52 protein-coding genes (1 of these 52 cut by a window edge) are annotated in these 57,671 nt (G+C 47.1%); 8 read left to right on the plus strand and 44 right to left on the minus strand.

Going from position 1 to position 57,671, the window contains the following annotated elements; all coding sequences use genetic code 11:
* The 3 genes from ACRRQV_RS14895 to ACRRQV_RS14905 all read right to left on the minus strand — a co-directional run.
* Nucleotides 1-614, minus strand: partial view of a glutathione ABC transporter substrate-binding protein gene (locus ACRRQV_RS14895; protein WP_432532261.1) — the beginning only. 937 nt of this gene lie to the left of the window's left edge; 614 of the gene's 1,551 nt are visible here — the first part of the coding sequence; it begins with the start codon at nucleotides 612-614; the stop codon falls past the left edge of the window.
* Nucleotides 615-626: 12 nt separating this feature from the next.
* On the minus strand, nucleotides 627-1,697 hold the full coding sequence (locus ACRRQV_RS14900) for a M42 family metallopeptidase (protein ID WP_432532262.1): 1,071 nt from the start codon (nucleotides 1,695-1,697) through the stop codon (nucleotides 627-629).
* A 279-nt stretch (nucleotides 1,698-1,976) separates the two neighbouring features.
* On the minus strand, nucleotides 1,977-2,474 hold the full coding sequence (locus ACRRQV_RS14905; protein ID WP_432532264.1) for an Lrp/AsnC family transcriptional regulator: 498 nt from the start codon (nucleotides 2,472-2,474) through the stop codon (nucleotides 1,977-1,979).
* 813 nt (nucleotides 2,475-3,287) lie between these two features.
* Here ACRRQV_RS14905 and ACRRQV_RS14910 point away from each other — a divergent pair.
* The gene (locus ACRRQV_RS14910; protein ID WP_432532266.1) at nucleotides 3,288-3,590 is read left to right on the plus strand and encodes a TIGR04104 family putative zinc finger protein; all 303 of its coding nucleotides are present in this window, start codon (nucleotides 3,288-3,290) and stop codon (nucleotides 3,588-3,590) included.
* A gap of 49 nt (nucleotides 3,591-3,639) precedes the next feature.
* On the opposite strand, the gene ACRRQV_RS14915 is transcribed toward ACRRQV_RS14910, so the two are convergent.
* From ACRRQV_RS14915 to ACRRQV_RS14925, 3 genes are all read right to left on the minus strand, one after another.
* Nucleotides 3,640-5,268: a glycoside hydrolase family 13 protein gene (locus ACRRQV_RS14915; RefSeq protein ID WP_432532268.1), complete on the minus strand. Its 1,629-nt coding sequence runs from the start codon at nucleotides 5,266-5,268 to the stop codon at nucleotides 3,640-3,642.
* Nucleotides 5,269-5,640: 372 nt separating this feature from the next.
* Nucleotides 5,641-7,242, minus strand: a complete 1,602-nt coding sequence (locus tag ACRRQV_RS14920) for a glycoside hydrolase family 13 protein (RefSeq protein ID WP_432532270.1) — start codon at nucleotides 7,240-7,242, stop codon at nucleotides 5,641-5,643.
* Between the two features lie 24 nt (nucleotides 7,243-7,266).
* A complete protein-coding gene (locus ACRRQV_RS14925; RefSeq protein ID WP_432532272.1) occupies nucleotides 7,267-9,297 on the minus strand; it encodes a penicillin-binding transpeptidase domain-containing protein in 2,031 nt (676 codons plus the stop codon).
* Nucleotides 9,298-9,469: 172 nt separating this feature from the next.
* Here ACRRQV_RS14925 and ACRRQV_RS14930 point away from each other — a divergent pair, with 172 nt between their 5' ends.
* Entirely contained in the window at nucleotides 9,470-10,336 is an 867-nt protein-coding gene (locus tag ACRRQV_RS14930) for a CPBP family intramembrane glutamic endopeptidase (protein WP_432532274.1), read from the plus strand.
* Nucleotides 10,337-10,355: 19 nt separating this feature from the next.
* On the opposite strand, the gene ACRRQV_RS14935 is transcribed toward ACRRQV_RS14930, so the two are convergent.
* Nucleotides 10,356-11,132 carry an alpha/beta fold hydrolase gene (locus tag ACRRQV_RS14935; protein ID WP_432532276.1) on the minus strand — a complete coding sequence of 259 codons (777 nt, stop codon included), beginning with the start codon at nucleotides 11,130-11,132 and terminating at the stop codon, nucleotides 10,356-10,358.
* A gap of 180 nt (nucleotides 11,133-11,312) precedes the next feature.
* Here ACRRQV_RS14935 and ACRRQV_RS14940 point away from each other — a divergent pair, with 180 nt between their 5' ends.
* Nucleotides 11,313-12,149: a DUF817 domain-containing protein gene (locus ACRRQV_RS14940; RefSeq protein ID WP_432532278.1), complete on the plus strand. Its 837-nt coding sequence runs from the start codon at nucleotides 11,313-11,315 to the stop codon at nucleotides 12,147-12,149.
* Nucleotides 12,150-12,629: 480 nt separating this feature from the next.
* On the opposite strand, the gene ACRRQV_RS14945 is transcribed toward ACRRQV_RS14940, so the two are convergent.
* From ACRRQV_RS14945 to ACRRQV_RS14990, 10 genes are all read right to left on the minus strand, one after another.
* Entirely contained in the window at nucleotides 12,630-14,486 is a 1,857-nt protein-coding gene (locus ACRRQV_RS14945) for an ABC transporter ATP-binding protein (RefSeq protein WP_432532280.1), read from the minus strand.
* A complete protein-coding gene (locus ACRRQV_RS14950) occupies nucleotides 14,483-16,207 on the minus strand; it encodes an ABC transporter ATP-binding protein (RefSeq protein WP_432532282.1) in 1,725 nt (574 codons plus the stop codon). The genes ACRRQV_RS14945 and ACRRQV_RS14950 overlap by 4 nt, the downstream gene beginning before the upstream one ends.
* Entirely contained in the window at nucleotides 16,204-16,680 is a 477-nt protein-coding gene (locus ACRRQV_RS14955) for a MarR family winged helix-turn-helix transcriptional regulator (protein ID WP_432532423.1), read from the minus strand. The genes ACRRQV_RS14950 and ACRRQV_RS14955 overlap by 4 nt, the downstream gene beginning before the upstream one ends.
* Nucleotides 16,681-16,877: 197 nt before the next feature.
* The gene (locus tag ACRRQV_RS14960) at nucleotides 16,878-17,765 is read right to left on the minus strand and encodes a TIGR01777 family oxidoreductase (RefSeq protein ID WP_432532284.1); all 888 of its coding nucleotides are present in this window, start codon (nucleotides 17,763-17,765) and stop codon (nucleotides 16,878-16,880) included.
* Between the two features lie 153 nt (nucleotides 17,766-17,918).
* Nucleotides 17,919-18,365 (minus strand): DUF4385 domain-containing protein, encoded by a 447-nt coding sequence (locus tag ACRRQV_RS14965; protein ID WP_432532286.1) that lies wholly within the window; start codon nucleotides 18,363-18,365, stop codon nucleotides 17,919-17,921.
* 238 nt (nucleotides 18,366-18,603) lie between these two features.
* Nucleotides 18,604-20,913 (minus strand): glycoside hydrolase family 3 C-terminal domain-containing protein, encoded by a 2,310-nt coding sequence (locus ACRRQV_RS14970; protein WP_432532288.1) that lies wholly within the window; start codon nucleotides 20,911-20,913, stop codon nucleotides 18,604-18,606.
* Between the two features lie 69 nt (nucleotides 20,914-20,982).
* On the minus strand, nucleotides 20,983-21,741 hold the full coding sequence (locus ACRRQV_RS14975; protein ID WP_432532290.1) for a class I SAM-dependent methyltransferase: 759 nt from the start codon (nucleotides 21,739-21,741) through the stop codon (nucleotides 20,983-20,985).
* A 287-nt stretch (nucleotides 21,742-22,028) separates the two neighbouring features.
* Nucleotides 22,029-23,057: an ABC transporter permease gene (locus ACRRQV_RS14980; protein WP_432532292.1), complete on the minus strand. Its 1,029-nt coding sequence runs from the start codon at nucleotides 23,055-23,057 to the stop codon at nucleotides 22,029-22,031.
* Nucleotides 23,054-23,779 carry an ABC transporter ATP-binding protein gene (locus tag ACRRQV_RS14985; protein WP_432532294.1) on the minus strand — a complete coding sequence of 242 codons (726 nt, stop codon included), beginning with the start codon at nucleotides 23,777-23,779 and terminating at the stop codon, nucleotides 23,054-23,056. Before ACRRQV_RS14985 ends, ACRRQV_RS14980 begins: the two co-directional genes overlap by 4 nt.
* A 104-nt stretch (nucleotides 23,780-23,883) precedes the next feature.
* On the minus strand, nucleotides 23,884-24,435 hold the full coding sequence (locus tag ACRRQV_RS14990) for a GNAT family N-acetyltransferase (RefSeq protein ID WP_432532296.1): 552 nt from the start codon (nucleotides 24,433-24,435) through the stop codon (nucleotides 23,884-23,886).
* 176 nt (nucleotides 24,436-24,611) lie between these two features.
* Here ACRRQV_RS14990 and ACRRQV_RS14995 point away from each other — a divergent pair, with 176 nt between their 5' ends.
* Both ACRRQV_RS14995 and ACRRQV_RS15000 read left to right on the plus strand, forming a co-directional pair.
* Nucleotides 24,612-24,938 carry a four-helix bundle copper-binding protein gene (locus tag ACRRQV_RS14995; protein WP_432532298.1) on the plus strand — a complete coding sequence of 109 codons (327 nt, stop codon included), beginning with the start codon at nucleotides 24,612-24,614 and terminating at the stop codon, nucleotides 24,936-24,938.
* A gap of 65 nt (nucleotides 24,939-25,003) precedes the next feature.
* Nucleotides 25,004-25,522 (plus strand): TVP38/TMEM64 family protein, encoded by a 519-nt coding sequence (locus ACRRQV_RS15000; protein ID WP_432532300.1) that lies wholly within the window; start codon nucleotides 25,004-25,006, stop codon nucleotides 25,520-25,522.
* Nucleotides 25,523-25,524: 2 nt separating this feature from the next.
* Here the strand turns inward: ACRRQV_RS15000 and ACRRQV_RS15005 are convergent, their stop codons facing one another.
* The 13 genes from ACRRQV_RS15005 to nagE all read right to left on the minus strand — a co-directional run bounded on the left by ACRRQV_RS15005 (nucleotide 25,525) and on the right by nagE (nucleotide 39,356).
* On the minus strand, nucleotides 25,525-26,508 hold the full coding sequence (locus ACRRQV_RS15005) for an N-acetylglucosamine kinase (protein ID WP_432532301.1): 984 nt from the start codon (nucleotides 26,506-26,508) through the stop codon (nucleotides 25,525-25,527).
* Between the two features lie 117 nt (nucleotides 26,509-26,625).
* A complete protein-coding gene (locus tag ACRRQV_RS15010) occupies nucleotides 26,626-27,360 on the minus strand; it encodes an SIS domain-containing protein (RefSeq protein WP_432532303.1) in 735 nt (244 codons plus the stop codon).
* 36 nt (nucleotides 27,361-27,396) lie between these two features.
* Entirely contained in the window at nucleotides 27,397-28,131 is a 735-nt protein-coding gene (locus ACRRQV_RS15015) for a creatininase family protein (protein ID WP_432532305.1), read from the minus strand.
* A 13-nt stretch (nucleotides 28,132-28,144) separates the two neighbouring features.
* The gene (locus ACRRQV_RS15020) at nucleotides 28,145-29,137 is read right to left on the minus strand and encodes a phosphotriesterase family protein (RefSeq protein WP_432532307.1); all 993 of its coding nucleotides are present in this window, start codon (nucleotides 29,135-29,137) and stop codon (nucleotides 28,145-28,147) included.
* A 332-nt stretch (nucleotides 29,138-29,469) separates the two neighbouring features.
* Complete coding sequence (locus ACRRQV_RS15025) at nucleotides 29,470-30,765, minus strand: PTS ascorbate transporter subunit IIC (RefSeq protein WP_432532309.1); 1,296 nt, start codon at nucleotides 30,763-30,765, stop codon at nucleotides 29,470-29,472.
* 48 nt (nucleotides 30,766-30,813) lie between these two features.
* Nucleotides 30,814-31,083, minus strand: coding sequence for a PTS sugar transporter subunit IIB (locus ACRRQV_RS15030; protein WP_432532311.1), 270 nt, complete (start codon nucleotides 31,081-31,083; stop codon nucleotides 30,814-30,816).
* Nucleotides 31,083-31,523 (minus strand): PTS sugar transporter subunit IIA, encoded by a 441-nt coding sequence (locus ACRRQV_RS15035; protein WP_432532313.1) that lies wholly within the window; start codon nucleotides 31,521-31,523, stop codon nucleotides 31,083-31,085. The genes ACRRQV_RS15030 and ACRRQV_RS15035 overlap by 1 nt, the downstream gene beginning before the upstream one ends.
* Nucleotides 31,524-31,555: 32 nt before the next feature.
* A complete protein-coding gene (locus ACRRQV_RS15040) occupies nucleotides 31,556-33,673 on the minus strand; it encodes a BglG family transcription antiterminator (protein WP_432532315.1) in 2,118 nt (705 codons plus the stop codon).
* A 571-nt stretch (nucleotides 33,674-34,244) separates the two neighbouring features.
* On the minus strand, nucleotides 34,245-34,514 hold the full coding sequence (locus tag ACRRQV_RS15045) for an HPr family phosphocarrier protein (RefSeq protein ID WP_432532317.1): 270 nt from the start codon (nucleotides 34,512-34,514) through the stop codon (nucleotides 34,245-34,247).
* Between the two features lie 103 nt (nucleotides 34,515-34,617).
* Nucleotides 34,618-35,340: a GntR family transcriptional regulator gene (locus ACRRQV_RS15050; RefSeq protein ID WP_432532425.1), complete on the minus strand. Its 723-nt coding sequence runs from the start codon at nucleotides 35,338-35,340 to the stop codon at nucleotides 34,618-34,620.
* A gap of 5 nt (nucleotides 35,341-35,345) precedes the next feature.
* Nucleotides 35,346-36,086, minus strand: coding sequence for a glucosamine-6-phosphate deaminase (gene nagB, locus ACRRQV_RS15055; RefSeq protein ID WP_432532319.1), 741 nt, complete (start codon nucleotides 36,084-36,086; stop codon nucleotides 35,346-35,348).
* A complete protein-coding gene (nagA, locus tag ACRRQV_RS15060) occupies nucleotides 36,083-37,252 on the minus strand; it encodes an N-acetylglucosamine-6-phosphate deacetylase (protein WP_432532321.1) in 1,170 nt (389 codons plus the stop codon). Before nagA ends, nagB begins: the two co-directional genes overlap by 4 nt.
* A 181-nt stretch (nucleotides 37,253-37,433) precedes the next feature.
* On the minus strand, nucleotides 37,434-39,356 hold the full coding sequence (nagE, locus tag ACRRQV_RS15065; RefSeq protein ID WP_432532323.1) for an N-acetylglucosamine-specific PTS transporter subunit IIBC: 1,923 nt from the start codon (nucleotides 39,354-39,356) through the stop codon (nucleotides 37,434-37,436).
* Between the two features lie 420 nt (nucleotides 39,357-39,776).
* On the opposite strand from nagE, the gene ACRRQV_RS15070 reads away from it, so the two are divergent.
* On the plus strand, nucleotides 39,777-39,956 hold the full coding sequence (locus ACRRQV_RS15070; RefSeq protein WP_432532325.1) for a hypothetical protein: 180 nt from the start codon (nucleotides 39,777-39,779) through the stop codon (nucleotides 39,954-39,956).
* Here the strand turns inward: ACRRQV_RS15070 and ACRRQV_RS15075 are convergent.
* The 9 genes from ACRRQV_RS15075 to ACRRQV_RS15115 all read right to left on the minus strand — a co-directional run bounded on the left by ACRRQV_RS15075 (nucleotide 39,953) and on the right by ACRRQV_RS15115 (nucleotide 49,012).
* Nucleotides 39,953-41,161, minus strand: coding sequence for an RtcB family protein (locus tag ACRRQV_RS15075; RefSeq protein WP_432532327.1), 1,209 nt, complete (start codon nucleotides 41,159-41,161; stop codon nucleotides 39,953-39,955). The genes ACRRQV_RS15070 and ACRRQV_RS15075 overlap by 4 nt on opposite strands.
* Nucleotides 41,162-41,183: 22 nt before the next feature.
* Nucleotides 41,184-41,324 (minus strand): hypothetical protein, encoded by a 141-nt coding sequence (locus ACRRQV_RS15080; RefSeq protein ID WP_432532329.1) that lies wholly within the window; start codon nucleotides 41,322-41,324, stop codon nucleotides 41,184-41,186.
* 122 nt (nucleotides 41,325-41,446) lie between these two features.
* Complete coding sequence (locus ACRRQV_RS15085) at nucleotides 41,447-42,916, minus strand: aldehyde dehydrogenase family protein (protein WP_432532427.1); 1,470 nt, start codon at nucleotides 42,914-42,916, stop codon at nucleotides 41,447-41,449.
* A 185-nt stretch (nucleotides 42,917-43,101) separates the two neighbouring features.
* Nucleotides 43,102-44,439 (minus strand): gluconate:H+ symporter, encoded by a 1,338-nt coding sequence (locus tag ACRRQV_RS15090; RefSeq protein ID WP_432532331.1) that lies wholly within the window; start codon nucleotides 44,437-44,439, stop codon nucleotides 43,102-43,104.
* A 48-nt stretch (nucleotides 44,440-44,487) separates the two neighbouring features.
* Nucleotides 44,488-45,492, minus strand: coding sequence for a LacI family DNA-binding transcriptional regulator (locus ACRRQV_RS15095; RefSeq protein WP_432532333.1), 1,005 nt, complete (start codon nucleotides 45,490-45,492; stop codon nucleotides 44,488-44,490).
* A gap of 2 nt (nucleotides 45,493-45,494) precedes the next feature.
* Nucleotides 45,495-46,331 carry an SDR family oxidoreductase gene (locus ACRRQV_RS15100; protein WP_432532335.1) on the minus strand — a complete coding sequence of 279 codons (837 nt, stop codon included), beginning with the start codon at nucleotides 46,329-46,331 and terminating at the stop codon, nucleotides 45,495-45,497.
* Nucleotides 46,328-47,404, minus strand: coding sequence for a mannonate dehydratase (uxuA, locus tag ACRRQV_RS15105; RefSeq protein ID WP_432532337.1), 1,077 nt, complete (start codon nucleotides 47,402-47,404; stop codon nucleotides 46,328-46,330). The genes ACRRQV_RS15100 and uxuA overlap by 4 nt, the downstream gene beginning before the upstream one ends.
* On the minus strand, nucleotides 47,401-48,036 hold the full coding sequence (locus ACRRQV_RS15110; protein WP_432532339.1) for a bifunctional 2-keto-4-hydroxyglutarate aldolase/2-keto-3-deoxy-6-phosphogluconate aldolase: 636 nt from the start codon (nucleotides 48,034-48,036) through the stop codon (nucleotides 47,401-47,403). Before ACRRQV_RS15110 ends, uxuA begins: the two co-directional genes overlap by 4 nt.
* A 19-nt stretch (nucleotides 48,037-48,055) precedes the next feature.
* Entirely contained in the window at nucleotides 48,056-49,012 is a 957-nt protein-coding gene (locus ACRRQV_RS15115; RefSeq protein WP_432532341.1) for a sugar kinase, read from the minus strand.
* 252 nt (nucleotides 49,013-49,264) lie between these two features.
* On the opposite strand from ACRRQV_RS15115, the gene ACRRQV_RS15120 reads away from it, so the two are divergent.
* The gene (locus ACRRQV_RS15120; protein WP_432532343.1) at nucleotides 49,265-50,293 is read left to right on the plus strand and encodes an NADP-dependent oxidoreductase; all 1,029 of its coding nucleotides are present in this window, start codon (nucleotides 49,265-49,267) and stop codon (nucleotides 50,291-50,293) included.
* 120 nt (nucleotides 50,294-50,413) lie between these two features.
* Nucleotides 50,414-50,878 carry a hypothetical protein gene (locus ACRRQV_RS15125; protein ID WP_432532345.1) on the plus strand — a complete coding sequence of 155 codons (465 nt, stop codon included), beginning with the start codon at nucleotides 50,414-50,416 and terminating at the stop codon, nucleotides 50,876-50,878.
* 400 nt (nucleotides 50,879-51,278) lie between these two features.
* Here ACRRQV_RS15125 and ACRRQV_RS15130 read toward each other — a convergent pair whose 3' ends face one another.
* From ACRRQV_RS15130 to xylA, 5 genes are all read right to left on the minus strand, one after another.
* The gene (locus ACRRQV_RS15130; RefSeq protein ID WP_432532347.1) at nucleotides 51,279-52,277 is read right to left on the minus strand and encodes an LLM class flavin-dependent oxidoreductase; all 999 of its coding nucleotides are present in this window, start codon (nucleotides 52,275-52,277) and stop codon (nucleotides 51,279-51,281) included.
* A 107-nt stretch (nucleotides 52,278-52,384) separates the two neighbouring features.
* Nucleotides 52,385-53,401, minus strand: coding sequence for a Gfo/Idh/MocA family protein (locus ACRRQV_RS15135; RefSeq protein ID WP_432532349.1), 1,017 nt, complete (start codon nucleotides 53,399-53,401; stop codon nucleotides 52,385-52,387).
* Between the two features lie 69 nt (nucleotides 53,402-53,470).
* Nucleotides 53,471-54,454 carry an aldo/keto reductase gene (locus ACRRQV_RS15140; RefSeq protein WP_432532351.1) on the minus strand — a complete coding sequence of 328 codons (984 nt, stop codon included), beginning with the start codon at nucleotides 54,452-54,454 and terminating at the stop codon, nucleotides 53,471-53,473.
* Nucleotides 54,455-54,553: 99 nt separating this feature from the next.
* Nucleotides 54,554-56,053 carry a xylulokinase gene (xylB, locus tag ACRRQV_RS15145; RefSeq protein WP_432532353.1) on the minus strand — a complete coding sequence of 500 codons (1,500 nt, stop codon included), beginning with the start codon at nucleotides 56,051-56,053 and terminating at the stop codon, nucleotides 54,554-54,556.
* Nucleotides 56,054-56,083: 30 nt separating this feature from the next.
* Nucleotides 56,084-57,418, minus strand: coding sequence for a xylose isomerase (gene xylA / locus ACRRQV_RS15150; RefSeq protein WP_432532355.1), 1,335 nt, complete (start codon nucleotides 57,416-57,418; stop codon nucleotides 56,084-56,086).
* Between the last annotated feature and the right edge of the window lie 253 nt (nucleotides 57,419-57,671).

The raw sequence follows: 57,671 nt of genomic DNA on the forward strand, positions 1-57,671 counted from the left end.
CAGCTGACAAACTTAAATGGTCCAGTTCCTACAGGCTGTTGATTATATTTTTCACCAGCTTCAGTAACCGCTTTTTCATTTAAGATGCTTGTTGCTACGTGAGTTAAGTTGTATACAAGAGGGGCAAAAGGTTCTTTAGAAATAATTTGGACTGTGTAGTCATCAATAACTTTTACTTCACTGACATCTGCCAGCAAAAACGATCCCGGAGCTGCAGTCGCAGGATCCAATAATCGATCGTAAGTGAATTTTACATCTGAAGCTTTTAATTCCTCTCCATTATGGAATTTCACTCCTTGGCGAAGTTTAAATTCCCAAGTCAAATCATCAACTTGCTCCCAACTTTCGGCAAGGGATGGAGCTACTTCCATATCCGGCGTTAAATCCACTAACGTGTTATATACTTGCTGCATCGGATTAGCCGATGCGCTGTCATTTGTTTTATGAGGGTCAAGCGTAACGGCATCGGCGTTTTGTGCAACGGTCAAAATATTTTTACCGCTTCCACCACTTCCATTTGCCGCTGAATTTCCGCCGCCATTTCCACATGCTGAAAGAAACAACAACGCTATTAAAGAAATAAGAACCCCAAGCTTTTTCCACTGTTTATTCATCTTTTTTCCCCCTTACGAAATTTGGAATTTATATTTTGGTGAATGATGCATGTTTTTAATAAACACTAGCAACAAGTCTTTTGTAGCTTCCAGATCATTCAAGTCAATTATTTCATTTGATGAATGGGCATTTCGAGACGGGATGGAAAGTACACCTGTTGGAATCCCGGCATTTGCTAAGCTAAGTTCTCCTGCATCTGTACCGATTCCTGGGAATATTTCTAGTTGATAATGTATGTGATTTTCCTCAGCGAGTTTTACTAAATGCTCCCTCACTTTTTTATTGGCGATTAAACTGAAATCCATCACTTTTATTCCAGTTCCTCCGCCTAGCGAAAGGGTGTTATCCATCATTTCTTCCGGTGTATCACTAACAGCAGTAGTGTCTAGGGCAATTGCTACATCTCCGTTTAAGTAATGGCTAGCAACCCGTGCACCCCGCAACCCTACTTCTTCTTGAACAGTGAATATCCCAACAAATTCTCCTGAAAAATCTTCCGATTCTATTTCTTCAAGAGCTTTGATCAAGACTGCACAGCCTGCTCTGTCATCAAAGCCTTTTCCTGCAACCCTTGTTTCTGTCAAAAAATCAAAATGCGGGAACCAAGAAATAGGGTCTCCAATTCGTATTCCCATATCGCTTACTTGTTGTTGAGAGGCCGCTCCTACATCTATGTATAAATTTTGATGTTTCCTTACTTTTTCCGGATCATCAAACTTCATCATATGAGCAGAAATTGTACCAATGACTCCTGTACGGGTTCCTGCAGCCGTTTGTATTTGAACTCGCTGTGATAATAAAACGCGGTCATCATGGCCGCCTAATTTTTCAAAGCGGATCAACCCGTTGCTTTCAACTTTTTTTACGATAAATCCTATTTCATCCATGTGAGCAGCTACTAAAATTCTCGGTCCTGGCTTACTGCCTTTTTTGATTGCAATTAAGTTTCCGGAATTATCAACTTCAAGTGAATCCACAGTATTTCGTAAACGTTTGGCAATAAATGCGGCTACTTCCTCTTCAAATCCACACGGTCCTGTAATTTCTGTTAATTCTTTGAGCAACTCTTTCAACTTATCCACTCCTTATAAAGGCCTACTTTTTTTATTTAGTTATTTTAAAAGTAACAATAACTCTCTTCATTACTTTTATAGGAACTAGATTATTTAAGACTATACATAAAACATTTTTAAAAATCAATATAAATTTCAGAAAAATTCTTATATTTATACTATTCAATTTAAGGAGATTCCTTTCTATATAGCTGTTGATGCCGTTTTCATTTTTTTAAAATATTTTATTTCCACAAAAAAACGAGAAAACAATTGGAATTGTTTTCTCGTTTTGAATCAGATATAAGGTTAGCTGAAATTCTGCCTTTGCTCTACTTCTTTTTCTTTTCGAATAAAATTGAATTTGTTTTTTAATATTTTCAATTCCATAATAATATTCGTTCGTTGAATTCCTGTGATCTTGCTTAATTTTTTTTCTAAAAAATCACCAAGTTCTTCATGGGAACTGACACACACTTCCGATAAAATCTGGTATTCGCCAGAAGTCAGCGTAATAAATCTAACTTCATCCATTTCTGTAAGCTCCTCGATGCATTCCTCTAATTTATTATGTTCTGTTGCAATTTGAATAGCGGCTATTAACTTTAATCCCACTTTAATCGGATTCACCACACCGACAATGGACAACACGCCTGTTTCACGTAAATTTGTGACCCGAAGCCTTACTGTTCGCTCAGCAACTCCGATTCTGGCGGCAATTTCTTTAAAGGTCATTCTTCCGTCATCTTGCAAAAAGGATAGTATTTTCAAATCAATTTCGTCAATTCCTTCAATTTGTTCCCCCATATTCACTCTCCATTCTTTTCTCTTTTTTTCTTTTTTGATTAAAAAACTTTTATTCTTCTTGTGAAAAAGAATAGCACATTCTTATTGAAGTTAACAAACTTCCAAAAAAAATACAGATTCAAATCAGTTCTTTTGTAATTTCAATATAATTTTTTAAAATAAAATAAATGATATTAAAACTAAAAAAGACTCATTATGCCGCTAACAATCGATTTCTCTAGGGATCAGCATAATTCCATAACTCGAGAAATCGGGTTTTTGCTTCTTTTACATTTTCAGCAATTTTTCCTGGTAATCAATAATAATAGCAGGAAGTTTTCTTCAGTAAGTGGTTTTAAGTGGGAGAGTTAGATTGTAAGGGATACGCGTTTGTCTGGAAATATTTGCTTCATGAAGTTTTCACGTTTCTACCTGCATTATTGGAGTTTCTACACGCAGTTTTGCGCTCTTTACATGACGAATCGACTTTTTATCCTGCACTTTTCGAGTTTCTATGGCACTTCTCTCTTTTCGTCACTCCAAGACCAAAGTGCAAAAGAAGGAAGCTGTTCGCCTGAGCGAACAGCTTTTTATTACGGATGGCGTCGCTTTGGGAGAGTGAAGATGCTTGCTGGAAATATTTTCTTCATGAAGTTTTCGCATTTTAACATGCAGTTTTGAAGTTTTAACACGCAGTTTTGCGATCTTTACATGACGAATCGACTTTTTATCCTGCACTTTTCTTATTTCTACCTGCACTTCACCACACCCAGCTAAGCAATTGATTTGTAACCTTCTTTAATTTCACCCGTATATATTTAAGGAGGTGTTTTCATGCCGACATGCCAAAATTGCGGCCATCAGTGGAGTTGGAAAGAGACTTTCAAAAAGTCTTTTACTTTAAGCAACGGGATGAGGTGCCCGAGTTGCGGAGCAAAACAGTATGCGACAAAGCGCTCCAGAACGCGGATGAGTTTGTTCACGTTCATTTTTTCTCCGCTGTTGATTTTGCTGGCCTTTTTCTTTGATTTAACTATTGGAACGCTCATGTTGATTGCTATACCGCTGTTTGCCGTTGTTTTAATCATTTATCCTTTCCTATACGAATTTTCGAATGAAGAAGAACCAATGTGGTAGCCATACAAAAAAACCAGCACCGCTCAAGTGGCGATGCTGGTTTTATTCTTTACTCATCTATTTTGGCTAGTTTGTAAACACGTGCTTCGTACGGCAAAAGCTGAGTCGGATCCACGTCTTCGTAGTTCGCCAGAAGAAGCGTGGCATCTTCGGGAGCGTCCCATTCGCAGGCAAATTGCGCGAGGTTGGCGACGACTAAGACGGTTTCGGTTTCGTCTTGGCGCGTGTAGGCGTAGACAGCTTCGTGGCCGATGTCTTGGAGTTCGTAACTGCCGTAGACGAGGACATCCATTTGCTTGCGCAGCCAGATCATTTGCTTGTAGAACGACAGGATCGAACGCGGGTCGTCTTTTTGCGCTTCGACGTTGATGCGGTCGTGGTTCGGGTTGACGCCGATCCACGGCGATCCGCTTGTAAAGCCGGCGTTGAACGTGGCGTCCCATTGCATTGGCGTACGCGAATGGTCGCGGCTTTTCGCCTGCAGGAGCGTCATGATGGCTTCGTGCTCCATGCCGCCTGCCAAGTTGTTGTGGTACAAGTTATGTGATTGGATATCGTCATAATGTTCAATCTCGGTAAAGGGCGCGTTGGTCATGCCAATTTCTTGGCCCTGGTAGATGAACGGAGTGCCTTGCATGAAAAAGTACATGCAGGCGATTGAGGTGGCGCTTTCCCGCCAGTACATATTGTCATTTCCCCAAGTGGAGACGACGCGCGGCTTGTCGTGGTTTTCAACAAAGAGTGCGTTCCAGCCGCGGCCTTCGACGCCTTTTTGCCAGCGCGTCAGGACTTCTTTCAGTTTTGGCACGTTGATGCCGGTACGTTCATCGGTGTCCCACAGCCCCAAGCTTTCAAACTGGAACACCATATTGAATTTGCCGTGGTCTTCGCCGATCCATTCTTCGATATCCCCGACACGGACGCCGTTCGCTTCGCCGACGGTCATGATGTCGCGTCCAGCAAATCCTTTGTCGCGAAGTTCGGTGAGCAGTGGCTGGATGCCTTCAACATTCATCATTTTGGACCATGCGGGGACGTATAGTTTTTGTTCAGGGTCCCAAATATCGCTCAAGTCTTTTTTGATGTGGCTGATGGCGTCGACGCGGAAACCGTCGATTCCTTTATCGAGCCACCAATTGACCATATCGAACAAGGCGTCTCGCACTTCCGGGTTTTCCCAGTTCAAGTCTGGCTGCTTTTTGGAGAACAAGTGCAAATAATACTGTTTCGTTTCTTTTTCGTATTCCCAAGCCGGCCCGCCGAAAATGCTTTCCCAGTTGGTCGGGTCGTCGCTCCAAATGTACCAATCCCGTTTCGGGTTGTCTTTCGATGATTTGGATTCGATGAACCACGGGTGTTCGTCGCTCGTGTGGTTGATGACCAAATCGATGATCAACTTCATTCCGCGTGCGTGCACTTCGTCGAGCAAGCGGTCAAAATCCGCCATCGTCCCGAATTCCGCCATGATGTCCTGGTAATCGCTGATGTCGTAGCCGTTGTCGTCATTTGGCGATTTGTAGACCGGGCTCAGCCAAATCACATCTATGCCAAGTTCCTTTATATAATCCAATTTTCCGGTTACACCGTTGATGTCGCCGATGCCGTCCCCATTCGAGTCGCTGAAACTCCTTGGGTAAACTTGGTAGGCGACTGCTTCTTTCCACCATATTTTCTTCATTGTAATCCCTCACAAAGACCCATGCACAAACCCCACCCAATCCACTGGCAATAAAAACCGTGACTTGTTTAGAAGATGCCCATCCGTCTGTTTATTTTCTTATAGCAGTAAAAGGTTATTGCTTCTATGGGCGTTCACTAAGATGCTTTCGTGCAAATTAGAGAAGAATAAGTTTCAAGTTGCTAGTGTATCAGAAATCATTTGGTTAACCTAGTGGTTTTATTATCTTTTTGTGTATTTTAACAAAACTTCCGTCTGATGACGCCTCCTTTATTTACTTTAAGTTTATTCCTGTATAACCGATTTAACCACATAAAAACCCCGAAACACGCACTTTTGTAAAAAAGTTTTCGCGTTTCGGGGCTTCTGGTTTTATTCTTTTTTGGCTTCGTAAAACACAATGGCTTCATAGGGCCGAAGTCCTAGTTCTCCCCCCTCTCCAGGAGGGTCGTAATTACCGATCAGCCGCTCGCCAGCTGGCCTTGGCAAGGTCCGGTGATTTGCCGAAAAATTGCAGTAGACAGTCAAGGTTTCTTTTTCTATTTGCCGCGTATAAGCGAAAATTTCTTTGTCTTCCCGGTACAGCAGCAAAAAATTGCCGGTTGTCACGATATCCAAGGTTTTCCGAAAAGCAATGAGCGCCCGGTAATACGTGTAGATGGAATTGGGATCGCTGTAGTTTTCGGCATTGATTTCCGTGTAATTCGGGTTGACCTTGATCCACGGTTCGCCTGTCGTGAATCCGCCATTCGGCTCGCTCGACCATTGCATCGGGGTCCGCGCATTGTCTCGTCCTTTTGCGTAAATCGATTGCATAATGTCGTCGTGCGAAAATCCCAAAGCGGTCCGTTCCTTGTACATATTATGTGTCTCCACGTCCCGGTATTCCTCGAGCGAATCAAAGCGGATGTTCGTCATGCCGAGTTCTTCGCCTTGGTAGACAAACGGCGTGCCTTGCAGAAAATGCAGGCATGTGGCGAGCATTTTCGCCGACTCCACGCGAAATTCCCGATCGTTGCCAAAACGCGAGACGATGCGTGGCTGGTCGTGGTTGTTCCAATACAACGTGTTCCAGCCGACATGATGAAGAGCGTTTTGCCACTTTTCCTTGTTTTCTTTTAAATCCACAAGATTCAGCGGCTTGACATCCCATTTCTCGCGTCCCTCTTGGTCGAGGTCCATGTGCTCGAATGTGAAAATCATGTTGAGTTCTTTTCTGGCGGGATCGGTGTATTCCCGGGCGTCTTCCGGGGACGCGCCTGGTGTCTCGCCGACAGTAACGATATCGTAATGGGCGAGAACTTGTTCATTCATTTCCTTTAAATAGGCATGGACGTTGGGGCCGTTCAAAAAGTACGATTCGCCGTTGCCATCTTTCGTGTCCGGAAACAGAGGATCTTTTGAAATCATGTTGATGACGTCCATCCGGAAACCGTCGATGCCTTTATCAAGCCACCAGCGCATAATGTCGTATACCGCTTTCCGCACTTCCGGGTTGTCCCAATTCAAGTCCGGCTGTTTTCGGGTGAATAAATGCAGGTAATACTGGCGGCGTGTTCCATCAAATTCCCATGCCGATCCGCTGAATACAGAGCGCCAGTTGTTCGGCTCATCGCGCCAAATGTAATAATCCGGTTGGGTTCGGAACCACTCATGCTCGTCGCTCGTGTGGTTGGCGACAAGGTCGAGGATGAGCTTCATGTCCCGCTTGTGCACTTCTTCGAGCAGCTCGTCAAAATCAGCCATCGTCCCGAATTCCGTCATGATTTCATGATAATTGCGGATGTCATAGCCGTTGTCGTCATTTGGCGAATCGTAAATCGGCGACAGCCACAAAATGCCGACGCCGAGGTCGGACAAATAATCGAGTTTTTGGATAATGCCCCGCAAATCGCCGATGCCGTCGCCGTTCGAATCCATGAAGCTGCGCGGATAAATTTGGTACACCGTTGCTTTTTTCCACCATTCACTCATGTGCTCACCTTTTCCTTTTGGCTTTTATTCCACTGCTTTAAACACGTCCGCCACTCGTCCCGCCACTTCATCACTGCCTTCTTTGACGTCTTCGACCATCATCGCAACGATCAAATCCGGCTCTTCCGCATTAAACGCCACAAAATAGCCGTTCGTCTGCCCGCTTTTTTCCATCGATCCTTTCAGTTCCGCCGTGCCCGTTTTGCCGGCGAGTGGAATATCTTTCAGGTTTGCGGACTTTGCAAAGCCGTCCGTAACGGCGTTCCGCAAGCTCTCACGGATCCGTCCCGCGTTTTCGGCTTTGATCAAATCGCCTTTCCACACTTGTGCTTTTTTGTCTCCATCCAATAAAACCGGTTTGTACATCGTGCCGCCGTTTACGAACGGCTCGTACATCGACGCCAAATGCAAAATGTTCACAAGCATCTGCCCTTGGCCAAACGACGTATCGGCCAGCTGCCCTTCAGAAGCAATGGCGCCGTCGTTTGACACTTGGGATGCGGTGATGTTAAGCGCTTCAAACGGCAGCGCTTCGCCAAAGCCGAATTGTTCCAATCCTTTTACGAGGCCATCACGGCCGATTTCCATCGCCTGCTGGGCAAAATAAATGTTGTCAGAATAGACAAGCGCTGTGTTCAAATCGACCGGATTCGGGGCATCATCGTGCAGCCGTGTGACGCGAAACGTGTCCCATGATTCTTTTTGCCACGTCTTGCCTTTGATTTCGATGCCGTCATCCGGCTTCAATGTGCCCGCTTCTAAACCGATAGCAGCCGTCACCGGTTTGATTGCTGAACCGGGTGCATAGCTTTCAGCAAACCGCGGAAACAGCGGCTCTTTTGGATCATCATCTAGTTCTTGGAAGCGGCTGTTCGTCATGCCGAGAATGAATTCGTTCGGGTCGTAGCCGGGCGAGCTCAGCAAAATCCGCGTCTCGCCGGTTTTCGGATCGACAGCTGCCGCAGTGCCGGCTTTGCCGTCCATTGCTTTATACGCCGCGTTTTGCAGTTCGGCGTCAATCGTCAGCTTGATCGTTTCGCCCGGTTTTGCTTTGTTTTCAATAGAAGGAACTGCTTCTGCACCTTCCATGCCTTTGTCGATCAAAATGCGTGCGCCCTCTTCCCCGCGAAGCCGCTTTTCAAGCGAACGCTCGAGCCCTTGTGCGCCGATTACATCGATCTCTGTGTAACCTTCGTTTTTCAACTCGTTTAATTGATCTGCAGTAATCGGTGCCAGGTAGCCGGATAAGTGAGCCAGTGCTTTTCCGTACGGATATTCCCGCAAAGGCGTTTCCCGCCGTTCGGTTCCAGGAATTGCAAAAATTTCGTCGAGCACTTCTTGGTTGTCCGGCACGATGCCGACTGGCACATAATGTTCCGGCTGCACCCAGCTTTGGTTTAGCTGGCGATCTATCGCTTCTACTGTCGTATGGAGCAATTGCGCGAGCCGCGTTTTCTTGCCTTCATTGGTGAAATTCCCCGGCACGATGCCAATCTCGTAGCCTGTGCCGTTCACCGCGATCGGCTTGCCACTCCGGTCAACGATTTCGCCGCGTTCCGGTTTGGAAAATTCCACCCGGACCTCATCGCCTTCGTCCAGATGCGGCAAAATAAACGACGGGTCCCATTCGACAAACCAGTTGTCGTTTTCAAAAAGCAGCGTCAGCGTTTTGTCGAACTTCACCGGCCCTGCCATGCTATCCATAGATAAAGTCAGCGGAAAATCTGCCGGCTCATCAGGATTCCATTCAGCTGTTTCATCCGGCTTCGTGTAGGCCACTTGGATGTTTTCCATCGCAAGGTCTTTATGCAGCTGCTGCTGCCAATCGACAAATACCGCTTCGCCAAATGCCTCTTTTGTCCCTTCGTTTAAATAATCGGTGTACATCTTTTCAAAGTCGCCGCTGTTCCACAGGCCGATAAATTCCTCAACGCGGCCTTCAGGCGAAAATTGCGATTCCGCTTCTTGTTCTTTTGGCGTCACTTGTTCTTCTTTTTGGCACCCCGCCAAAATCAAGAAAGCGATGAAAACAACCCAGACTCCCTTTTTTCGCATGGCATGACCCCCATTTTTCTTCAGTTTACCATTTTACTGAATATTCCGAAATATAATTCGTGATTTTAAGCCAAGGCTGTTATAAAATGAAACCACGAAGAAAGCCCTCTCAGTTTCCTGCATCACACCACGGCGATTTCTCATAAGATTTATAAGAGAGGCGGTGCATTGGATGTTTGAAGAAATGCCAGCTCGGTATTTGTTTGGGTTTTTAGCGCTGTCTGTTATGGTATCGGTCATCATACTGTTTGAGATTTCCGCGAACTCTCTTCTCATCGATGTCGTCGTGCAGCTTGTCTTGTATGTTGTCGTCCCGGTGCTTTATTTCGGCTATCACTTTCGCAAACAAAAAAAGCGGATTACGACGGTCGTGTTTATGAGCGGCGTGGATCGCTGGGTTTTGATAATCGTCGGACTCGTGCTGCTGTCGTTTATGTTTTCTGCGAGCATGCTGTGGTTTCGCATGTATCTGCTTTTGCCGCTTGCGCCTTGGCTTGTCGACTTTATGCTTGAACCTCCACCTTCTCCTGGCGGTTCCTACTACGTCATCTTTACCGTTATCGTCATTTCGGTGATTGGTCCAATCGCTGAAGAATTTATTTTCCGAGGGGTTTTACTGAAGCGGCTCATTGCGAAGACGACGATGTGGAGCGGCGTATTGATTTCAAGTTTGTTTTTCGGTATTTTGCATTCGGATATTCTCGGGGCTTTTTTGTTTGGCGTCGTGGCGTCGCTGTTGTATTTGCGCACCAATAACTTGCTCGTGCCGATCATGTTCCACGCCGTCAACAATTCGCTCGCTGCATTGTTCATGTTTGTGCCTGACGCCCGGCCGGAATGGCTGTTTTTCTTCACCAGCGCGGAAGTGTACTCGCGCGCTTTGCCGTATGCAACGATGCTCATCGGCAGCGCCGGGCTCACCGCATGGGCGATTATCCGCTTATCGAAAGGCTTGGACCAAAAATTAAAAGACGAAGCCTATGCCCGGCTGGATCTGCCGGATGATGAACCCGAAAAAGAGCTTAGAGATGTTCTCTAAGCTCTTTTTCATGGAAACTTTATGCCATTAGAAAATCGGTCGTCACGTCCAAAAACAGTTCCGATTCTTCAACGTTCGGTGCGTGCCCCGAGTTTTCGAACTCCACAAATAACGCATCCGGGATAAGCCCGGCGATTTCCCTGCCGCGTTCCGGCGGGTTCAAACCGTCGTGCGTCCCGCTAATGACGAGCGTTGGAGATTCGACCGTCGGCAGCGTGCGGCGGAAATCAAATCCTTCGAGTGCTTTGTTGGCTGCAGCTTGCTGGATGAGCGTCAACGTTTGCTCAGTTAAGCCGGATTCTTTCTGCCATTCTTCCACAGCCGCTAGATTGCGGAACATGTACTTGAACAAATGCTTTTGCTGCTCCTGTTCTTCCATGCCCTCGATTTCATCAGCATGGCGATTGAACAATTCCTGGGTAGACGAGGTTTTGCCGTTCGATTTGGAAACGACGAGCACCAATTTTTCCACGCGTTCCGGATGCGCGAGCACCAAGCCTTGTGCGATATAGCTGCCCATCGATACGCCAAGCACATGCGCTTTGCCGATGCCCAAGTGATCCAAGAGCGCCACCACGTCTTCAATATGGTCGTTCAGCGTATAGCTCAGTGGTTTATCCGAACGGCCGTGCCCCCGGCAATCATAAGCGATGACCCGAAAATGATCCTGGAAATACTCAATTTCCTGCTGAAACGTCATCAAACTTGCCGTCAATCCATGAATCAATACAAGCGGTGCCCCTTCACCCGCTTCTACGTAATACAATTGCACTCCTTTTGATTCAAACCTCGGCATCTCAGTTCCTCCTTCATGGTCAGTGCTCATATATGCTCTTTGTATACCCCCTTTTTCCGCATCTATTTTAGGAGGAAAGGATGGTTTTCCAAACGGAAAAAGCAACCTCCGGAAAGCGCCTTTCGTCCTACTTCAAAACGCTTCCATTTCGTATGAATCAAATCGGAGAGAGGGATCCTTATGAAGTATTTATTCCGCTTCACGTACTTGCAAGCGTTGTCGTGCATTTTTCCCGTCATCATTTTTGCCGCTCTCGCAGTTTCAAAATTGGTCGATATTCCCGGATTGCCGCGCTACGATTTTATTTTGCTCATCTGTTTGGCAGCGCAAGTGTTCATGCTCGTTTCCAAACTTGAGACGATTGACGAACTGAAAGTCATTTGCCTGTTCCATGCGATTGGCTTGGGGCTTGAATTGTTCAAAGTGCATATGGGGTCGTGGGCGTATCCGGAAGAGGCCTACAGCAAAGTGTTCGGTGTGCCGCTGTACAGCGGCTTTATGTACGCGAGTGTCGCAAGCTTCATCTGCCAAGCGTGGCGGCGTTTGGATCTTCGCATGTACAACTGGCCAAAGCCGGTGTTTGCGGTCAGCATCAGCGTGCTCATTTACATGAACTTTTTCACGCATCACTTTTCTTACGACATCCGCTGGTTGTTGAAAGTGCTGCTCGTGATGATCTTTCTCAAAACCATTGTCACCTTCCGGCTGCACGACCGCGTTTTCAAGCTGCCGATGATTTTGTCGTTCTTGCTTGTCGGCTTCTTCATCTGGCTCGCTGAAAACATCGTCACGTTCTTCGGCGCCTGGCAGTACCCGAACCAGCAAGCCGCTTGGTCGCTAGTTCACATCGGGAAGATTTCATCTTGGTTTTTGCTGGTGATCATCAGCATTATCATTGTGGCGCAATTGAAGCGAGTGAAGAGCGGAATGGCGGAAAGTAGTGCTGGGGAAAAGGCGATGTTTCCTTGGGTGGCGGTATTTTCGAAGCATGGGGTTGTTGAAGGGCAAAAGAAATGAGGAGAAGGAGGCTGTTCGCTTGGTGCGGATGGCTTTTTATTATGAGGACTTTGAAAGTGGCCTTTTGGCTGGAAAAATTTGCTTCATGAAGTTTTTGGGAGTTAATATGCAGTTCTCTCGATTTAACATGCAGTCTCGCCCTTTTAACAGGCAGTTCTGATCAGTTAACATGAAGTGTTCAATTTTTAACAGACAGTTCTGTTTTTTTCGTATCTCCCAGATCAAAAAGCAAAAAAGGAAGCTGTTCGCCTCCGCGAACAGCTGTTGATTACTGCAGGTATTACATAGAGAAAGTGAAGCGAGCAGCTGGAAAAATTTGCTTCATGAAGTTTTCCAAATTTAACAGGCAGTTTCACATATTTATCATGCACTTCTATCGTTTCTACATGAACTTTTCATGAGTTCACATGAAGTATCGCCCATTTAACACGCACTCCACTTAAAAAAACCGGCCCAGAAACTCTTGGGCCGGCTCTCTATTTATCCAGCGACCTTTTCGGCAAACTGGCTGTTGTACAATTCTTCGTAGAATCCTTGTTGTTCGAGCAGTTCCGCGTGTGTGCCTTGCTCGATGACTTTTCCTTGGTCCATGACCAGGATCAGATCGGCATCTTTGATGGTCGACAGGCGATGCGCGATAACGAAGCTGGTGCGTCCTTCCATCAAGCGGTTCATGGCTTGTTGGATAAAGACTTCGGTCCGCGTATCGACGCTTGATGTGGCTTCGTCCAAAATCATGATCGGCGGATCGGCAAGGACGGCCCGCGCGATGGTCAAGAGCTGCTTTTGCCCTTGCGAAATGTTCGACGCTTCTTCGTTCAAGATGGTGTCGTAGCCGTCCGGCAAAGTGCGGATAAAGTGATCGGCATGGGCGGTGCGGGAAGCGGCGAAGATTTCGTCGTCCGTCGCGCCGATTTTGCCGTAGGCGATGTTGTCTTTTATTGTGCCGTTAAAGAGCCACGTATCCTGCAGCACCATGCCAAAGCTTTTCCGCAAATCTTCACGAGGCATGTCGCGCGTGTCCAGCCCATCGATTTTGATTGAGCCGCTGTTTAATTCGTAAAAGCGCATCAATAGATTGATAAGCGTCGTTTTGCCGGCTCCAGTCGGCCCTACGATGGCCACCGTCTGGCCAGGCATGACGTGAATGTTCATGTTTTCGATCAACAGTTCTTCGCCATAGCCGAAGTCGACGTCTTCAAATGTGACGGCGCCTTCCGCACGCTCAAGCGAAACGGCTGCCTGTTCTTTGATTTCCTCTTCTTCGTCCAACAGTTCAAAGACGCGTTCTGCTGCCGCAATCGTCGATTGGATGATGTTGGCGATGTTCGCGGTTTGTGTAATCGGCTGCGTAAACTGTTTCGAGTACGTAATAAACGCTTGGATATCGCCGATTGAAATCGTCCGCTGCGTCACCAAAATTCCGCCGACCACGGAAATCAGCACATAGCTGATATTGCCGATAAACATCATTGCCGGCATGATGATCCCGGAGATAAATTGGGCCTTGCTTCCGGCTTCGTACAGTTCTTCGTTTATGGCATCAAATTGCTCGCCTGATTTTTTCTCGTGGCCGAACACTTTCACCACTTGATGCCCCGTGTACATTTCTTCAATATGGCCGTTCAATTCGCCAAGTGATTTTTGCTGGTTGGCGAAATGCTTTTGCGAACGTTTCAATACCGGGCCGATGACGACCATCGACAACGGCAGCGACACAAGCGCAATAAGCGTCAACAATGGTGAAATTGACAGCATCATGATGATAATTCCCACTAAGGTGACGATTGATGTGATAAACTGCGTCAAACTTTGCTGCAGCGTGCTTCCGATGGTGTCGATGTCGTTCGTCATGCGGCTCAATGTTTCACCGTTTGGCCGGCCGTCAAAATACTTGAGCGGCAGCTTCTTCAATTTTTTATTCACATCTTCCCGCAAATCGTAAACCGTGTCCTGCGCGACGGTCGACATGATGAATTGCTGGATATAGCTGAACAAACTGCTGATGATGTACAACCCTGTCAGCAAGAGTAAAATCTCGCCAATCCGGCCGAAATCGATCGTTGCACCCGGAACACCCATAAATTTGCCGTAAGCTCCTTCAAACAACTCCGTAATGGCGAGCCCCATAATTTTCGGTCCGACAATCATAAAAATCGTGCTTAAAATCGCGGCAAAAAAGACCGCAATGAGTTTATTGCGCCGCGGCTTCAAATATTCCAATAAACGCCGCAATGTTTTCTTAAAGTTTTTCGGCTTTTCGCCCGGCATCATCATCATGCCGCCGGGTCCATGTCCCGGTCCTTGCCCGCCGCGAGGTTTTTTGTCTTTGCTCATGCGATTTCCTCCTCTGTCAGCTGGGATAGCACAATTTCACGGTACACGTCATTGCCTTCGAGCAATTCTTCATGTGTGCCGATTCCGGCAATTTTGCCTTGTTCCAACACGATGATGCGGTCAGCATCGACGACGGTGCTGACGCGCTGTGCAATCAATAGCACCGTGGCGTTTTTCGTTTCGTCTTTCAACGCTCTTCGCAGACGCGCATCTGTTTTGTAATCGAGCGCCGAAAAACTATCGTCGAATACGTACAAGTCCGGCTTGCGGATCAATGCGCGCGCAATCGACAACCGCTGCTTTTGTCCACCTGATAAATTCGAACCGCCTTGTTCGATTTCCGACTCATAGCCTTCTGGCATCCGTTCAATAAATTCCGTAGCTTGCGCGATGCGTGCGGCGTGTTCAAGTTCCGCTTGCGTGGCGTCTTGTTTGCCGAAGCGGATGTTGTCCGCAATCGTGCCGGTGAATAAAATTGCTTTTTGCGGCACAAAGCCGAGTTTCGAACGTACTTCGTCTTGCGACGCTTCGCGGATATCGACGCCGTTGACGCGAATGGCACCGCTGGTGATTTCGTAAAAGCGCGGAATCAAATTGACGAGCGTCGTTTTTCCGGATCCCGTCCCGCCAATAATGGCAGTAATTTCTCCTGGTCTTGCTTTGAACGAAATGTTCGACAGCGCCGGCTTTTCCGCTCCCGGATAGCTGAACGTCACATCATCAAATTCCAGTGTCCCAAGTTCACGGTCTGCTTTTTCAGTTCCGTTGTCGACAAACGCCGGCTCCATTTCGAGCACTTCGTTGATGCGGTTCGCCGATACAGCGGCCCGCGGAATCATAATGAACATGACCGATGCCATAACGAGTGCGAACATGATCAGCATGACGTATTGAATAAATGCCATTAAGTCTCCAATCTGCATGGCCCCGTTATCAATGCGCACGCCTCCGAACCAAATAATGGCAACGACCGTTAAGTTCATGACGAGCATCATGACTGGCATCATGAAAGCCATAATTTTATTCACCTGGATCGAGACATTCGTCAAATCGCGATTCGCTTTTTTCATGCGCACTTGCTCTTCCGATTCGCGGTTGAACGCTCGGATAACACGTATTCCTGTCAAGTTTTCACGAAGCACCAAATTCAGCCGGTCCAAACGGGTTTGCACGGTCTGGAACAGCGGCATTGCTTTTTTGAAAATCAAGATGATCGAACCGGCAAGCACCGGCATTGCCCCTAAAATGACGAGCGACAGTTTGGCGTCTTTGGAAATCGCCAAAATCAGTCCGCCCACAAGCATAATCGGCGCGCTGATGACCATGCGCAGCATCATGATAACCACTTGCTGCACTTGCGTAATGTCGTTTGTCGTCCGGGTAATGAGCGACGCCGTTCCGACTTTATCAAATTCCTGCAACGTGAATTTTCCAACGTGGTTGAAAACCCGGCGGCGCAAATCGCGGCCAAGCCCCATCGCTGCTTTGGATGAATAGTAACTGGCGAAAATGGAAGCAACCACTCCGGCAGCCGAAACTCCGAGCATAATCGCACCGATTTGCCAAATGTATGGTGTATCTCCGGTGACGACGCCGTTGTCGATAATGTCGGCCATCAACGTAGGCAAATACAGATCCGCCAGCGATTGAATAAAAATCAACGCCACGACAGCTGCGACAAACCATTTGTAGACGGTTAAGTTTTTTAGAATTTTGATCATTTAAGCTGCTCCTTTGGTTCGATGGTTTCTAATAATGAAGCAATGCGCGCATGGGTTTCGAGCAATCGTTCCGCTTCACCAGGCTCCAAGGCGTCCAGCACCTTTTGAACCACACGGTGAATCCCGCTTTCTTGCAGGTGAATGGTTTTGATGCGTTCAATGCCCTTCTCGTTCAGCGACAGCAGCATTTCCCGGCGATTGCCTTCCACTTGCTGGCGTTCCAGCAAGCCTTCTTTAACAAGGCCATCAACTGCTTGGCTTAGCGTGCTTTTTGGCAAATAGGTTTTCTCGCCCAAGGTTTTTTGCGTCATTTCGGTATGTGAGATAAGCGTCATCAAAATATTGTATTGCGGAATCGACAACCCGTTTTCCACTGCAGACCGCTGGACAAAGCAGAACAAGTTTTTCTGAACGCTTGCAAACGAGCGCAGCAGTTCTACAGAACGCATCAATTGGTGATCATCTGTTTTCATTTCCACTCTCAACCCTCCATTCTCAAACAGTTCGAAACGGAACAGTTCGTTCTTGATTCTTTTAATTTACTCTTATTAAAAGGGCCGGTCAATGTTGAACAACGCAAAAAGAAAACACCTTGCTTGCCAAGGTGTTTAAGAAGAAATATGTAGCTTCATGAAGCGAATAACCTATCCGCTGTTGGCACTATGCCAATTCAATGCATAATGTGCTTTAACGCTTTATCCAGTGTAGCGTACCAGAATTCAAATCCTTCTTTTTGCAGCCGCTCCGGGATCACCCAGCGACTTTTCAGAACCAATTCCGTTTCGGTGCGAATGACTGCCGCCCCCATTTCGAGCATCCAGCCAGGCGCACGGAAACCGGTTGGCCGGTTGGCATTTTTTCGCAGCGCGGCCATCAGTTCCCGGTTGGATACCGGATTTGGAGACGAACAATTAAAGACACCGCTCAAATGCGGCCGGTCTTGCAAAAACAGCACGATGCGAAACAAATCTTCAATGTGGATCCAGCTGAACATTTGCTCGCCTGAACCTTGCACCCCGCCGAGCCCGAGGCGCACCATGTTGAGGTAAGGTGTCATTACCCCACCATCTTCTCCGAGCACAATTGCTGTCCGAAGCGCTACTTGCCGTGTCCGCGGCAATTTAAAAGCGAACAGCGACTGCTCCCATGCTTTTGCCACTTCCACTGAAAAGCCCGTTCCGATGTCACCGTCCGCTTCCGTCATCGGCCGGTCTTTTGCATGGCGGTAAATCGTTGCGGTGCTTGCATTAATCCAGAGGGGTGGTGAATTTTCGCACGCCAGCATCGCATTGCCAAGAATTTGGGTGGTTTCGATCCGCGACTCCAGAATTTCTTCTTTGTTTCGTTTATTGTAGCGGCAATTGACCGATTTGCCGGCCAAGTTGATCAATATGTCGGCACCATCTAAGGCATCCACTATTCCTGTATGGTCGAGCCATGACAAATGCTTATCTTGCCGCGAAATCACTACAACTTCATAGCCCTCTTCCAAGAACTTTTTCTGAAAGTAACGGCCAATAAACCCCGTCCCTCCTGCTAGTACTACCTTCCTTTCCACAGAATCCCCTCGTTTCCAGTATATTCACTCTATATAGACGTTTGAACTTGAGAAAAGTTACAGAATTTAGGAAATTAATTTGAAATAAATTGGAATTAAATTACGTAGCGTTCCATTTTTATTTTATAAAAAAAGACTGCCTCAGCAGCCTCTTCACCCAAATTCTTTTTGATGTTTTTTCTTGCGCGTCAAGTAGTCTTCGTCTTCCCGGATTTCGTCCCATCTTTTTTTGAAGATGGCGGCGGATTCCGCTTTGATGGGATCGATTTCGCGTTCTTTGATCGTTCCGTCTTCGTTGTACTTGCGTCCGCCTTTGTAATTGGTGTAGCGGCGCGCACGGGTATAGCCCATTTGGATAAACTTCCGGGCCATATCCATGCCGACAAAATCATCTTGTTTGCGATATTCTTCGAATAGCTCCGAAATCTTATCGCATGACTCTTGCGCAATTTCCGGCGTCTTGAAGCGCCAATGCGGCAAGATCTCACTTTTGTACGGTTCAACAAGCAACACGCCTTGCTCGCCTTTCCCCACGCGGTACAATTCCGGATGCTTCCGGAGATCCAATTTCTCGTAATCCAGCTCGTAATCAAATGCCATCGTCCATGCACCCCTTTTCAGTTTTATACCCAGAAAAAGCGCAAGTTATGCTCCAGGATTTTGAGGAAGTGCGGGTAAAGAGGATGATTCGTCAGGTAAGAAGTTCAATAGTGCAGGTAGAAACTCGAATAATGCAGGTAGAAATCAAAAAACTTCATGAAGAAAATATTTCCAGCTCTCCTTACCCTTTTTTAGCCATCAAAAAAGCCATTCGCCAACAGCGAACAGCTCTCCCCACTTATCTTTTCTCAACCGCCGGACTACCGAAGGTTTGGATTTTATTCAATTCGGCGATGATGATCTTCAGCTCGTCTTCCGTGATGCTGCCTTTTGTGAAATACACAAGGGCGCGAAGCGGCATGTTTTCAGCCATCGCTTCCATCATTTCCGCCATTTCCTTGCTTTCATCAATGGAATCCAGGAATGTCGGAGAGCTGTTCATTTCTTTGATAAGGTTCGTGGCCGGTTCCGCTAGCAACGGGTCGGACATGAGTTCGCCGATTGTGGTATTGCGCGTGATTTTCCGGCTGATTCGGACCGTGCTTTGAACCGTTACGATTTGTTTCAATTCGATTTCTTGGGACGATTTCCCGATCAAAATTTCGTATTCGCCCGTCTCCACATGCCAATCTCTTATTTCTTTATTAAAATAAGCGAACGCGCGTTTATCCAGTGTAAAGCTGAGCGTTTTTTCTTCGCCGGGCGCAAGCTCCACTTTTTTAAAGCCTTTCAGTTCTTTAATGGGCCGGCGAATAGAGCTGGCCAAATCACTTACGTATAATTGCACAATTTCTTTTCCGGTTCGATCCCCCGTATTTTTCACGGACACGTGCACCTCGACTTGTTCTGTGTCTTGGATTTCGGATTTGCTTATGATGAGGTCGCTGTATTCGAACTCGGTATAAGTGAGCCCGAAACCGAACGGGAACAGCGGCGTTCTTTCTTTTGTATCGTAATAGCGGTAGCCGACAAAAATTCCTTCTTTGTATTCGACAAGATTGCCGTCTCCCGGGAAATACAGATAGGACGGATTGTCGCTCAGTTTCATCGGAAACGTTTCCGCCAGCTTGCCACTTGGGTTGGCGTCGCCGAACAAGACGTCTTTCAACGCACTGCCCGCTGCCTGTCCCCCTAAATAGCCTTCCAATACGCCTTTTGCTTGATCAAGCCATGGCATTTCGATAGGCGCTCCGTTGCTCAACACCACCACCAAGTTCGGCTGCACTTTCGCGACTTCCCTTATTAACATAAGTTGGTCATCAGGCATTCGCAAATGCAGCCGGTCATAGCCTTCTGATTCACAATGGTCCGGCAGCCCCGCCATCAAAACAGCACAGTCTGCCTCTTTTGCGGCTTCTTTCGCTTGTTCAATCATTCCAATATGTGGGACTTCCACATGAAGGTCATAGCCATCCGCATAAACGACTTTTTCTTCGCCCAGTTCACGCACGATTTCGTCATACAGGTTGTCGAGCTGCAGAGGATGGACATGCGAACTGCCGCCGCCCTGATAGCGTGGCTGTTTGGCAAATGCCCCAATCAACGCAATTTTTTTGTCTTTTGAAAGCGGCAAGATCTGATCTTGGTTTTTCAATAAAACCATTCCTTCAATTGCTGCTGTTTTTGCCAATTTGTGATGTACTTGTGGATCAAATGCCGCATTTTCTCGCTTCGAATCTTCCGCCAAGAAAATTAGCTTGAGCAAACGCGCCACTGCCATATCCAATTGGCTTTCCGAAATGTGTTCATGTTCAATCGCTTCGATGATCTTATTTACGCCAAAGCCTAGGCTTCCCGGCATTTCCAAATCCAATCCGGCTGTGAGTGCAGCGTGGCGTTCATCGATTGCGCCCCAATCCGAGACCACGACGCCGTCAAATCCCCATTCTTTCCGCAAAATTTCTTCAAGGAAAAGATAGCTCTCGGATACATATTCACCGTTCACTTGATTGTATGACGCCATAACCGTCCACGGTTTGCCATATTTTACAGCCCGTTCAAAACTGGCCAAATAAATTTCCCGAAGTGCGCGTTCATCCACAATTGCGTTTGTTGTCATCCGCCGGTGTTCCTGGTTATTTGCGATAAAATGCTTGAGCGACGTTCCGACGCCTTCGCTTTGGACACCGTGAATGTAAGCGGCCGCCAATTCCGATGACAAAAGCGGATCTTCCGAATAGTATTCAAAGTTCCGCCCGCAAAGCGGCGAACGCTTGATATTAACGCCAGGGCCAAGAAGCACACCAATTCCTTGGGCCTGCGCTTCTTTTCCTAGGGCGCTGCCCACTTTTTGAATCAGTTCTTTATTCCATGAACTCGCAAGCGTCGCTCCTGCGGGGAAACATGTGGCCGGTTCGCTCCTGCCCAATCCCATATGGCTGTCTTCGCCCACTTGTTTGCGCAGCCCATGCGGTCCGTCACTTAAACGAATCGATGGAATTCCGAGCCGCTCAATTCCTTTAATATGCCAAAAATCCGCACCTGAACACATGCTTGCTTTTTCTTTCAACGTCATTTGGGAAATCAATGCCTGAATATCTCGCTCCATACTAAACAGCCTCCTGCTCCATGAATCGATTCATGTTTGGTGGTGTAATGGTCGATAGACGTCAGCAATTTATTTTGTTGCAGTTGCTTCAAAAGTAATCGTCTGCCCTGCCTGTGTCGGGTAAATATCGAATTGATAATCGGTTGAAATGTGAATGTCCGCAAAGCCAATCTGTTCGAGAATTGTCCTGAACTCTTCGACGCCATACCAGCGGAGCGGATAGCGCTCGAGTTCCGTGGCAATCAGTTTGCCGTTCCGCCACTTTTCATAGCGTCCTTGGGAAACCCGGTATTGCTTAATGGGATCGACTTCGACAATCGTTGAATCCACTGTGAGCACATCGCCATTGTCAGATTCCCACATGCGTGTCGACACTTTCCCCATTTCAAGTTCGCTCGGAATAAACAGATCGACGATCAATTTCCCGCCGTTTTCTAAATGACGATGGAAATTCTCCAACGCCTGGAGCGACGTTTCGCGCTCATGAATCAATAAAAACGTGCCGGTCGGAATAACAATCGCTCCGTATTTTTCTTCAAGCGAAAACGTCTCCATCCGTGCTTCAAACAACGTCGGATTGAATCCTCGTTTCTCGCAATTGGCGCGGCAAATCGACAGCATATCTTGCGACACATCGAAGCCGTCCACTTGAAACCCTTTTTCCAAAAGCGGCACCATCATCCGGCCTGTCCCGACAGCCGGTTCCAAAATATGCCCTCTGCAAGCAGCCAGCCGTTCCGTATAATATTCGATATCGCCGAACGAACTGCCAATCGGCTTGTCGAGATCGTACACTTCCGAAGACAAACTATTGTAATACCCGAACACTTAATTTCCTCCTTCAACAAAAAACCTTGTTGCCTAATAATTCTGTATACTCAGCGTATTATCCTCTTATTTAGCATGTTTATCCAGTCATTAAATCGAAAAGGCGGTTGTTTCTTTATGTCAGTTTTGCAGGCAAAAATTGAGGGATTTCGCTTGGTCAACAGAGTTTTCATTGCTTAATTTAACTGTCGGTTTATTCTTCTATAGCACAGCGGTACTTAGAGAAAGTCGAGAATTAACTTGTGTGTTTAGATTAAATGAAGGCGTTCCAAAAATGGCCACCTCTTTTACAATGCCCGGTATCGCTTCAAGGCAAAAATATTCAGCGTGATAAAAACAGCCGCAAAAATTGCAAGTGCCAATAAGTCTCCGCTGATTTCACCCAGCCCTTGCCCTTTGTACATAACGCTTTTCAATGCATTTGCTGCGTAATAAAGCGGCATGACCCGGCCAATGCCTTGCAGCCAATCGGCCATGCCTTCGAGGGGGATGATGCCGGCAAAAAAGATTTGCGGCACGACCACTACCGGGATGAATTGCACCATTTGAAATTCCGAACCTGCAAATGTCGACAGCAGCGTTCCAAGCGATAGCGCTACTAAAGCCAACAGCAGATTAATCAGAATAACATGCCAAACCGAACCGGCCATCACCATATCCAGTATATTGACCGAATAAAACACGACGATGCACGTCTGAATGATCGCAAATAGCCCAAAGCCTGCAAGATACGCGGCGACGATTTCCACTCTGCGGATGGGTGTTGCCAGCAAGCGCTCCAACGTGCCCGATACGCGCTCTTTTAACAACCCAATTCCAGAAATCAAAAAAACGAAGAAAAAGACGAAGAACCCGACCAAAATAGGACTCAGCACATCAAAAAATTCCGTGTCACCGCCGCCATATACGTAAGCTGTTTCAATGCCTCCAAAAGGCATCCCTGCTGGCGCCAGCTGCGCCGCAGCCGCTTGGTTGATTCGCCCGAGCAAGGCTTTGGCAGTTGTGGGATCGTCGTTTTGAAGAGTCAATTTGAAGTCTCGGCCATCTGCTACAAGCAATCCTTCCAAATCATCTGCAATGATCGTTTCCTCATCAGCCGCATCGTAACGGGTTATGTCGATTCCGGCGTCCACCAATGCCACGGCCAATGTCTCCTCAACTCCAACTGCTCCGAGTTTTGGCTCTGCTGCATTGCCGTTAAAAAAGAAATACATGAGCGTTAAAACGACAAGCGGTGCAAAAAACAAAAGGGCCAGCGTCCGCTTGTCGCGAAGCATTTGAAGAATGATCCGATGAATAAGAGCAAAAATTCTCATCTGCGCTCTCTCCCCGCCGCTAAAAACACGCCTTCCAAATTGTTCACTCTATACTTTGCTTTCAACTCTTGCGGAGAACCGCTCTCCAAAATTTTGCCGTTTCGCACCATGGCAACAACGTCGCATTTTTCAGCTTCATCCATGACATGCGTCGTGATGATGATCGTTTTGTTTTGTTCGGTCTTCAAGTGCATTAATTCTTCCCAAATCGACAGCCGCAGTTCCGGATCAATGCCAACAGTCGGCTCGTCCAGAATCAAGATGTCCGGATCGTGGACCAACGCAATTGCCAGCGACAAGCGCCGCTTCATCCCGCCCGAATACTGCGCCACTTTTTTACCTAGCTCGTCAGTCAGTTTCACCAATTCGGCAGCATACGCAATTCGTTTGTTCCTTTCTTCTTTTTTCATTTGGTACAGCGAAGCGAAAAACGTCAAATTTTCTTTTCCTGTCAGGTCGTTGTACAGCGCATCTGATTGCGCCATATAGCCGATGTTTTGGAGAAGCGATAAGTTCGGCATGTCTTTTCCCAAAACCCGAACGGTTCCTTGGTCCGGGGAACTAATGCCCACGATCAGTTTGATCAGCGTCGTCTTGCCGGACCCTGATGGCCCGATAAAGCCATAAATCTCTCCCGCCTCAATCGCCAAATCCACTTCTGACAATACCGTCTTGCTGCCAAAACTTTTCTTTAAGCCATTCACTGCAATGCTCGGCTGCATGACTCCTCAACCCCTTTCATTGGCTAAACACTCTTTTACTTTGTATTCTACTCTTTTTTCGCTCAGTTTATAGACGCAAAAAAAGCAGTGGCTGCCCACTGCTTTTACTCTTTGCCTTTATTCCACTCTTCGGCCAACACGCCGTACACGACGTGGTCGACGTAATGGTCATACAGCCACTCGGCTTGCCGGATCGTGCCTTCTTCTTTGAATCCAAGCCGTTCCGGAATCGCACGGCTTTTTTGGTTTTCCACCGCTACCCGGATTTCGACTTTGTTCATGTTTAAAGTATTGATGGCGTATTCCGTCAACGCTCTCGCGACACGCGTCATGATTCCGTTCCCCTGATACTGCTCTCCGAGCCAATAGCCGATTTTCGCGGTTTTGTTTGCATTGTTGATTTCGTTAAAGCCCGCGAGTCCCGCAATTTCGCCTTTATACAAAATGACTGTGTTCATGCTTTTGCTTTCGACAAAATTCGTTCTGCCCATTTTAATAAAATCTTCTGTGTCTTCGGCCTTCAATGTGAAATCGAGCCATGGCAGCCACTGTTTCAAATAGTCGCGCGACTGATCGGTCAATTCAAAAATCCGTTTGGCGTCACGCATTTCAACCAAGCGCAGCGATAAATCTTCATCAATTTTATGTATGAACATACTATTTCCTCCTCGCTCCTTCCTAAATATCGTAGCATATCCGCCTTTTCTCCTGTATGCATTTTAGTGGTCTTCAGCGGTGCTCCGCAGTTCTCTTAATAAAAAACTGCTGTTTAGAATAAAAAAGAGCGGGAAGTTAAGCTATGTGTACTAAAATTGAGAATGGAGGCTGAAAAATGATTCCTGAACAGCAGCAAGAATTTATTCAAAGCTTGCAAAACTGTATGGTGGCCTGCAACAATTGTTATAACGCGTGTTTGCAGGAAGACGATGTGAACATGATGGCACAGTGCATCCGGCTCGACCGGGAATGCGCCGATACTTGCGCATTTTTGGCACAAGCAGTTGCGCGGAAATCGCCGTTTGTTTCGGAACTGGCGACGGTTTGCGCATTCATTTGCGATGCGTGTGGGCAAGAGTGCAAAAAGCACGACCACGAACATTGCCAAATTTGTGCCAATGCCTGCTTTACATGTGCGGAAGCTTGCCGCAGTATGATGTAAACGGCAAATTGCTCAAAAGCGGCAAAACATCCGCTTTTGAGCAATTTTTTAAGTGAGGGCTCTATATGATGGTTACTTTTTTCTTGTTGCTGCTTTTGAATATTGCGATTGGTGCGTTCGGGTTCATCCCGAGCTTTTTTGTGACGGCGCTTAATATCGATTGGTTCGGCCTATCGGCTGGAACGTTTTTATCGCTCGCCGGTGAAATCATTGGGGCCATCATCGGCTTTCGTCTTTACCGGTTAGGGTTTTCAAAAGCGAATCCCGCTTGGCTCAAGCACCGGTTTTGGGTCGCGCTGCAAAACCAGCCGCCAAACCGCATCTTTTGGTCGGTCATTTTGTTCCGGCTGATTCCGTTTGTGCCATCGGGGCTTGTCACTGCGGGCGCTTCGCTGACCACGATCTCCGCTTGGAAATTTGCCATTGCCAGCACCATCGGCAAAATCCCAGCCGTCTTTCTTGAAATTGCGGCGGTATACGGCCTTGCTAAAAGTGTCTCTTCCGAGTTTCAATACGGCCTTCTCGCTTCGCTATTGCTTGTCTTTTTAACCGTTTGGTTCGTGCGCAAACAGAAAACTACTTGAACCTACGCGTTTACCGCGTCCATGACCTGCTCGTTTAACCGTTCCGTAAACTGCTCCCTGATCGTGATGCCGTGCGACTTCAACCCCGCAATAACCGCTCCTCCGACCGGCGGAATTCGCGTCGGTTGGAATACAGCATTGGGAAGTGTGCCGCGGGCCAACCGCTTGAACAAATCGTCGAACAAAGCCCAATCGGAAAACACACCGCCTGCCAGCACGATAGCGGTCGAATGGTCCGGCGCAAACAATTGCTTGTGGCATGTGTCGATGCACAGCAGCATATCTCCACATGCCTCCATCAAAATCTGGTGGGCGATTTTATCGCCCGCCAGCGCTTCGTTTACAACCAACTGGGCAAGCGGTGCAATAACCGCGCGCGCGTATTCGTGGCCGTATACATGTGCGATGATGTCTGGCACAATTTTCACTCCAAAATGTTCCAACAGCCGAGCCGTTAACGAAGTTTCGGGACCGCGCTTGTCAAACGCTTGAAACACCGCCCGAAGCGCCGCTTTTCCAATAGCGAACCCGCTGCCGCCTTCGTCAAACAAAAATCCCCAGCCGCCGGCGCGCGTCGTCTCTCCTTTTTCATTGATGCCAAACGCAATGGAGCCGGTTCCGGAAATTTGGGCAATTCCCGGTTTTCCCAATGTCCCGGAATACAAGGCATTGACCGCATCGTTTTGGACAATCACTTCGATTTCATCCGGCAAATGCGTTTTTAATAACTGCATCACTTCTGCCGTGCGCTTGCTTTCGTCAACGCCGGCCATTCCTGCAAAGCAGACAGATATTTGATTGAATACTGCTTCGTTCTGCGTTTTCAGCTCTTCTACTAAACCCACCATCACTTGCTCGAATTCTTGAGGCGACAATGTCGTGGGATTGCTCCGGCCAGTCACCGCCTGCATGTAAATCGTGCCGAATTCATCTGCTACAATGCCGGCCGTCTTGGTGCCGCCGCCGTCAATTCCCAATACGTACATCCCGCTTCCCGCCTTTTCCGTTAAAACACGTTTTGTTGAAATTCTATCACTATAATGGTTTCGAGTGGAAACCAAAAAGCCTGCATCCGGCAAATTTCCGGCTGCAGGCTTTAAATCTTATGACAATAAAGGAATGCGTTCCTGGTATTTTTCAACAAGTCCGTTGTTGTGGTCATCGGCGCCGTCAATGTTGCCGCTGAGGAAAATCGGCGGTTCTATTCCGTTGTCCGCCAACAGCTTGATTGCTTCGGCGAAGATAGCGTTCAAGATCACCGCTCCGACCACAGTCGACGTCGGCCCAAAGGGCACTTTCACTTTGTCGTACGACAAAATGGCGTCGCCGCTTACTGAATGGTTATCGATGACAAGATCAACTGAGTTGAATAAATGCTTGCCGCTCGTATGGCGCGACGGCTGGCTCTTTGAATATTCCAAAGACGTCAGCCCAATAACAAACGCGCCTTTTTCCCGCGCATATTGAGCTACGTCAACCGGCACCGGGTTGCGGCCGGACGTCGACAATACAAACACCACATCGCCTTCGCGGAAATCCTGGTCTTTCAAAAAGCCTTCGGCGTACTGGTTTTTCCGTTCAAGCTGCGAAGACGTCAACGCCCCTTCATGGAGCATCAGCGGTTCGACGAAAATCGGCTTCATCGGTACGAGCCCGCCAGCCCGGTAAAACACTTCTTCCGTTAAAATATGCGAATGTCCACAGCCGAACAGCTGAATGATGCCGCCGCTGCCAATTGCGTCCGCCACTTTTTTCGCAGCTTCCAGCATGTGGCCGCTTTCGCTTTTTTCAACGCGTTCAATTCGTTCTTTTGCTTGTTGGAAATACTCGCTTAGCATGTTATCAGCTCCTGGGGTTTGATTGGTTGCCTATGACTAGTTGTTTACTGCTGGTTTCGCTTCGTTTATCAATGCCACCATGTTATCGATGGCAACTGTAATGATCTTTTCGCCTTTTTCTTTTGTTGCAAGTTTGGCATCTCCGAGCACAGCGGAACGGGTGAAGTCTTCCCAAGGCGTCGGCGTCACATCGGCACTCATCGGAATATCCGGAATGTCGGTAATCGCCCGCGACATGTCTACTTTTTCTTCCGCTAAATACAGCATATACGAAGTCTCGACTTCGCAGGCATGGAAATAACTGGCGTGTGCAGACGGAGTCTCCCGCACTTCGTCGGTCACTTTTTTGACGCCTGGGTAAAACAAGTACAGCACTTTCAACTCGGGAACTTCTTCGTACAATTTCCGCGCCGCTTCTTTTAACGCCACAGCGTTGCCTAAATGGCCGTTGATCATCGCGAATACTCCGAAGCCTTGCTGGTGCAGGCTGATGCCCATGTCGACCAATAAACCGATCAACGATTCGTTGCTGATGTTGATGCTGCCGGGAAAGTTTTTCAAACTCCACACTTGTCCATACGGCAGCGTTGGCAGCACGAATGCGCCTGTCCGTTCGGCGACTTTTTCCGCCAGTCGCTCGGCAAGGAAATTGTCCGTGCCGAGCGGCAAATGCGGCCCATGTGCTTCAACAGCGCCGATCGGCAAGATGGCCACTTGGCTTTTTTCTATTTTTTCTTTTACATCAAATGAATTTTCGTTTTGAAAAATCAAAGCGATCTACCTCCTATCGATTGAACGAGAAGCAACGGGCGGGATTTTCGACAAAGAATTTCCGGATCAAGTGCTCTCCGTTAAACCCTTGCCGGTTGGCATCGTCAATAAACCGCGGAACCCATTTGGCGATGATGTATTCAAGGCCGAGCCCGTAATCGTAATGTTTGTAGTAGGTTTTCCGGGCGGTGTCTCCGCTGACCAGGATTTGATTTTCATAGCCTTTTTTAACAAGTTCCAAAATGCAGTGGATGCGGGTGCTTTCCGGTGCATATTTGATTTTGGCAATGCCATCGAAACTTAAATACGCTCCGGTTCTTGCCACTTGCTCATGGTAGTAAGGATCCGGATTCCGGTCCATATGGCCAAAACTCATATAAGATAAATCAACGCCTTCGGACTGCAGCAATTCGATTTGCTCAAGCCCCATCGTCCCCGCTTCGGTATGCGAATGCAGCGGTGCTTTTGTTTCCAGATGCGCTCGCGCAACTGCCCGCAAAGTTTTTTCTTCTAGCGGCGTAATCCGGTTGTAGCCTGTCCCGAATTTCACTTGCCCTGCGCGATAAGGCGTTCCTTCCAAGCCTTCTTCCACTTCCCGCACCACAAAATCGGTCAACTCGTTGATGCTTTTGGCATCGATCCATTCCGTGTATGTTTTAAAATCTCCGAGAATCGGCTTCAGTTCTTCTTTAATGTTTGCATCCCATAAAAAGCTTTTGTTAAAACCGGCTGTCCCGACGATGTGGATATCCAATTCTTCGGAGATTTCCTTCACCGCTTGAACATCGCGTCCATAATCGATTGCTGTGGCATCAACAATCGACCGGCCGCCGTGGTGTTTAAAATCGGCCACGTCCAACTTTGATTTTTCTTTATCATCCAACAACAAATCATCGGCTTCCCGTTCCACCCAATAAGCCGGGCGGCACACAATATGTTCATGCGAATAAGTAAAACCCAATTCCTCAGGTTTAATATCTCCTCGCAGCGTACGTATGAAACTCATTCCAATTCCTCCTTCTACTAGAAAATTAAATCATGTTCTCTGTATACATGATTGATATGGAGCAAAGCAACGGAGACTCCCGCGGGAGCAGTGACGGAGCAAAGCGACAGAGCGACAGTGCCGAAATCCACTCGGGCATAAGCCCGAGTTAGTTCGGCGCAAGCCCGCAGGAAAAGTATTGGCCGAAGGAAGTTCGGACAATGCTTTTGCGACGAAGCAGCGCAGCGATGCAGGAGCACACGGTTTTAGCGGAGTTGCTTTGCGGAATATCGATATCTCACTATTAAGCAGAACCAATAAAAAAGCAAAAGAGGCAAAAAGCTGCCTCTTTATTACAATAATAGCTGTGCCAGCAGGCGGATGATTGGTCCAAGAATGAACATGTCTGAATCCGCTGCCCACATTGCCGTATCCGGAATCGTTCCGGCAAGCAGCAGTTTTACGGTGATGTATTGGCCCCACGCAACAACAGTTGCAGTGATAAAGCCGCCCATTATCGCGCCGCGCACTCCTCCGGTTAAATTCCCGAAAACTCCGGCAGATGCCGAGTGGAAGAACAACACGATCATCGTCGGCACAAACACGTAGCCTACTGTGTTCCCTAAAATGACCAGCCAAATCAACGCTCCAACAAAAGCGCCTAAAAATCCTAAAATAACAGCATTCGGTGCGAAAGGAAAGACGATCGGGTTATCCAAAGCCGGTCTTGCGCCTGGAACGATGCGTGTCGCAATCCCTTTAAACGCAGGAACAATTTCCCCGATAAACATGCGCACTCCGGTAAGAACTACCGCAATACCGGCAGTAAACGTGAAGGACTGGATAATCGCGTAAACAATGAAGTTTTGATTTCCAGAACTCGCAAGCAATTCCTGGGCGCCCGGTGTGTCTTTGAACGAAATGATGATGGCACCGCACAAGAACAACAAGCCCATCGTCAATGCCGTGATGACATTGGAATCCCGCAGAAACTCCAATCCTTTTGGCAGTTTGATTTTCTCGGAATCATTTTCTTTATTGCCCCATAATTTGCCTCCCCAGGCAGATAAAAGCGCAACAGACGCTGACGTATGCCCTAATGCAATATTGTCATTGCCCATGATTCTGCGCATAAACGGCTGCGTGATGGCAGGCTGGACAGTCCAATAAATGCCCATGATGACTGACAAGAAAATAACGAGGCGCCAGAACGAAACATCAGGAGCAGTGTGGACGGCGATTCCAGCAAAAATGGTCGTTGTCCAAAACATCATGTGGCCGGTCAAATAAATGTATTTCAACTTTGTAAATCGCGCCAATAAGACGTTAATCAAAAATCCTAATGTCATCGACAAGGTGACAGCGCTTCCATACTCGGAATTAAAAAGCTCCTGCCCCATATACTCGCCAAGCGTTTCCCCGGAAAGGTTGAACACTTCTTTCCATAGCGGCTCAAAAACCGTCAATGCGCCAACAATAATCGACGCCCCGGCACTGATGATCAAAAATCCGATAATCGCTTTAAAGGTTCCGCTGATGCGTTGGCTGACTGTTTTCTTTTGCAGCAGCAAGCCGATTAATACAATGATCCCCAATAATATAGCAGGCGTTCCAAAAACGTTATCCGCTAACCAAAATATAATATCCATTGTTTTCTCCCCTTTGATTGTTCCTGTCTGTGTGCAACGGTTTAGTTATTAAACCGGCAAATTGGCTTCGATTGCTGCATTGATTTCATCCATATCAAAGTAATTGTTCACAATGATGACTTTCCCGGCATGGTCTCCCAAACTTTCTGCCAGCTCGTTGCTTGTAAAAATATAATCCGCACTCATGCTTGAGGCAGAAGAAAGATCGATATGCTCCACATCTGCCATAATTCCTTTTTCGTTTAATGCTTGTTCCACGTTCATCCGCAAAATCAAACTCGTCCCTTGCCCTAATCCACATACACATAAAATTTTCATCATTTATTCCTCCCAATTAGTTGTTGTATTTCTTCATAGCTTGTTGCTTTTTTTAATTTTTCTACATGCGCTGGATTGTTCAGCAGCATCACCAATTGCTTCATCATGCTTAAATGTTCATCGCTCGAAGAAGCGCCTAACGCAAAGACCAATTCGACTGGATCGTTCGCTGCACTGCCAAAAACAACCGGATTTTGCAATCTGACAAACGACGCTGATGCTTCTTTCACCCCATCTTCCGGCCTTGCGTGGGGCAGTGCAATTTGCGGAGCCAGCACAAAGTACGGCCCGTTTTTTTGATACGATTCAATCATCGCTTCCACATAACGCGGTTCTGCGAGCTGCTCCGAGACGAGCAAACCGCCTGCGGCTCGAATCGCTTCTTCTGGAGTAGCTGCGGCAACATCCAATGCCACCAAGTTTTCCTCTAAAAATTTCATAGGGTTATTCCTCTCTGTTCATCGTGTAGTTTTTACTGTGAATTCGCTTTGATCACTTCATAAATATCCTCTGGCGAATCGGCTTTCATCAGCATGCACTTTGTTTCTTCTTTGCCTAATAGTTTTATCAACTGCCCCAAAGCTTTCAAATGCATTTCGCCGTCAATCGCAGCCAGCACAATAATCAGCTTGACCTGATGCGCCTCTTTTTCTGAAAATGCCACGCTTTCTTTTAGCTGCAGCAAGCTCATTCCGAGTTTATGGACCCCGTCTTGCGGCCTTGCATGGGGAATGGCGATTTGAGGCGAGATGACAATGTATGGCCCCATTTTCTCCACTACCGCAACCATCGCTTCGACATACTGGCCAGTGATCTCCCCGCCTTCCAAAAGCGGCTGCGCTGCCAGCCCAATGGCATGGCGCCAATCCTTGACGCTTTCTGCAAGTTGAATGCGTTCGGGTTGCAACAAGTCCTGCAAATCCGGCTTTTTCGCCTCTTTTGCACTAAGTTGAGGCTGGTAAAAATACTGTTTCAATTCCCGCTCCAAACTCTCCACATCCTGGATATTTGCATGAGTGCGGATGATATCCATGACGGCGTCCACGGAATTCCGCTGTTGCTGTGGCGCAATGGCCATGAGCGAATTCACTTTCTTGAGCAAGCTTTCTTTTTCCGCTTCCGTCAAAATCGGGCTGACGACAAACACCGGCCGGTCTTTCTCTTCCAAAGGAATCGTCGAGATAATAAAATCGGCATCGCTTTGATTTTTTTCATAATCCCGTAGCGATACGCTCCCGATGATATCCACCGTTGAAAACAAGCCTTCCAATTGATGTTGAAGCAGCCGTGAAGTTCCGACTCCTGATGTGCAAACAAGAAGAGCATTTTTTCTATCTGCCGGACGCGCACCAATTCTTTCCATCCAGCCGCCAAAATGGGCAGCAATCAAAGCGATCTCCATATCATCTACCGGTTTTCCAGCAGCCGCTTCCAAATGGCGGGCTACTTTTTTCGTCAGTTGAAAAATATCCGGGTATTTCTCTTTGATTGAATCGGCCATATCGTTTTCCGCTTCCAGCCCGTAAAGAAGCCGGTAATAAGCGGGTTTTACATGAAGCAATAAATTTTTTTCTACTTCTTCGCGATTTTCAAATAAAATACAGGCGTATTTTTGAAAATCCGTTACCATGCTGCTGACAATGCCGGAAAGAATTTTGGCGTCTTGGCCAGGGGTGCTTTCAAGTGCCGTATCTGAAAACTGCACTCTCGAACTTAACAAATGTTTCGTGATGTAGAAAACTTCGTCCTCTGGAAAATCGACTTCCAAAAGCGAGGAAAGCTTTTTGCTTATTTTTTTCGCCGCTTCGTATTCGCTGGTTTCACTCAATACCGTTTTCTCGACATCATCGACACTGACGTTTTTTCCTTGGGCCAGCCTTCTGCCAAACAACAACAACCGGAACGAAAAACTATGGAGAAACTCATCCGTGAACTGAACATTCAATTCCTGTTCCGTTTCCGCAATCAATTCTTCCACTGCGCCCATCTTTTCAAAACCGAAAAAGTCGAGAGCTTCGTTGCCGTTTGCAAAAACAGAAGAGATTTGAGCTAAAAGCTGTTGCCAGCCTTGCTTTGGCAAAACATGCTGCAAATAAAACACAACGGCTTTTCGTTTATCGTCTTCTTTTCCGGTTAGTACATATCCGGATTTCCGATCCGTCTCCAACTCGAGTTCGAAACGCTTTAATTCCGTTTTCATGTTCTTTAAGTCATTGATGGTCGTGTTTCGGCTCACCCTCAGCTTTTCCATCAAGTCGTCCAAATACATCGCCTTGCTGCCAATCAATAAATAAATTGCCAGCCAGGCGCGGCGTTCTTTTGCGGAATACTCGTAATGCCAAGTTTTCAACATCCCTAGCTTTTCCGGAATCTGCTTTGCTGCTTCTTTTTCAAGATGAAATCCAACAGAACGCACATGCTGGACTGCAGGCAGCTTTTGATCTTTCAGCCAATCATTGATTTTTTCAATATCATAGTAAATGGTTCTCCGCGAAATATTGAATTTCTCCGTTATTTCATTTAAAGAAACGTAGCCTGTCGTTTGAGACAGATAAGATAGTAAGGCATGGCTTCTTTGGTCCAGTGCCATCGGTTACCCCTCCTTTCTATTCAATAAATGTGCAAGAAACTGGAATCAGATAATTTAGAACTCTTTGTTACTTTTATTATACTCGCGCTGTATTGCCTTGTAGAGACCAAATGCTCCCTAGCCGTTTGTGCAAAATTGGACTTTTAGTCAAAAGAAAAATCCCTCTTCTTTATTAGAAGAAGAGGGATTGAATTTGCAGACAAAAGAATTTTCAGCAAAATTATAAATTCTTTATAGATGCATAGAAGTGAAATCCCGGATCCCGCGCTTCAACCGGACACTTGCCGCGGGCTCGCGCTCCGGAACCTCAGTATAGAAAGTAGAAAGCAACGCCTCAACCGGGCCGGCCACGGAGACTCCTGTGGGAGCAGTGAAGGAGCAAAGCAACAGAGCGACACGAGCCGCAGACCCTGGAGCGAGCAGCGCGAGTGAAGCGGCTAAGGCCGTGCCCACGGAAAGCGGAGTGGCCGGGCTGGTTGGGTTTACCCATTCCTATCCATTTATACGGGATTTTGTCTATAGTAAAAAGCCAACCCCTTCACTAAAAAGGAGTTGGCTTTTCTAAATTTTCTTATGCTTGGGCAATGCTTTGGGAAACCAACAAATCTTCAACTTTAGCCATCAAAGCTTCTTCGTCTGAACCGTCTGCACTGATTTGGATTTCTCCGCCTTGTGCGATTCCTAACGACATAACGCCCATGATGGATTTCATGTTGACTTGCTTATCTTTATACCCGAGTTTCACTTCAGCAGAAAAAGGTGACACTGCAGAAACCAATGCTGATGCTGGACGTGCGTGAAGGCCTTCAGGGCTAGTGATTTTGTAAGTTTTTTCGATCATGTTCAATTCTCTCCTTTTTTCCGGCTCGTTGCGTATTGCGGCCACTCTCTTTAGCATAGCATTGTCCGCTTCTGTCCGTCTATTTTCTTACTCATATTTGCGTTTACCGGCGAATTTCACTCGTGAATTTGTAGCGGTCAGCCCGGTAAATGCTGTGAACCACTTCAAACGGGACGTTATTCCCTAACCGGCTCACGCGTTCGATGATCAATACGGCAAAAGGCGTCTGCACATGAAGCAGCACAGCGTCATCTTTTTTGGCTAGCGACGCTTCCATACGCTGGATTGCATGGCCGATTTTTTGGCCGGTTGCCGCTTCGATGTACGCATAAAGAGAACCGGCCAATGCTTCTTCGCTGAGGTCCGGTACAAGCTTCGCAGGCACATACGTCCGCTCGATGGCCATCGGGATGCCGTCTGCATAACGGATCCGCTCTACATAAACGACTTCCTCTTCTGGCGACAACTTCAATTCTTCCGCCACGCCATTGTCTGGCATCCGTTTTTCAAACTTCAGCAATTGGCTGCTCGGAGACATGCCGCGCGCTTGCATATCTTCTGTAAAGCTCGTCATTCCGCTGAGAGGCTGCTCGACTTTCGGCGCCGCCACAAACGTGCCGCGCCCTTTTTCCCGGTAAAGCTGGCCTTCATTCACAAGGTTGGTAATTGATTGGCGCACCGTCATGCGGCTGACGCCAAACGTTTCAGCCAGTTCCCGTTCAGAAGGAATGGCTGTACCGAGCGGAAAAGCCCCTTCTTCCATTTGGCGCTTTAAAAATTCTTCGATTTGGACGTAAATCGGAATCGGAGATTGTTTGTCTAACAAGTGGTTCACTGCCCTTCTGTTTTGGCAAGGCTGTAGGCTTCTTGGTCCACCATCAATAAGACATTAGGATGGTTCCATAAAAACGATGCTGGAAAATCTTCGCTGACGGATTTATCCAGCAACCGTTTGACCGCATCCGCTTTGTTTTTACCGGAAGCCAATAAAAGAATTTGTCTGCTTTTTAAAATCGAGCGGATGCCCATTGTAATGGCATGCGTCGGCACGTCTTCCACGTTTCCGAAAAAGCGTGCGTTGTCCTGCCGAGTTGAGTCCGCCAACTCGACGCAATGCGTCACCGTGCCGGCTTTTGTTCCTGGTTCATTAAAACCGATATGGCCGTTCGTGCCAAGGCCGAGAATTTGCAAGTCCATTGGGCCAATGGAATCGATCAGCCCTTCATAGCGCCGGCATTCTTCTTCCACTGAATCCGGCTTGCCGTTTGGCAAGTGTTGATTGGCATCTGGAAGATCGATGTGGTTGAACAAATGCTCCGCCATAAATGCATGGTAGCTTCTTGGGTGCTCAGGATCCAAGCCCAAATATTCATCGAGATTAATCGTCTGCACGTGTTTGTACGACATTCCTCTCGATTTGACCCCTTCCGCCATTTTTCGGTAAAGCCCGACCGGCGTCGACCCCGTTGCAAGCCCCAGCACCGAATCGTTCTTTGCTTGGACTTGGCGTTCGACCAAAATGGCCGCTTGTTTGCTCAATGCTTCAAAATTATCAAATACCTGCACTTTCATGCTAATTCCTCCTTCGAGTAGGCAATGGCGCCTCTGCAGATCGTCAGTTGAACGTTAAAGTGTTCGTCAAGGATCGCAATATCCGCGTCTTTGCCAATTTCTAGGCTGCCTTTATTCGCAAAGCCAAATTCCGCCGCTGCATTGGCAGAAGTCATGGCGACCAACTCAGATACCGAGCAGCCGGTGACCTCTGCTACATTTTTTACCGCTGTCTCCATCGTCAGAATGCTGCCGGCAAGCGTGCCGTCCGGAAGCCTTGCATCTTTCTCCGTCACGTGCACGTCTTGGCCGCCCAAATCATAAACGCCGGGTTCAAGCCCTTTCGCCCGCATGGCATCCGTGATCAGCAGCATGCCTTCTGCCCCTTTTTGGCGAAACGCCAGTTCAACCGATTTCGGATGGCTGTGAATAAAATCGGCAATCACTTCCGCCATTAACTTTTTCTCCAATAAAGCCGCTCCGACCACTCCGGGATTGCGGTGATGCAGCGGACTCATTTGGTTGTATAGGTGCGTCACGTGGCTCGCGCCTGCCTCAAGTGCTTCTTGTACTTCTTCAAACGTGGCATCGGAATGGCCGATTGAAGCGATGACGCCGCTTTTTGAAACATTTTTAATAAATGCGAAGCCGTTCTCCACTTCCGGTGCCGCCGTCACTAGACGAATGCGGTTGCCGCTTTGCCGCTGCCATTTTTCAAAAAGCGAAACCGATGGAACGGCAATGTGTTCAACGGGCTGCGCACCTGGCCGCTTGGTCGATATAAATGGCCCTTCCAAATGGACGCCAAGCATCTCGGCTTGGCCAACGCTTGACGCAAACTGGCTCGCGTTGTCCAGCGCTCGGCTGATAGCTTGTTCGGACTGTGTCATCGTCGTCGCCAAAAAACTGGTCGTTCCTTCGCGCGGCAAGGCACTTGCCATGCCGTTTAACGCTTCCGGAGTAGCATCCATGACATCAAATCCTGCAGCCCCGTGAATGTGGACGTCGATGAATCCAGGCATTGCAATCCAGTTTTTATTCGCAGCATCGATGTGGATGTCCGCCTGTTTTTGAAGAGACGGAGCCGCTTCTGTGATTTTTCCATTTTCGATGAAGAGATCGCCAACCATGCTGCCTTTTTTTGCATCGGCAATGGTAATGGATGTAAGTAAGATGGTTTTATTCACAACTGCCTCTCCTTTGTGAAAACCAGGAAGCCCTAATGGATTTCCTGGTTTGTTTTGTCCTGTTTTAACTGTCAGTAGACTCCTGCTTTTTCAAGCAGGAGATCAACTGACCGTAAAAACCCGATTGGATCAACTAACATACAATGGGGGATTAAGCCCCATTGTATGAAGTTTCTCTTTATTATTGGATTTGAATGATGGACGTTTGCCCTTGTTTTTGGTCGCCTTGTTTCAAGACATCCAGCTTTTGTCCGCTCAAGTTTGTAAAAATGACCGGTGTAACCGTAGATGGTGCATTGGCTTCGATATAAGCCAAATCAATGTTCACTAACGCATCGCCGCGCTGGACCAATTGGCCGTCTTCGACAAGCAGTTCAAAACCTTCGCCTTTCAAGTTGACCGTATCGAGTCCGATGTGGATCAACACTTCAACGCCTGTATCCGTTTCAAGGCCGATTGCGTGTTTGGTCGGGAAGATGCTGACGATTTTGCCGTCAACTGGCGAACAAACCACATTTCCGGAAGGAACAATGCCGAAGCCTTGGCCCATCATGCCTTGCGCGAACACTTCATCCGGCACTTCGTTCAACGGAATGATTTTCCCGTCAACCGGCATGGCAAAATCTTTTGCCAAAATCTGTTTTGCTGTTTGTTCTTCTGTACCCGCTCCTGCCTCAAAATCAACGGACTGGCCAGGCGCTGCAGCGGGTGCTGGATTGCCGCTTGCCATCCGTTTTGTCATGGCATCTGCCAAAAATTCAACCGTTGTTCCGATAACTACTTGCACATTGGTTTTGTTGATTTTCATCAATCCGCGTGCGCCATAGCGTTTTAATTCTTTTTCGTTGACCCGGTCTGCATCTTTGACGGTCATGCGAAGGCGTGTTGTGCAATAATCGATGGCAACAATGTTGTCCGTGCCGCCAAGCGCGTCAATCGTGTGGTACGCTTTGATGTCGGTCTCGTCGCCGCCAAACTCGGTGTTGCCATTTTCCATATCATCTTCGTCTTCACGCCCTGGTGTTTTCAAATCCAATTTGATGATCAAGAAGTAGAAGATGAAGAAATACACGACGCCCATGCCAAGCCCAATGACCAATAAAAGCAGCGGGTTTTCAGCAAGCCCGTAGTTCAGCACGAAATCGATCGCGCCGGCAGAGAAGCCGAAACCGTGGCGGATATCGAGCGCAAAGGCTATCATCATGGCGACTCCTGTCAAGAGCGCATGGGTTACATATAATACTGGAGACAAGAACATAAACGAGAATTCGATTGGTTCCGTAATTCCTGTTAAGAATGATGTGAAGGCAATACTGATGAACATCCCGCCAACTACGGCTTTGCGCTCTTTTTTAGCAGCCATGTACATAGCCAAACACGCTGCCGGAAGGCCGAACATCATAATCGGGAAAAACCCGGACAAAAATGGACCGGCTGTTGGATCACCGTTTAAGAAACGGTTAATCTCGCCCCGGACCACATCGCCTGCGGCATTTGTATACGATCCAAAATCAAACCAAACGATGGTGTTGATGACGTGGTGCAAGCCTGTCGGCAACAGCAAACGGTTCAAGAAACCATATGCTCCGACTCCAAGCATTCCTGCATTTAAAACCCAGTCGCCCGCTCCGTCAATCACTTGCTGGATATACGGCCAAACATAGCCTAAAATTCCGGCTAATACGGTCATTGTCGCGGCGGTGATAATCGGCACAAACCGCCGGCCCCCGAAAAATGCCAGCCAGTCGGGGAATTTCACGTTATAGAATTTATTGTATAAAAGACCTCCGACGATCCCGGACAAAATCCCGGCAAACACACCCATATTGATGGTGTCGTTGATGACAACGATGGAGTTGGTCAAGACCAAGTAAGCAATGGCACCGGCTAGTGCGGCTCCCCCGTTGCTGTCATGGGCAAGCCCGAAAGCGATGCCGATGGCGAAAATGATGGCGAGGTTATCTAAAATCCCGCCTCCCGCTGCCGACAAAAACGGCCAATCGAGAAGGTCCGGCTGCCCGAAACGCACAAGAAGCGCTGCAGCTGGCAATGTCGCAATCGGAAACATCAATGATTTCCCTATTCGTTGCAAAAAGTTAAACAAAATATTCCACCCCTTTTATGTAAGATTAAGTTCACTATAAATAAAATCGGTATAGTTGTCTATACCAATTTAGCGTTTTTACGAAAAAATGTATGCGGTTGCAAAAGAAATGAGAATATTTTAGAAAGCGGCTTATAACCTTGAAGTTTCAGTTTGCCTTATGCACCACAAAATGAGCAGGGAAACGAGGCATCCCTGCTCATTGAATTTCGCTATTCGTTACCTGCCAGTTCGAGAACAAGAAATTAGCCTTTAGCTAATTTCGACCTTCTGTATTTTACGAATTCGAGGATATAGAAATTACATAATGTGATGACCGGCACAAAAAACGGCAAGACGAGAATGCCCAAACTCGTAAATACTCCTTCTGTCTGTTTGTGAAAGGTTTGAACGTCCAGTTTGTAAAGCAGGACGGTGGCTATGGATAAAATTAAGAAATTTACAGCAAATGCAATGAGCCTTGCTTTCCCTTTCTGCTTCTTCACCTTAAATAGCCAAACTGAAGCCAACGTAGAAACGAAAAAAGAAAACAGCAAAACAAAAAGAACCATTATGTTCAAAGCCCTCTCCTCTTTTCTTTCACTTTGGCCAAGTTTTTAATCTTTATACGGATCCAATTCATTTGCACCAGCCATGCAGACGCCGACCGGCTTCAAGACGTGCAGGATGTCAATCGTCTCTTTATGGGCATCAAGCACGGTTTGGAGTTTGCGGTAGACGAACGGGCTTTCATCGGTTCCCGCTCCGCGCAATTCCACACCGAACGATTTGACGGCTCGGTACATTTGCTTTTCGGTGATTTGACCGCCTGAACGCTGGCGGGTTTTCCAGTTCATCTTGCCCGCTGCCTGTGTGCGGCTCATGATGCGCCCCGCTCCGTGAACCGTGCTGCTGAAGGCATTCGTCGTCGCTTCGCTTTCTTTGCCGCGGACGATGACCGAAATGTCGCCCATGCTGCCGCCAATAAAACCAAGCTGGCCGGCTTTGGACGGGGTTGCGCCTTTTCGGACAACGATCGTCTCTTGGCCAAAATGGTTTTCTTTCCAAGCAAAATTGTGGTGATTGTGGACAGAGAAAACCGGTTCGGCACCGATTAACGAAAGCACTTGATCGGCAACATAGTCTCGTCCCGCATATGCGTAGCGTCCTGCAAGAGTCATTGCTTTAAAATACATATCGCCGACTTCGCTGTCCAAATCCAAAAGTGTTGGAGCCTGCTCCATGCTTTCGCCCGGGGCTTTGTCCGAAAATCCTCGGCCGTTCGCCAAATTCAAAAATCCGCTTGCCGTTTTATGGCCGAAGCCGCGGCTGCCAAAATGGTTGGCCACCCAGACGTCTCCTGTTTGCTCATCTACTAACAGATCAACATAATGATTGCCGGAACCGACCGTTCCCAACTGTTCAATCGCGAGTTTTTTTAATTTGTCATGTTCTTGCTGGCCAATCTGCTTAAAGACGTTCCAGTCCGGATCGTCAAACAGTTCATGGTCGACCCGCTCTTTGTTTTTGCGGCCGATGCCGAACGAAATCGTGCGGTTGATTTCATCCATAATGCGCGGCAAATCGCGTTTGATGTCCGCATATTTTAAGTTGGTTTGCACTGCTTTATTGCCGCAGGCGATGTCGTAGCCGACACCGGACGGCGAAATTTGTTTATCGTAGGCGACCACTCCTCCTACCGGCTGGCTGTAGCCGTAATGGCCGTCCGCGCAAAGAACGCCGCCGATGACGTTGCCCGTATCCAAGCAATTTTGGAACTGCCGCAGCGTTTGGTCTTCGGGTATGCCAAAAATGGTTTTTTTCATTCCGTGCCTCCTGATTTGTATACTAGTTAATGTCTTTGCCAATTCTTAATATGATCCGTGGAATAAAGAGCAAGATATCAACGATATAGCCGCCCATTTCCAAGAGGACCTCGAATAAGTCCCAAATCCATCCACGGTTCTTTTTTGTTCGTTTCTTTTCCATACCCCATCCCCCTTTTCAGCATTCTACCAATTCATACGAAATTTTCTGAAAGAAGTTTCAGCATGCAAAAAAGAAAAGCTCCGCATTCACTAAAAAGTAAATGCGAAGCTTCTTATCTTATTTTATTTCAATCGCTCTATAAAAGGACCATAGTCGCGCGGCGTGTGTTGGATGGAAATCCATTTCATTGTCGTGAATTCCTCCAAAACCCAGTCCCCGTTGAAACGGCCAAGGCCCGATTCTTTTTCGCCGCCAAACGGCACGTGCGCTTCATCGTTCACCGATTGATCGTTGACGTGGATCATGCCGGTGAAGATTTGATGGGCAAAATTCGTGCCTCGCTCAATATTGCCGGTATGCACAGCGCCGCTCAAGCCGAATGGGAAGGCGTTGACTTGTTCAATCGCTTCTTCTTCGCTGTCAAACGGAATCACTACCGCAACCGGCCCAAAGATTTCATTGGTTGCAATCGGCATATCGTTGGTGCCGTTAACGAGCACCGTCGGCTGCAGCACATTGCCGTCGCGCTTGCCGCCCAAACGGATTTCTGCGCCTTGAGCGATGCTTGCTTCGATGTCGTCCATCAAGCGGTCGACTTGGCCGCTATTGATCAGCGGGCCGACATGCGTGTCAGGTTCCGCAGGATTGCCATATTTCAATTTCTCTGCGCGTTTAATAAAAAGTTCCACAAATTCGTCGTAGCGGTCGCGGTGGACGAAAATCCGGTTGATCGCCATGCAAATCTGCCCTTGGTGATAAAACTTGCCGAATAGCGCAGAATCCACAGCCCGGTCGATATTTGCATCGTCCAATACGACAAACGCATTATTGCCGCCAAGTTCAAGTGCCGTTTTCTTCAAGCTGCCGCCGGCCAGTTCGCCGATGTGCTTGCCGACTGGCGTCGATCCCGTAAACGAAATCAAACGAGGAATCGGGTGTTTGACAATGTCGTCGCCAATTTCTGAACCGCGTCCGACAATAACGTTGAGCAATCCTTTTGGCAGCCCCGCTGCTTCAAAAATGCTGGCGAAGATCAATCCACCGGTAACAGGTGTATCCGTTGCGGGTTTGATGACCACGCCATTGCCTGAAGCAATCGCCGGTGCAATCGAACGCATCGCCAAGTGGAACGGGAAGTTCCAAGGGCTGATGACGCCGATGACGCCAATCGGATTGCGGTAAATGCGGTTTTCTTTTCCGGGTGTTTGGGATGGCAAAATTTTGCCTTCCATTTTAAACGGAAACGTCGACACTTCTTTTACAACGTTCAGTGCTGCGCCAAATTCCGTCTCTGCTTTGATGACGGTGCTGCCCGCTTCTTTGACGAGCCATTCGGTGATGGTATCTTTGTTTTCCTGCATCACTTCCACCACTTTTTCAAGAACCGCGCGTTTGTTTTGCGGCAATTCTTCTTTCCATGCGCCTTGCGCTTTCGCAGCGGCTTTATAGGCTTTGTCCAAATCGTCTTTGTTGGCCGCTTGAATCGTCACAAGTTCTTCGCCCGTGAACGGATTGGTGTTTTTCATTTGGTTCTCGCTGGATCCGTTTTGCCATTGTCCATCAAAATAAATGCGTGAAAAGTCGGTATTCATCATATCGCAAATCTCTCCTCTATTAAGTAAACTGCCATGGCTAGAAATTGAAATGTTATGCACCTCTTTCTGTACCCTATCGCCAACTCGTTTGAAACTAGGATAATCCGACCTGAAAGTTCAACTGTTCGATTTATCTATATAGAAAAAAGAGCTTCCACAAAATGCGGAAGCTCTTTTCAGGTTTACATGAATAGATCAAGAATCAATACGACGCCAAGGCCAACGAGAGAAGTCGTCAACAGCAGCAAGCCCCATGTTCTGAATGTTTCTTTGATCGATAAGTTAAAGTATTCTTTGAACAGCCAAAACGAGGCATCGTTCACGTGCGTGATCGTGTTGCTTCCCGCTGCTGTTGCAAGAACCATCAACACTGGACTAACATCAAACGTGTGGATCAGCGGTCCCACAATCCCGGCTGCAGTTATCGCAGATACTACGCCTGTACCGGTTGCAATACGCAGGATGGCTGTAATGAGCCATGCCATGATCAACGGTGAAATGCTCGTGTTTTGCATCATCGACGCGATGTAATCGCCGACACCTGAATCCAGGATGATTTGTTTAAATGCCCCACCGGCCCCTACAATCAGGATGATCATGGCGATGCTTTGGATGGCACCTGAGAACGAATCCATGACTTCAAGCATTTTGCGTCCGCGGCGAATGCCGAACACATAAATAGCGACCAACACAGCAAGCAGCAAGCTGATTTCCGCACTGCCGAAGAAGTTGACGATGTCGTGGGTCAACGAACCTTCTTTGATAAAGTAGTTGATGATGGTAGCTGCAGTGATGATAATAGCTGGCAATAATGGAACCAAAATACTGATTGCAAAACCTGGCATTTCATTGTCTGCAAATTCTTTCGGCTTTTTCAAAAGAGGTGGAACCGGTTTATCCAGATTGCGCAGCAATCTCGGCAAGATTACACCTGCAGCAATGACTGCCGGTATAAATACCACCACTCCTAGTATGTAAACCATTCCCATGTCTGCACCGTATGCTGCTACAAGCGCAGTAGGTCCTGGCTGAGGCGGGAACAAACTGTGCGCCATTGTAGCAGCGGCAACCATTGTGATCCCAAGTCGCATATACGAAACTCTTGCTTCAATTGCAATGCTAATGACAAGCGGCGCTAAAATGATGAACGCCACTTCGTAGAACACGGAAATCCCGAAGATGCCGCCGACAATCAGAATTGCCCATTCAATATTTTTCACACCGAATTTCTTCAATAAAGTCGAAGCTACACGCTGAGCGGCTCCAGAATCGACCATCAATTTACCGAGAACAGCCCCAAGGCCGATAATAAGCGCTAAACTTCCAAGTGTGCCGCCGAAACCGGTTTTGATTGATTCAATTACATCAGGCAATCTTAAACCGTTTAAAATCCCAACAAAAATTGCAGAAATTAATAAGGCCAGAAAACTGTTCAATTTCACTTTCATATTCAAGAACAACAGCAAGGCTACACCTAGCGCGACCGAGATGATCGGCAGCGAATCAATAATCCAATCCATTTCCTATTCCCACCTATTCTTTAACCAAAAATCCATTCCCAAAGCTATTTAACAAGAATTTCTCTTTATTAAACTAGGCTGTAAGCGATGTATGGCAGTTCTGGTTGTTTTAGTTTCTGAGTTGATTTGTTGCAGCAATAATTCTGTAGCTTGATGCGCCATATCGATGGTCGGTTGTGCTACCACAGTAATCGGCGGTGTATAAAAACTGGCAAAAGAAACTTCATCGATGCCGATTACTGCTACGTCGTTTGGAATTGTCAGGTTGTGCTCTTTCATGTATTTCAGCACTTCAATCAACACAATATCGTTCCCAGCTAAAATTGCTTCCGGCGGCGCTTCGAGTGCAAACAGTTCCTGCAGCACTTGTTGAAGATGTTCCGCATCAGCTGTTTTGATGTATTCCGGCAGCACTGGCAAATTGTTTTCTTTCAATGCTTCTTTATAGCCTGCGATGCGTTCCACACGCGGGCTCGTGTTGCGGATGATGGAAGTAGTAATAATGGAAATTTTTGTGTAATCGCTTTCAATGAATTTATTAACGGCCAGCCTGGCTGCTTGCTGATTGTCGAGCATGACCGTATCAATTCCTAATCCGTCGATTTTCCTGTCCATAAAAACCACTGGAAAACTTTTCTTTTTCATTTGTTCATATAAATCGAGGTTGCCGCCAGTTGGAAAAATAATCAAACCATCCACTTGCTTTGCCAGCAGCATTTCAATATAGTTGCGTTCTTTTTCCGGCTCGTCATCCGCATTGCAAATGATGATATGAAAACCGTGTTTGTTAAAGTCGTTTTCAATCGTGCGCAAAATTTGTGTTGAAAAAGAATGAAGGATATTGGCAACGATGACCCCTACCGTATGCGTCGACTTTTGCTTTAAACTTCTCGCCACAATATTGGGATGGTAATCCAGTTCTTGAATGGCCGCTTCAATTCTTTTTCGTGTTGCTTCGCCCATGTATTCGTAACGTTTGTTCAAAAACTGGGAAACTGTGCTTTTCGAAACTTTTGCATGTTCTGCCACTTCGGCGATTGTGATATTTTTCATCGTCAAACACCTGAATAGGCCATAAAGCCTCCATCTACTGCAAGGGTGGTGCCCGTGACAAATGACGAATATGATTCATCTACCAAGAACAACAAAGCGCCTAATAAATCTTCCGGCTGGCCGAATTTTTTCATCGGTGTCGCCGCCAGGATTTTTTGTGAACGCTCCGTCAAATTGCCTTCTTGGTCGACCAATAAATCTTTATTTTGCGTTGTTTTGAAAAAACCCGGTGCAATTGCATTGACTCGCAAGCCTTTTTCCGCAAAATGAACGGCCAGCCACATCGTGAAATTATTGATTGATGCTTTTGCTGCACTGTAAGCCGGAATTTTCGTTAATGGTGCGTAAGAACTCATCGATGACAAGTTGACGATGGCGGGCGCTTCGCTTTTCAGCAATTCTTTTCCGAATACTTGGCATGTTAAAAACGTGCCGGTAAAGTTTAATGAAAAGACATTCGAAAAGCCGCTTTCTTCAAGATCAAAAAAGGATTTCCCTTCTGCCTGTTCATCGTAAAGTTCGGGGCCGGTAATTGCATCCGAATGATTGCCGCCCGCTCCGTTAATTAAAATATCGATTTTGCCGTATTCGTTTAGGATGGCTTGTTTTGCTTTTTCTAAGTCAACACGGTTCAAAACGTCTGCTTGAAGAGCAAGGGCGGTTCCTCCTGCAGCGGTGATTTCATCGGCCACGCTCTGGCCATTTTCAGCCGTGCGGTTCAAAATGGCTACGTTGACGCCTTGGCGTGCAAGTTCATATGCCATCGCAGAACACAATACGCCGCTTCCGCCTGTAATGACTGCTACACGTCCTTTTAAATTTTCGTGGATTGGAATCATTGGGCACCTTCCGTTCTTTTCGTTTCGTATGCATCCCATAATCCAAGCAAATACATAATGCCAAGGGCCCGGTCGTATAAACCATAACCTGGGCGGCAAACTTCGCCCCAAATATGGCGGCCGTGGTCTGGCCGTACATAGCCGTCGTAATTTTGAGCCTGCAATTCTTTTACAACGCCTTTGATATCAATCGAACCGTCTTGCGTGTAATGGGACGTTTCCGTGAAATCACCGTTCTCATAAATTTTGACATTGCGGATATGCGCAAATGGTGAACGGCTCGCGTATTTTTTCGCGATTGCCACCATGTCATTCGCTAGGCTTGCACCCATTGAACCTGTGCACATCGTAAAGGCATTCGACGGTGAATCGGATATTTCAACCAGCTTTTCATAGCTCTTTTCGCCGGTAATAATGCGCGGCAAACCGAAGATGGAAAACGGCGGATCATCCGGGTGGATGGCCATTTTAATGCCTGCTTCTTCTGCAACCGGAATGATTTCGTTCAGGAAAAACGCCAAGTTTTCCCACAGTTTTGCTTCGTCGATTTCTTTATATGCGTCAAACAACTCGGTGATTCGATCCAGCTTTTCCGGTTCCCATCCTGGCAACGTCAAATTGGAAGCTTCGCTGACTTCCCGCACCAGTTCTTTCGGATCGATGCTATCCACTTTCGCTTTTTCGAAGAACAAAGCTGTCGAACCGTCTTCAAGCGGGTGAAACATTTCAGTGCGCGTCCAGTCGAAAATTGGCATGAAGTTATAGCAAATCACTTTAACGCCAAATTCCGAAAGATTGCGGATAGTTTCTTTGTAATTTTCGATATATTGAACTCGGTCTGAATTGCCTAATTTGATTGCTTCATGGACATTGACGCTTTCAACGACATCGACGTGAAAACCTTGCGATTGGATATACTCCACTTCGTCTTTGATTTCCTCTTTCGCCCAAACTTCTCCAGCCGGTTTGTGATGAAGCGCCCAAACGATGCCTTTAACGCCAGGAATTTGTTTAATGTGCTCCAGCGAAACTGTATCGTTTCCTCTGCCATACCAACGGAATGTCATATTCATAGCTTTTGCTCCTTTTGTCGGCTTTTCTCCATATACTGCTGACTCAATTCTACAGCTGCTTCAAATCCGCCATTTTTGTAGGCTTTGTTCAAGTCACTTCCAATTCCGGCAGCAACTGCTCCTGCACTGATCCACTCTTCGATATTGTTTAAATTGATGCCGCCGGTAGGCATGATGCGCACGTGTGGAAGCGGACCATTCACAGATTTGATGAACGATGGCTCAAAATTATTAGCTGGGAACAATTTGATGATATCGCTTCCATTTTCCAGCGCTTTGACCATTTCCCGGATGGTCATGCAGCCTGGCAAGTAAGGAATGCCGTATCGGTTGCACATCGGAGCAATCGCTTCGTTGAAGTGGGGGCTGACGATGAATTTCGCGCCAGCCAAAATAGCATGCCGTGCCGTTTCCGGATCCAAGACAGATCCAGCGCCAAGCAGCACTTCTTCTTCTGCCAGTGCTTCGAACACTTTTTGGACATTCGGTGTAGTATACGTCAATTCAATCGCGGGAATGCCGCCTTTGACTGCCGCTTTTGATAACTCGATCGCTTCTTCTGCGCTGCTGCCGCGTATGACCGCTACTACTTTTGCAGAAGTTAACTGAGATAAAATTTCGTGTTTCAACATATTGGTTTGCCTCCTTTTATTATCGTTCTATAACTTTTTCATTGTTTAGCAATGCCAAGACTTCTTTTACATACGGCAGCCCTTCATTATCACCGGAAACCGTTGTGACCAGTGCGCCTACCGCATTTGCGAATGCCAGCGCCACTTCAGGAGAAAAGCCGTTCAGTACGGAATAAATAAAGCCGGCATCAAAGCCGTCCCCTGCTCCTACGGTATCAATGGGTGTTATCTTAAATGCTTCTTTTGAATACCAGGTTTTTTCTTGGTACAGACGTGAACCATTGCCCCCGTCTTTAATGACGAGTTGGCCAATTGACATGTTCTCTGCAAACTGTTCTAATGTCTGCTGCGAGGCATCTCCAAGAATCTGTTCTATTTCATCCAAACCGGTCAGCAAAATATCGACCGCTGGCATAATTTCTAAATAAGCTGCTTTTGCTTGGTCCAGCGACCATAACTTCAATCGAATATTTGGATCAAACGAAACGCGGATGTCCTTTTTCTTAGCGATTTCCAGCACCCGTTTCGTGATTGCCAAGTTTTTTGGATCAATGGCCAAAAATACGCCAGTCAAGTGGACCAATCCAATTTCTTCAAACATTTCTTCTTTGATGTCTTCTGGTTCCATCGTCAGAATCGGCGATTGGTGGCGGTAATAAAACGTCTTTCCGGAACCGTCTTCGCGGATTTCCTTAAAATTCAATGATGTCGGATAGTTTTCAACAAATTCCACTTCAGACATATCCACACCTTCGCCTCGCGCGAAATTATAAATGACACGTCCAAATTCATCGTCGCCTAAACGGCTCGCCCATTTGATCGGTAAACCAAGACGCGCACAGCCAATTGCAAAATTCAGTTCAGCGCCTCCAACTTTGCGTGTAAAAGATGGAATATAGCGCAATGGGCCAGTCTCTGAGGGATTGAATGTAATCAAGGCATCCCCTAATGTAAATACACCTGAAATTTTTGGCACTTTCTTTCCTCCTAGAACAACCATATCGTCATTCGGTTTTTACTAAATCGGTTTAGTAAATCGGTTTATGGTTAGTTTAAATGAAAGTGCTTTCAGAATCAACCAGCGATTAAATTATTTTTCAATATGAGTGTTATGGACTAGAACGTGAAAACCCACTTTTTCCGTTTGCCTTATCCTTTGACCATCTTATGGGAGGATGATACGCTTTTGCTGAATCCCCATATGGAAAAATTTAGAGGAGGAATAAGCATGGTCCCGAAAAAGACAAAAGAAATCCATTTGGCAAACCGCCCGACAGGCATGCCGACAAAAGACGATTTTGAATTTATTGAAACAGATCTCCCTTCATTGGAGGAAAATCAGGTGCTCTTGCGGACGCTTTATTTATCGGTCGACCCGTATATGCGCGGACGGATGCAAGACGCCAAATCGTATATCCCGCCATTTAAACTGCACAAAGCGATTGCCGGCGGCGGCATCGCAGAAGTGGTCGAGTCGCGTTCTGACAAGTTCAAGCAAGGCGATGTGGTGACCGGCACGCTGAAGTGGGCTGAATACAGCCGGGTGAGCGACTCGAAAATCCGGAAAATTGATCCAAACGGCGCCCCGGTAACAGCGAACCTCAGCATTCTTGGCATGACCGGCCTAACCGCATATTTCGGCTTGCTGGACATCGGCAAACCGCAGGCCGGTGAAACGGTTGTCGTTTCCGGTGCGGCGGGTGCAGTTGGTTCTGCGGTCGGCCAAATCGCCAAAATCAAAGGCGCACGGGTAGTCGGCATTGCCGGCAGCGAAGAAAAAATCGCCTATTTGAAAAACGAACTCGGCTTTGATGAAGCGGTCAATTACAAAGAAGAGTCGTTCGCTGACGATTTGGCCAAAGCCGTACCGAACGGCGTCGATGTCTATTTCGACAATGTTGGCGGCACGGTGACCGATGAAGTATTCAAGCTGTTGAACACCAATGCCCGCATCCCGCTTTGCGGCGCGATTTCTTCGTACAACGCTGAAGGTGAAGACGTTGGGCCGCGTCTGCAGTCTTATATGATCAAAACAAGCGCGTTGATGAAAGGCTTTACGGTTGGAATTTACGCGGATCGATTTGAAGAAGGTTCCAAACAATTGGCCGAGTGGCTGCAAGAAGGCCGATTGAAATACGAGGAAACGATTGAAGAAGGATTTGAAAACACGCCAGATGCGTTCCTTGGTTTATTCAAAGGAACGAATCTTGGCAAGATGCTCGTCAAAGTGGCCGATCCGGAATACGCAGCATTTTAATAAAACACCAGCCAGCAGATTTTGCTGGCTGGTGTTGCGTTTAAAAGGGTGAAATTGGCGTCCTTCATATATAATTGAAGAAACTGACTTTCATACTTGCCCTTATTTGGAGGAGATCTTATGCAGGAAAATCAACTACTAGATGTGAAAGACGATCGTACATATTTTGTTTACTTAACAAACCGCGGCACCCCTTTTCAAATGTTCGAACGCCATGTAGACGACATCCTCAACCGAATGCGGGAGGAAATTCCCATGGGTTACACGAATTTATGGGTAATGAAGCGTATCGGGATTATCCATTCCGAAACCTTGTCCTATTTCGCCGATAACGAACTCCTGATTGAAGATAAAAACAAAGTTGATAAATCACAAAAGCTCCCCTATAAAACATTCTTATTTGCTAAAATAACAGCTACGTCAGCGCCTATGTACATGCCGCATTTGCAAATAGGCCACCATGCGACATTCGAAGATGCCGCCGATTTCTCCGCTGATCAAATCAAACAAATGAAAGAGCATTATCCCAATCGCGAGTTTACCGTCTTATGTGCCAAACGCCTGCATGATCTCATGTGGCATTGAAAAAGGAAAGCTGTCCGCCTATTGCGAACAGCTTTTTTTGTTATTTCAGCTGGGAAAATTTGCTTCATGAAGTTTTTCGTTTTCTACCTGCATTATTCGAGTTTCTACACGCACTATTCAAGTTTCTATCGTATTTGCTAGTTTTCCTCTCTCCAAAATCCAAATGCAAAAGAAGGAAGCTTTTCGCTGTGCGAAAAGCCTCTTACTACCAGCTTATTTCACCTGGAAATATTTGCTTCATGAAGTTTGAAGAGTTTAACCCGCACTTTCCACGTTTTATCATGCACTTTTCATCCTTTAACAAGCACTTCTCCACTTTCTACATGCAGTTTCCGCGTTTCTACATGAATTCCTCCAAACAAAAAAGAAACAAAAGGGCGCACACCGCCCTCTTGCCTCCCTACATTTCAAACGCCTTCGCCAACAATTCAATTTCCTTCATTCGGTTCTCCGCTCCGAAGATATTCGGAATGACGGTGACTTCATCAGCCCCGTAAAGCTCCACTATCTTATCAATTTCTTTTTTCACAAATTCAGCGTCTCCGACAATCATCCGGTTGCGGTTGTGCGTGACTTTTTCTTGTTCAGCGATGCTAAATCCGCGCTTTTTCGCTGTTTCAACCGAAGGGTAATACGGAGGCGGCGTTGCTGATTCGACAAACAGCAGCCAAAGGTCGAATGCCTTTGCAATTTCTTCCGCTTCTTCCGCCGTTTCTGCCACAACTGCAAACAGGGCAATCATCACTTTCGGCTCTTTCAACAGCACAGATGGCTGAAATTGTTTCCGGTAATTCGCCACCGCTTCCACTCCTTCTGCCGAGGGCTTCGCAAAATGGGCATAGGCATACGCGGTGCCATTCGCCGCCGCCATTTCCGCACTTTCTCCGCCTGTTCCAAGCATCCAAATTTCCGGCGCCGTTTTGATTTCCGGAGTGGCAATCAATTCCTGGAAGCGATGCTTTTCTTCTATATTATCGGTCAGGTATTTTTGCAGATCCTGCACTTGCTGTTCATAAGATACTTTAATGCCTTTTGATTCGTTCAATGCCTGATTGACGATCCGGTAGCTGCGGGAGCGGCCGATGCCGAGGTCGATCCGATTCGGATGAAGCGCTTCGAGCATGCGGAAATTCTCCGCCACTTTGTACGAGCTGTAATGCGGCAGCATGACGCCGCCTGAACCGATGCGGATGGTGCTGGTTGACGTGGCCAAATGCATCATCAGCATTTCCGGCGTGCTGCCGGCAACTGAAAACACTTGGTGATGCTCCGCCACCCAAAAGCGGTGATAGCCAAGCGCCTCTGCTCTTTGCGCAAGCTTTGTCGTATTCAATAAAGCCTCGCGTGCTGTAGATCCCTCGTCAATCGGCGAATAATCCAAAATGTTTAAGGGATACATCTCATTTCCTCCTTGATTGTTTCTTCTGCTTTAAATGAAAATCATCGTTTCAAGTGTACCACTTCTAATCAAAAGCCCCCAAAAGGAAAAGCGCCGGTTCCCGTATATCAGGAACTGGCGCTCTTGTATTCGTTCATCATTATCTGCTGTCCGGCTTTTCCAATCGATTCCAAGCAGGCTTCAATGACCCGCATGTTCAAAACCGTCGATTGTCCGCTAATCGGCGGTTCGCCGCCCGTTAAGATGGATTCAGAAAACTGTTCGATTTCCAACCGGTAACTGTCCTCTTCAACGTGCTCTTCCCGCAACTGGTCATTTGTTCTGATCATGATTACCCCGGCATCATCATTCGTATCCGGGCGAAACGCGAAAGGCACGCGAATGGTTCCAAGCGTTCCAACCACTTCGTATTCTTGCCGATGAGCTGTGTCAAAACTGCAATCAAAGACTGCTTGCACGCCGTTTTCAAACGTCAGATGCCCGAACGCCGACATGTCCACGCCCGTTTTCGGATCCAGCTGTCCAATCGCTTGTACACGAACAGGCTCTGCTTCTGTTAAATAACGGGCTATGTGGATCGAATAGCAGCCGACGTCATACAAGCTGCCTCCGCCCATGGCCAAGTCCATCCGGATATCGCTTTCGCGGTTTGCCAAAAGAAACGAATGGCTCGATTTGATTAATTTCACTTCGCCGATTTCGCCGGAAGTGATGATTTCTTTGACTCGTGCATGCTGCGGGTGCAATTGATACATGAATGCTTCCATAAATTTAAGGTTTTGCATTTGGCACATTTCAACCATTTCTTCGGCTTCTTCAGCCGTCAGCGCAGCCGGCTTTTCGCAAAGGACGTGCTTGCCATGCTTCGCTGCTTCGAACACCCATTGTTTGTGCAAGTGATTTGGCAGCGGAATATAGACCGCATCGATATCGGGATCGTTCAGCAACGCGTCATAGCTCTCATACGCTTTCGGTATCCCAAAACGTTCTGCCACAGCGTGGACTTTTGCTCCGCGGCTGGCGATTGCTGAAAGTTCCGCATTGTCCGCCCGCAGGATTGCCGGGATCACTTGTGTGAGTGCAATATTTGCCGTACTGATAATTCCCCAACGAATTTTTTTCAAATGAATTTCTCCTTTATCGTCGCAAGTCCAAAAACCGCTAAAGGAATTGCATTCCTTAGCGGTTTTCTTTTAATAAGGTCCTCTGATTTCTGAATGCACTTCTTGCTTGTAAAACTCAGCCAATCGCTGCAATTCTTCCTCAGTGAAAGATGCCGCGTTCAGCGCTTGTAAATTATCTTCAACTTGCGCAACATTTTTAAATCCAGGAATCACCGTAGAAATGGCCTCTTGTTCCAAAATCCACTTTAAGGAAGCCCGAGTTCTGTTTCCTCTATTATCAGCAATCCAAGCCAATTGATCGCTCAGCTCGACGCCTTTATTAAATTCCAATCCCGCAAACGTTTCGCCGACATTAAATGCCGCACCGTCGCGGTTGAAATTCCGGTGGTCGTCTTCTTCAAATTGCGCATCCTTTTTAAATTTCCCTGTCAGCAAGCCACTCGCGAGCGGTACGCGCGCCAATAAGCCGACGCCTTGTTCTTGCGCTTTCGGGAACAATTCTTCCAGCGGTTTTTGGCGGAATAAGTTAAAAATCACTTGCAGACTGCTGATGTTCGGGTTTTCCAGGCACAACAGCCCTTCTTCCACCGTTTCAACGCTGACGCCGTAGTAACGGATTTTCCCTTGTTCTTTCAGCCGGTTCAACACATCAAACACTTGGCCGTCCCGCAAAATGTCGATCGGCGGGCAATGGATTTGAAATAAATCCAGTTGTTCGCGGCCGAGCCGCTTCAAGCTGGCTTCTGCAAATTTCGAGACGCTTTCCATCGAATAGTTGGCTGGGTCGTAAATGTCTCCCGCCCGGCAAAATTTAGTGGCCACGTGAATCTTGTCGTGCTTGCCTTTTGTCGCTTTTGCGAGCAGCTCTTCCGCATGGCCGTCGCCGTACACATCAGCCGTATCGAAAAAGTTTACGCCATGATCCATCGCGTAATCCAATGCCCGAAGTGATTCCTGATCGTCTGTCGTTCCCCACGATCCACCGATTGCCCATGTGCCAAAACTCAATTCACTTACCTTTAAATCTGTCTTGCCGATTTGCCGATAATTCATTGTCTGCACCTCACCCTTCTAATTTAAATGAATTTCTTCTTAAAAGTCACTTTATCAATAAAAGCCCCAACGATGAGTTGAGGCTCTTATTCTATATCCTTATTTACGGAATTCTAAAAGCTTTTTGTTCAACTCTTTCGTTTGCCCGTAAACATCCTGGTAAATTGCGAACATCTTTTGATAAGTTGCGACAGCTTCTTTGTTCGGCTGGAACTGTTTGTCTTCCTGCAAAAATGCGTCCGCGCATGCCTGCAAGGATTTAAACCAACCACTGCCGTATGCCGCAAGCATCGCAGCTCCCATGCCCGGACCTTGTTCGCTTGTCAGCCGGACGATTTTCGCATTGAAAATATCCGCCTGCATTTGAAGCCAGTCTTCGTTCTGTGCACCGCCGCCGATTGAGACGATTGTATCAATCTTTTTGCCATGCTGGCGGAAAAGCTCGATCGATTCGTTCAACGAAAACGTGATGCCTTCCAAAACTGCGCGGGCAAAATCTTTCCGGCGATGCGAGCTGTCCATGCCGATAAAGCTGGCACGTATGGCTGCATCGGCGTGCGGCGTGCGTTCCCCAACCAAATAAGGCGTGAACAGCAAACCGTTCGACCCGGCCGGCACTGTCGCGATTTCTTTCAATAAATCATCAAATGATTCATCCGGTGCAAATGTTTCTTTAAACCATGTCAAGCTATAGCCTGCCGCAAGCGTTACGCCCATCGTGTAAAAATCATCAGGTGCAGCGTGATTAAAATAGTGGACTTTGCCGCCGAAATCTTTGTCATCACTTGCTTCATACGACAATACGACACCTGAAGTCCCGATGCTGCAAAGCGTTTTGCCATCTTCCAAAATGCCGGCACCGATTGCGCCGCACGCATTGTCAGCGCCTCCCGCAAACACCCGCGTTGATTCGGCAAGGCCCGATGCTGCTGCAAATGCAGGAGTTACCGTTCCCACTTCCTCATGCGAATAAACAAGCGGCGGGCAAAGAGCCGGATCCAGGCTAAGCAATTCGCAAAGCTCCGTGCTCCACTCTTTTTTGCTGATGTCCAAAAGCAGCGTTCCGGCTGCATCGGAATATTCCATTTGCAGCTGGTTCGTCATTTTGAAGCGCAAATAATCTTTCGGCAACACGAAGGATTTGGCTTTAGCGAAAATTGCCGGTTCAAATTCCTGGACCCACAAAATTTTCGGAAGCGTAAACCCTTCAAGCGCCGGGTTTTTCGTGATGGCGAGCAAACGCTCTTCGCCTACAACATCGTAAATGCGCTGGCACTGGGCCGTTGTGCGCGTATCGTTCCAAAGAATGGCCGGGCGCAGCACTTCGTTGTGTTCATCAAGCAAAACAAGCCCGTGCATTTGCCCGGAAAAGCTGATGCCTTCGATGTCTTCTTTATTGCCATCAAAATCTTTTAGGAGATCCAGCAACCCAGCAGTTGTTTGATCGACCCATTCCTGTGGATTTTGTTCGCTGTATCCGGTTTTCTCTTGGATCAGCGGATACGGTTTTGATACGGTCTTCACCACGTCCCCTTGCTGGTTGACGAGCAAAATTTTGACCGCACTTGTTCCTAAATCTACGCCTATAACATATTTCATAGCGACAGCTCTCCTACTATAAAAACTGGATTAACGTACGTTCGCAGTTGCGAAAGCTTGCAATAAATATTGGTTGATTGTAGCTTTAGTCAATTCCAGACGCCCTGAAGTTTGTTTGATATCCGTTAAGCCCATTGCATGCTCTTCAAGTTTGTGGAAATCTGTGTTTCCAGAAACGATATCAACCCCGATGCCTTCAGTGAATGTTTTGTAGCGCTCGTCCACAACGTTTTCCAATACTTTGTCGTCGATCAAGTTTTGGGCAACGCGCAAGCCGACTGCGAAAGCGTCCATTCCGGCGATGTGTGCGTGGAACAAGTCTTCCTGTTCAAATGATCCTCGGCGCACTTTCGCGTCGAAGTTCAAGCCGCCGCGGCCAAGTCCGCCGTTTTTAAGGATTTCGTGCATCGCAAGCGTTGTTGTCCAAAGGTCTGTCGGGAATTCATCCGTATCCCAGCCAAGAAGCGGATCGCCTTGGTTGGCGTCAACTGATCCAAGCATATTGTTGATGCGTGCATAGTGAAGTTCGTGTTCGAATGTGTGCCCCGCAAGTGTTGCGTGGTTCGCTTCGATGTTGAATTTGAATTTGTCTGCAAGTCCGTAGTTTTGCAAGAACGCGTGGGCTGTGGCCACATCGTAATCGTATTGGTGAGTTGTTGGCTCTTTTGGTTTTGGTTCGATCAAGAACTGCGCGTCAAAGCCGATTTCATTCGCGTACTCAACCGCCATGTGGTAAAAGCGGCCCAAGTTGTCCAGTTCCAATTTCATGTCTGTGTTAAGCAGCGTTTCGTAGCCTTCGCGGCCGCCCCAGAATACATAGTTCTGTGCGCCAAGCTCTTTGCCGATTTCCAAGCCTTTTTTCACTTTTGCTGCCGAATAAGCAAACACATCTGCATTGCTTGAAGTTGCTGCCCCATGCACAAAGCGCGGGTGTGTAAAGTTATTCGCAGTGTTCCAAAGCAATTTCGCTTTGCTGTCTTTCGAATAATCTTTGATCATGCTAACGATGGCATCCAAGTTTTGGTTTGTTTCTCTTAACGTGCTGCCTTCTGGTGCGATATCCACATCGTGGAAGCAGAAAAACGGAACATCCAGTTTGTCGTAAAATTCAAATGAAGCTTCAACGCGTGCTTTTGCCAAATCCATTTCGCTGAATTTGTCCCATGAACGCTGCATAGTGCCGGCACCGAAAGGATCCGAACCGTCCATCGTGAATGTATGCCAATAAGAAACCGCATAACGCAAGATTTCTTCCATTGTCTTGCCGCCTACAACTTCTTCCGGGTTATAAAATTTGAATGCGTAAGGATTTTTAGATGTTGCACCTTCAAACTTAATTTTGTCGACGTTTTGGAAATAAACCATCTTTTTTGCCTCCTAATAATAATAGTCGATTGGGTGTTTATGTAATAAATCCGAAAAATAAATGAAAAGGCTTACAAAATAACTATAACAAGTTATAATTAGTTTGTCTATTAGTTAAACAAAGGTTTAATAAAACACCCTCTTAGAAATTTCATCAAACGAAATAGTGACCTTTTTTTATTGGATGGTGTATGCTTTTATTGGTTCAGTCATGGATCATTACAGGATTATTTAAATAAACGACTATTATATA

It is taken from the genome of Planococcus sp. YIM B11945 (assembly GCF_050864155.1).
Taxonomy (GTDB): Bacteria; Bacillota; Bacilli; order Bacillales_A; family Planococcaceae; genus Planococcus.

Bases quoted from the DNA above. Each gene is read 5' to 3' on its own strand.
- ACRRQV_RS14905 (WP_432532264.1), bottom strand. From the start codon at position 2,474: ATGGGGGAACAAATTGAAGGAATTGACGAAATTGATTTGAAAATACTA.
- ACRRQV_RS14910 (WP_432532266.1), top strand. From the start codon at position 3,288: ATGCCGACATGCCAAAATTGCGGCCATCAGTGGAGTTGGAAAGAGACT.
- ACRRQV_RS14915 (WP_432532268.1), bottom strand. From the start codon at position 5,268: ATGAAGAAAATATGGTGGAAAGAAGCAGTCGCCTACCAAGTTTACCCA.
- ACRRQV_RS14920 (WP_432532270.1), bottom strand. From the start codon at position 7,242: ATGAGTGAATGGTGGAAAAAAGCAACGGTGTACCAAATTTATCCGCGC.
- ACRRQV_RS14925 (WP_432532272.1), bottom strand. From the start codon at position 9,297: ATGCGAAAAAAGGGAGTCTGGGTTGTTTTCATCGCTTTCTTGATTTTG.
- ACRRQV_RS14930 (WP_432532274.1), top strand. From the start codon at position 9,470: ATGTTTGAAGAAATGCCAGCTCGGTATTTGTTTGGGTTTTTAGCGCTG.
- ACRRQV_RS14935 (WP_432532276.1), bottom strand. From the start codon at position 11,132: ATGCCGAGGTTTGAATCAAAAGGAGTGCAATTGTATTACGTAGAAGCG.
- ACRRQV_RS14940 (WP_432532278.1), top strand. From the start codon at position 11,313: ATGAAGTATTTATTCCGCTTCACGTACTTGCAAGCGTTGTCGTGCATT.
- ACRRQV_RS14945 (WP_432532280.1), bottom strand. From the start codon at position 14,486: ATGAGCAAAGACAAAAAACCTCGCGGCGGGCAAGGACCGGGACATGGA.
- ACRRQV_RS14950 (WP_432532282.1), bottom strand. From the start codon at position 16,207: ATGATCAAAATTCTAAAAAACTTAACCGTCTACAAATGGTTTGTCGCA.
- ACRRQV_RS14955 (WP_432532423.1), bottom strand. From the start codon at position 16,680: ATGAAAACAGATGATCACCAATTGATGCGTTCTGTAGAACTGCTGCGC.
- ACRRQV_RS14965 (WP_432532286.1), bottom strand. From the start codon at position 18,365: ATGGCATTTGATTACGAGCTGGATTACGAGAAATTGGATCTCCGGAAG.
- ACRRQV_RS14970 (WP_432532288.1), bottom strand. From the start codon at position 20,913: ATGGAGCGAGATATTCAGGCATTGATTTCCCAAATGACGTTGAAAGAA.
- ACRRQV_RS14980 (WP_432532292.1), bottom strand. From the start codon at position 23,057: ATGAGAATTTTTGCTCTTATTCATCGGATCATTCTTCAAATGCTTCGC.
- ACRRQV_RS14985 (WP_432532294.1), bottom strand. From the start codon at position 23,779: ATGCAGCCGAGCATTGCAGTGAATGGCTTAAAGAAAAGTTTTGGCAGC.
- ACRRQV_RS14990 (WP_432532296.1), bottom strand. From the start codon at position 24,435: ATGTTCATACATAAAATTGATGAAGATTTATCGCTGCGCTTGGTTGAA.
- ACRRQV_RS14995 (WP_432532298.1), top strand. From the start codon at position 24,612: ATGATTCCTGAACAGCAGCAAGAATTTATTCAAAGCTTGCAAAACTGT.
- ACRRQV_RS15000 (WP_432532300.1), top strand. From the start codon at position 25,004: ATGATGGTTACTTTTTTCTTGTTGCTGCTTTTGAATATTGCGATTGGT.
- ACRRQV_RS15005 (WP_432532301.1), bottom strand. From the start codon at position 26,508: ATGTACGTATTGGGAATTGACGGCGGCGGCACCAAGACGGCCGGCATT.
- ACRRQV_RS15010 (WP_432532303.1), bottom strand. From the start codon at position 27,360: ATGCTAAGCGAGTATTTCCAACAAGCAAAAGAACGAATTGAACGCGTT.
- ACRRQV_RS15020 (WP_432532307.1), bottom strand. From the start codon at position 29,137: ATGAGTTTCATACGTACGCTGCGAGGAGATATTAAACCTGAGGAATTG.
- ACRRQV_RS15025 (WP_432532309.1), bottom strand. From the start codon at position 30,765: ATGGATATTATATTTTGGTTAGCGGATAACGTTTTTGGAACGCCTGCT.
- ACRRQV_RS15030 (WP_432532311.1), bottom strand. From the start codon at position 31,083: ATGAAAATTTTATGTGTATGTGGATTAGGGCAAGGGACGAGTTTGATT.
- ACRRQV_RS15035 (WP_432532313.1), bottom strand. From the start codon at position 31,523: ATGAAATTTTTAGAGGAAAACTTGGTGGCATTGGATGTTGCCGCAGCT.
- ACRRQV_RS15040 (WP_432532315.1), bottom strand. From the start codon at position 33,673: ATGGCACTGGACCAAAGAAGCCATGCCTTACTATCTTATCTGTCTCAA.
- ACRRQV_RS15045 (WP_432532317.1), bottom strand. From the start codon at position 34,514: ATGATCGAAAAAACTTACAAAATCACTAGCCCTGAAGGCCTTCACGCA.
- nagB (WP_432532319.1), bottom strand. From the start codon at position 36,086: ATGAAAGTGCAGGTATTTGATAATTTTGAAGCATTGAGCAAACAAGCG.
- ACRRQV_RS15070 (WP_432532325.1), top strand. From the start codon at position 39,777: ATGGATAAAATTAAGAAATTTACAGCAAATGCAATGAGCCTTGCTTTC.
- ACRRQV_RS15075 (WP_432532327.1), bottom strand. From the start codon at position 41,161: ATGAAAAAAACCATTTTTGGCATACCCGAAGACCAAACGCTGCGGCAG.
- ACRRQV_RS15080 (WP_432532329.1), bottom strand. From the start codon at position 41,324: ATGGAAAAGAAACGAACAAAAAAGAACCGTGGATGGATTTGGGACTTA.
- ACRRQV_RS15085 (WP_432532427.1), bottom strand. From the start codon at position 42,916: ATGAATACCGACTTTTCACGCATTTATTTTGATGGACAATGGCAAAAC.
- ACRRQV_RS15090 (WP_432532331.1), bottom strand. From the start codon at position 44,439: ATGGATTGGATTATTGATTCGCTGCCGATCATCTCGGTCGCGCTAGGT.
- ACRRQV_RS15095 (WP_432532333.1), bottom strand. From the start codon at position 45,492: ATGAAAAATATCACAATCGCCGAAGTGGCAGAACATGCAAAAGTTTCG.
- ACRRQV_RS15100 (WP_432532335.1), bottom strand. From the start codon at position 46,331: ATGATTCCAATCCACGAAAATTTAAAAGGACGTGTAGCAGTCATTACA.
- uxuA (WP_432532337.1), bottom strand. From the start codon at position 47,404: ATGAATATGACATTCCGTTGGTATGGCAGAGGAAACGATACAGTTTCG.
- ACRRQV_RS15110 (WP_432532339.1), bottom strand. From the start codon at position 48,036: ATGTTGAAACACGAAATTTTATCTCAGTTAACTTCTGCAAAAGTAGTA.
- ACRRQV_RS15120 (WP_432532343.1), top strand. From the start codon at position 49,265: ATGGTCCCGAAAAAGACAAAAGAAATCCATTTGGCAAACCGCCCGACA.
- ACRRQV_RS15125 (WP_432532345.1), top strand. From the start codon at position 50,414: ATGCAGGAAAATCAACTACTAGATGTGAAAGACGATCGTACATATTTT.
- ACRRQV_RS15130 (WP_432532347.1), bottom strand. From the start codon at position 52,277: ATGTATCCCTTAAACATTTTGGATTATTCGCCGATTGACGAGGGATCT.
- ACRRQV_RS15140 (WP_432532351.1), bottom strand. From the start codon at position 54,454: ATGAATTATCGGCAAATCGGCAAGACAGATTTAAAGGTAAGTGAATTG.
- xylB (WP_432532353.1), bottom strand. From the start codon at position 56,053: ATGAAATATGTTATAGGCGTAGATTTAGGAACAAGTGCGGTCAAAATT.
- xylA (WP_432532355.1), bottom strand. From the start codon at position 57,418: ATGGTTTATTTCCAAAACGTCGACAAAATTAAGTTTGAAGGTGCAACA.